We start from the raw sequence: 57,671 nt of genomic DNA, 5'->3' as shown, positions 1-57,671 counted from the left end.
TCAATGCCTCTCTTAAGGGTAAGTATCCTTTTGGTTCCTCATATCCCAACGCCTCTATATTTTGAGATACCTTGCCCATAATCTCTTTCATAGCAGACAAAGGAAAAATCTCATTTGAAAGTTCTCCTTTGCTGAGCTGTATAAGATCGGAATTTGATTCTGATTTATTGATTTCTTGAACAATTCTTCGGCTTGGCTGCTGGATTCCAGAAGTTACATATTTCTCCCAATTAGGTGCAGAATTCTTAGCTAACAGTGTCCAAGTATTGTTGATGACAACTGTCCCTTTACCCATTCTGCCTTCAATCAATCCATCTGCCATCAATTCCTCTAACGCTGTGATAACCGTGCTTCGATTTACATGAAAGTCTTTTGCAAGCATTCGCTGACTAGGAATCTTACTTCCAATCGGCCACTCTCCATTTCCTATTTTCTCTTTTATATAGTCAATGATTTGTAAGTACTTAGGAAGCTTTCTATTCGTTTTTTCTTCTGTAAAGCTCATCAAAAGCAGTCTCCTTCTACTAAGTGGTTGGGTCATAAATTGCGTAACTGGTTGAAGTCATTTTATCAAATCTCTATTAGTATATAACACACTAAATCACTGGTTGGTTTTTGTAGAGAAGGAGTGAAGATCTTGAAAAAGAAAACTGTTCAACTGATTATATCTTACAGTCTTATGATCGGTTTGTGGGCATCAGCTTTTCCTGGAATTCGTGTAGGTTTGGAATACTACACACCAGAACACCTTGCTTTATTTCGTTTGTTAATCGGATCTATGGCGTTGTTACTTTTTGCTGCGCTGACTAAAATGCGCTTACCTGACATGAAAGATGTCCCTGTCATCTTATTATTAGGGTTTTTAGGCTTTGCACTATATCACCTTTTGCTTAATATCGGTGAAAAAACAGTTAGTGCCGGGATTGCAAGCTTACTCGTAACCACAGCACCAATCTTTTCTGCGGTGTTATCTCGACTGTTTTTTGGTGAACATTTTGGTTTTTCTAAATGGATTGGCTCTATCATTAGTTTATTGGGTGTGTCATTTATTTCATTTGGGACAGGAGATCATACGCATTCTTTGAAAGGGATTTTGTTTATCCTGCTGGCAGCTTTTGCAGAGAGTATTTATTTCGTTTTTCAAGCCCGCTATATAAAAAAGTATGGATTTATTCCATTTGTAACGTTCACAATTTGGGGGGCAGTCATACCAATGCTTGTTTTTCTTCCAGGATTATGGGGAGAGTTTATACTCGCCTCAATGAACTCCACATTGTCTATCGTTTACTTAGGTTTATTCCCGACGGTTATCCCATACTTTGCGCTTGCATACGTAACTTCAATCGTCGGTCCTTCTGAAGCAACGATTTCACTCTATGTAACGCCTGCTTTGACACTGGTGATTTCCTGGGTGTGGATAGGCGAAATGCCTGCATTGATTTCACTGCTAGGCGGAATAGTTACTGTCTGCGGGGTGTGTTTCACCTACATAAAAGGAAGCAAAATGAAGGTGGTAAAGGAGATTAAATAGTTCTAATTTTCTTTTCTTTACCGCCTTGATGCAAGGTATCGGTACTCTGCTTCCTGTCATTGCAGGAATGACAAGTTCCATAAAAAAATGCATGAACAAAAAAACATACCAATATGATTTGGTATGTTTCTTTCTAAGATGAGCCTTTAACATTGATATCCATATCAATAGGTAGTTGATGATGAAAAACTTTAATTTACATTAGTCACTGCTTAATCAATACCGATAACTCACCTTCAAATACTTTCTCTTCTTTATGATTATAAGTAAATATCAATACAGTAAGTATACCCGTTCCACTTTTCTTTGGTTTCTTATCTACAACCTCAACAACTGAATGCAATTCATCGTCTGGATACACGGGTTTTATGAATTTAATATGATTCATCTCTGTTCCAGCGATAATATCGTCGCCATAGTAACCCTCTTCAATCCACAGCTTAAAAGAAATGGCTAACGTTTGTATTCCAGAAGCGATGATTCCATTAAATCTGCCTTGATTCGCTTTTTCCTCATCTACATGCATATATTGAGGGTCAAATTCTTCCGCAAACCTCATTACATTTTCTTTTGTTACCCTAAAAGACTTTGTATGAAATACTTGTCCAATCGCAAATTCATCAAACTTCATAAATACACCTCTTATCAAAATATTCCTTCAACAACTAACGCATTAAAAATACTTTATCATATTTCATGTAGATCATCCTTTCCATTCTTACCTATAAAACTTGTCAGATCAAATGTTGGGTTTCGGGAAAGACACATTTGAAATAGCCAACGTGACATACCCAAAGATGATTTTGCGCATGAAATAAAAAACCTGCGTTTATAATAGGATAGCTTGTTTTTTTACAAACAAATCAATCAGAAACACATTTCGTCTTCTCTTTTGCTCAAATAAGATTGAAGCGTGAAAAAAGATACCAGTGGTATCTTTTTATATTTAACTATTCATTTAGCTCAAAATGAGATCACTTCGGTTCGTTCTTTATATCAAAAATGAAACTCTTATAAAGTTTTATTTTACAGATGAGATACGATACACTCCGCATCCCCTGTGAGTTTGAATTCCCCAAACCCGTAAGGCAGCAACATATGATCTCCTTTTTTAAAGTCATATGTACGGTCGCCGGAGATTATCCTGCCTTCTCCTTCGATGACACTGACAAGATGGAATGATTTTTGCTGTTTTAAACTTGCTGATCCTGTTAAATCCCACTTTTCCACTGAAAAATAACGGCACTCAATCAATACGGCTCTGTGCAAATCATCTGTTTGTTCATATTGAACCGTTTGCTGATCCGGTGCAAATGGTACGTCTATCACATCTATGCTCTTTTCCAAATGAAGCTCGCGCAAATTGCCTTCTGCATCTTTTCGGCCATAATCATATAATCTGTAGGTAGTATCGGAATTCTGCTGCGTCTCTAAAATGAGAATGCCTTTCCCAATCGCATGAACGGTGCCGCTTGGCACATAGAAGAAATCACCAGGTTTTACCTTTACGCGGCGCAGGAGTTCGTCCCATTTTCCAACTTCTATCATCGAGATCAGTTCTTCCTTTGTTTTTGCGTTGTGGCCATAAACGATTTCTGCATCTTCTTGGCAGTCTATGATATACCAGCATTCCGTTTTTCCGAGCTCCCCTTTTTCACGCATTTTTGCATACTCATCTTTCGGATGCACCTGAACGGATAAGTCTTGATTGGCATCCAGTATTTTTGTGAGAAGAGGGAAACGGTCCCCCTTCAGATGTCCGAATAAATGCCGATGATGGTCCCATAATTCGCTGAGCGTAAGCCCCTTGTATATCCCGTTTTGAACAATGCTTTGTCCGTTTTGATGTGCTGCAAAAGCCCAGCATTCTGCCGTCCGTTCTGACGGAATGTCATAGCCGAAAGCTGTTAAAGCGGTGCCGCCCCAAATCTTTTCTTTGAAAACTGGCTTGAAAAATAGCGGTTCAGCCATCATGAAATCCTCCCCTTTATATGATTTCATCCAGGAGTTTGTATGCTTCTTCTTTTGTCTGCACAGAGAGCAGCCTTTCTCTATAGCTGTCATCCATCAGTTTTCGAGATAGCATTTGCAGCAGTTTCAGATGCTGGTTCCCTCCGCTATCTTTCGGTACAGCGATCATAAAGATTAACTTTGCTTCTGATCCATCAAGACTGTTCCAGTCAATGCCTGATTGTTTGATTCCGAATGCCACACTAGGCTTCTTGACCGCATCAGACTTCCCGTGCGGAATCGCGATATTCATGCCAATCGCCGTTGTCCCCTCTTGTTCGCGATTCATGATCGCTTGTTTGAAACCGCTCTCTGAATGCAGCATACCTGTTTGGGACAATTTTTGAATCATTTCATCAATAATGTCATCTCTGGTTTCGCCTGATAAAGTTGGTTCAATTAGATCTAAACTCATAATGTCTGTCAGCTTGTGAATATCCGTCTTCTCCATCTGTCTGCTTTCCGCTTCATTGTGCTGTTTCGGAACGTCATTCGCTGCTGCAGCTTCACTCAGCCCGGTGGGTGAAGAAACCGGAATATCTTTTTTTAGTACATTAACTAAAAGAGCGGTGGTAAGAGATCCGGCAATCACTGCAATAAAAAACATCCATACATGATCAACGGCGCCTAGTACTGCAACTATGGGCCCGCCGTGTGCTACTCTGTCTCCGACATTGCCGATCATAGCGATCACAGAACCAGTCATAGAACCTGCCATAATCCCCGGAATGACGCGAAGCGGATCCTGTGCCGCGAATGGAATGGCTCCTTCAGTGATGCCGAAAAGCCCCATGGTAAATGATGCTTTTCCCATTTCTCTTTCCGACTCCTGAAATTTTCTTTTTCCAAAAAACGTTGCAATTCCAAGGCCGATCGGCGGTATACAAATGGCGACGGCAATCGGTCCCATAATTTCATAGTTTCCTTCTCCGATCATGGCCGATCCAAACAGGAATGCCACTTTGTTTACGGGACCTCCCATATCAAATGAAATCATTGCGCCTAAAATCAATGCCAGCAGGATGGAGCTCGAACCTTTCATACCCGCCAGCCATACCGTTAAAGATTCGAAAATTTGGGCTACAGGTGCACCGATCAAAAACACAAACGCCAAACCTACAATTAGTGAAGCGAACACTGGAATAATAATAATCGGCATAATCGGCTGAATCGCCTTTGGAACCTTCAATTTTTTGATCCAAAGGGCAGCATATCCCGCCAAAAAACCGGCGATGATGCCGCCGAGGAAACCGGCGCCGCTTGCACTGCCGTAAAAGCTTCCCGTCGCTGCAATGTATCCGCCGATCATTCCTGGTACAAGCCCGGGCTTATCAGCGATGCTGTACGCGATATATCCGGCCAAAATCGGGATCATGAATGAGAATGAGGCACTTCCGATCTGTTCAATCGTTTTCCAAAAAGATTCATCCGGAATGACTAAGCCTTTCGGTGTTTTCTCACCTCCAAGCGTCAATGCAACCGCTATCAATAATCCTCCGACGACGATGAATGGAACCATAAAGGAAACACCGTTCATTAAATGACGGTAAATCGGATTTTGTTTTTTCTCCTGTTGATTGCCGGCTTCCGATTTTGAAGCTGAACGGTAGACCGGCACATCGCTGCTAAGTGCTTTTTGAATTAATTCTTCCGGTTTGCGGATACCATCCTGAACCCCGACAGACAACAGCTTTTTTCCTATAAACCGGTCTTTGTTTACCGAGCGGTCTGCAGCGATAATGATCGCGTCTGCTTCACGAATCTCCTCTCCGGTCAGCTCATTTTCCACCCCGATTCCGCCTTGGGTCTCGACTTTCATTTGGACGCCTAATCTGTCGGCAGCTTTTTGCAGATTTTCAGCCGCCATATATGTATGGGCAATTCCATTCGGACATGATGTAATCGCTAACAGTTTCATACGAGTCCTCCTTTAAAGTATGAATCATAAGGCCTGTAACAACTGTATATCAAAATCATGCTTGTAAAAGCGCTGTTTTTTACCGTTAATTCCGGAAAAACTGGCATTTTTCCATATACAAAAAAAGCAGGGCATCGAAGCCCGCTTTTAATAATCCAAATAAGATAAAAATCTCATAACATTTGTTTCCTTCGTCAGCTTATGAATGAATGCCGGCTGCTCACTCAGATATGACAGTTCATGGAACAATTGCTTTGTCATGTTTTGATCCTCGTGTTTGACAGCCAGCATAAAGACGAGTGACACTTTTTCGGCCCCCCAATCAAGCGGCTCTTTTAATGTGGCAATCGCAATCGCTGATTGTTTAATCAATTTAGAGTTTGCATGAGGAATTGCAATGCCAGCTCCAATGTTTGTCGCCGACATTTTTTCTCTCATCACAGCATGAATGGCATACTCCTTTTCCACATAGCCTTTCTCGTATAAAACCATTGCCATTTGTTCAATCAGCTTATAGCGATGAACTGACTCTTGCTGCAAAAAAACTAAGAAAGGAGTCGTATTGTTCAGCATCTTAAACGTTTTTTGTGTTTGGCGTTGCGATACGTCAACCTGATCCATAAATGCACTTAGTTTCTTCTCCTCAGAAGGCTCCAACAGCGGTGATACAACAATATGAGGAATCGGCACATGTTCTAACGCTATCGTGGAAATGACAAGATCTACGTCCCCATGCTTTGTTGTGTAATCTGCTAAATCAGCTTTTGCAATACAGGCTTTCACAGCAATTTGATGAAATTTCCGTTCAATTTTTGTTCGCAGCAATTGTGACATTCCAATGCCCATGTGGCAGACGATGATTGCCTTTTTACGCTTCTCGCTGCTGTGGCGCAAACGTTCGACCGCAGCTTGAAAATGCAATGTCAGATAAGCGGCCTCTTCCTCAGGAATAGAAAGAGCAAACGTTTGATTGATGTCTTCCAGAACGTCAATGATCATATGAAACAGATAAGGGTACATTTTTTTTATGTCATTTAGCATTGGATTTGATACAGAAAGATCGTAACTCAGCCGGTTTAGCACTGTATTGAGATGGATGTTCAATCCGTTGATCAAATCCTGATCACTATGAAAATCAAGCATTTTCAGCTCTGATACACGATCGATTAAATGCCGCACAACCATGGGAAGCAAGGGATTTTCCAGAACCTTTTTCTCTTCTCCCTGAGCTCGAAAACGAACTTTTCCGCCGAGTATATGCAGCGTTACATACACGGCTTCTTCTTTAGGAAAGCGGATGGCAAAAACCGCTTCCAGCCGTTTTAAACATGTCATTGCCCACTGATATTCTTCCTTCTTTTCTACTGCTGCCATTTCTGTTGGCGAAATCGAGATGGGCTGCTTCATTTTGATTCGGCGTATCATCAGCAATGTATGCAATAATAAATTCTCGAACGTTTCATCTGTGAAATAGATAGAATGGTGCTTTTGTAATGTTTTGAATTCATTCGCCACAAATTTCACTTCATGACTTAAGAACTTGCTTTTGATAAATTGACTTGTAAACTCTGGATTATCAATCAAATCAGAGATTCTGGCTAAGGCTTTTCTTTTATTTCTTTCATTTCCCTCAATCTTTAAACCGAGCCGCTGCTTTGACACCAATTTGAGATCAAATCGCTTCAGCCACTTTTCAATTTCATGTAAATCCCTTTTGATGGAAGACTTATTCAAAAAATGCTGAGCGGCAATTTCTTTTGCTGACACATGTTTTGGGTTCATTAATAATTGATAAGCGATTTGCAGAATTCTTTCTTCATCGGACTGGTGCTTTGAGCCAAAATGTTCAGTACCTAATTGTTGAGTTAACCGGGCCCTTTCATGTTCTTCTATATTTAAATAGACACCTAATCCTGGTTTGCGAATGAGCTGAGCAGGGGAATGTTCATGCAGATAACCTTCGATTGTTTTCAGATCATTCCTGATCGTTTTTTCAGAACACTTTACCCTGTCGGCGAAATCTTGCACGACTAAATAGTCATCAGGTTCAGATAACAACAGATACAAAATGTCTTTTTGTCTAGTATTCATGTATCTCATCTGTTTTTCTATCCTTCCTGTGTTTCACTCAAATGATGTACGATAGTATAAGTATACTATAGGAGAAACCGCTTACATTATAAAGTAAAATACACGCGCTAAAAGTTTCGTTTTTTACCGAAACTTCCGGAAAAATTGGATTTTTGCTCAGGAAATTCACCTGTTCATCAATAAAAAGAAGATGCTCACCATAAAGAATGTTAAGGTAAAACTAATTTATGAAAGAGCACCTAGTGTACTGCAAGACTCCCATACAGGTTTACAAAAAAGAGCAGCTCCTCAGCTGCCGCGACAAAACTATGAAAAGAAGTGATGTTAGATGAGCTATCAGTTAAGGTTATAAAAAGGATTTAATGAAGGTTTTGTTCAAAAGTAAAGTTGGGGGATTAACTACAGAACTCATTGTTTTTTATAAGACTACATGATGTGGATGAAAGCGTAATAATTGATCTGAAAAGCTTCTGTCCTTTTCAGATAAACAGATAAAAGGAGAATGACTATGAATATTGAGATAAAGGCGGTAACTGAAGAGAATCGTGAATCTATTCTGTCTCTTCATGTTCACAAGAGCCAAATATCATATATAGAATCAACGAAGCAATGTCTAGAGGAGGCAACAAAATGTCAGTATTATAAACCTGCTGGACTTTATTACGAAGGAGAGTTAGTCGGTTTTGCTATGTATGGATGGTTTCCTGAAATTGATGAAGAAAATAAAAACGGAAGAGTGTGGCTTGACCGATTTTTCATTGACGAGCGTTTTCAAGGTCAAGGATTAGGAAGCATGATGCTTGAAGCTCTTATTCATCACCTTGCTGAGCAATATACATGTAACAGAATTTATTTAAGCATTTTTGAGAACAACATTCATGCTTTGCGCCTGTATCAAAAATTCGGTTTTACATTTAATGGCGAGCTCGATTATAACGGCGAGAAGGTCATGGTAAAAGAACTATAAGCACTTAATTTTTTGAAAATCTACGTTGATGAAACCTCAGTTTCAGTAAATGTACCATTATTTCACGGAGATGAAAAAGCATACAATGTTCTAGGTATGCTTTTTAAATCATGCATTGTTGTTAGACTAAACCTCAATGTTTATTTCAGAAAGCGTAACTTTCCGATTTTATTACACTCTAATGCGAACCATACGCAGCCTTCTTTGTCACAGCCAATTCCGTGAGGTTCGCCATTAGGGGTTTGGATTGTATATTCTTCAAAGGTTCTCTCTTTCGTGAACCTTCCTATTTTATTTGCTCCCCATTCAGTGAACCATAAATCCGATTCGACTCCCGCAGCAATAGCATGAGGCCGGGCATTTGGTGTAGGAATATCATATTCCGTTATTTCGCCGGACATCGTGATCCTTCCTATTTTATTCCCCATTATTTCTGTAAAACAAAGGTCACCATCATTTCCGTTTGCAAGACCTACTGGTGCTGCTCCCGGTGTTGGGATTGGGTATTCCGTTATTTCTCCTGATCCGGTTATCTTGCCAATCGCATTGTTTTGATTTTCAGTGAACCAAAGCGAGTCATCGGGCCCCAACGTAATAAAAGAAGGATATGATTCTTTATTCGGCAGTTCATATTCATGAATCATACCTTCTGCTGTCAACCTCCCTATGCGATTTCCATTCATTTCAGTAAACCAAATATCACCGTGAAGACCTTCAGTAATTCCATAAGGCGTTGAATGTGCATGGGGTAATGGGTACTCTGTAAATACGCCCGTTGCTGAAAGCCTTCCAATTTTATCTTTCCCGTTTTCAGTAAACCAAATATCACCTATTGAAGATATGGTCAAACACAGCACTCGTGCATCAGGAGTTGGAACAATATATTCTTTGATTGTTCCATCTTGATGAAGACAACTGATTTTATTTGCTTTATGTTGAGTAAACCATACATTTCCTTCACGAGAGACCGCTATCCCATAAGGACCCGAATCCGCTTGTAACATATCTATTTCTTGCAGCTCAATATTCAAATAAATCCCCCCCCATTTAAGCATAACCTGATACAAAAAAGCCTCCTATTCTCATTATACGAGACAGGAGGCAATGTAGTTCCAGTACAGTTTTCTGAGCGAATGACAAAATCAATTTAATATAAAATTTCTGAGACTTACTTTAAAGCGGTATCTCGCTTTTGGGTTAGACGTTGTGTTTTTCTCTAATGACTCGTATGTCTTCTAAAATTACTGCCCTTCACTTCAGCTACGTCATATACGGTAACAAAGGCATTTTTATCAATTTCATTAATAATTTCCTTTAGTTTTGTTTCTTCCAGGCGGTTGATGACACATGTGATTTCTTTAAATTTCTCGTGGGAAAAACCGCCATAAGCTTCTTTATAGGTAGCACTTCGACCTAACTGATCACGTATTGTCTCTACCATTAATTCAGGCTGAGTTGAAATAATTTGAAAGGTTTTAGAACCACTTAAGCCTTCCTCAACAATATGTATGACTTTAGACGCAATGTAGTAAGCAATAACTGACAGTAATGCCCCTTGTAAGCCAAATACAATGGATACAAAAATAAACACAAAAAGGTTTAAGAATAAAATGAGATCGCTCGTTCCAAATGGCAATTTTCGAGATAGCAGCACAGCGAGCATATCAATTCCATCCAATGCGCCGCCATTACGTAAGGCCAACCCCATTCCCAATCCAAGGATAATCCCGCCAACAACGGTTATTAGCAAGGTATCCCCCTCTATGATAGCTGGAGTGTGGTGGAAAAACATTGTACCTGCGGCAAGTGATACGATTCCGATAATGGATAATAATGCAAAGTCTTTCCCGATTTGCTTATATCCTAACCAGACAAACGGGATATTTAAAGCTGCAATAAGGACTCCTAATGGCAAATCAAATAGCTGTGAACCAACGATACTAAGGCCTGTCACCCCTCCATCAGACACACTGTTTGGAATCAATACGGTTTCCAGTCCATATGCCGCTATAATTCCTCCAATAATAACCATTATGACTTGCAGTATCCTTTTTATTTTAATATGCTTTTGTTTTTTGTTCGTATTCATATCATTCCTCGTTTCGAATATTTAGTCTTATTTAAATATACCATAATAGAGTTATTTGTACTAAAGACCATATTCAGAAGGTATATGTATATTTCCCAATAGTAAACCAATAAATGAATTCCTCTGATAAGTTCCAGAACTTGCTTCTACATGTTCATAGCCCGGCCGACTTCTTCCCTTGGGGTGCAAAGTATAAGCCGAAAAGAAATTCTGAAAAACGGTAAACGATCAAAAAAGGGAGAAAATACCCTAATATTTCTGCGAATCGTTGTTTTATAGACTTCTTCATTGTTGTTCGCTTCATTTGCCTCAAGCCGAACCACCCCTAGGTGAAGCTGAGGATATAAAAATGATGAAAAAAAGAAAGGTGAAAAAGAGCAACAAGTGCTGCTCCTTTTTACTATGTTCAGCTAAGCGAGCTTAATGTTTATGTTTACCCACTCATCGGATTTGCCTAGCCGGCGGAAATTTTGACCTTCATCTAAATGAATAACACTTTCACTCAGGTGTTACACAACAAGAGGGAGAATCTTGTTTTTGGTCATCATTATTCGGCTTGGTATAGAAAAACTCCCATTCATTTCCGTCGGGATCTGTAACCCAGAACTTATCTTGGACTGCATAACAGCATGTTGTATTCATTTCCTTACGTGCAAAAAAGCCTTCTTTTTCAAGCCGCTCCTTATGTCTCAACACTTCATCTACACTATGGACTTGGAATCCAAAATGATTCACTTGGTTCCCTTGCACCTGATCACGAACATTCAACGTAAAATTCAATCCCGGTTTATCTAACAGAAACTTTGCATAGTCTGTTTTTACTTTTACAGGTTTCACTCCAAAAACTTTTTCATAGAATGTGATCGAATCCCCTAAATTGGTTACATTCACTCCTACATGAACATACATCATAATGATTCCCCCTTTATTGATATTCATCAAGAAATATTGATTTATTGGTTAAAATGTAACCGCGTCATCCCTCCCTGCTCTTTCTAAATACACAACAAACCTCGTCTGACAGTAATTGATTGAACTCAGGATTATTTACATCATAATAGCTCCATGTTCCCTTAACTTCTTTAGTAATTAAGTTCGCGTCCAGCAATATTTTAAGATGATAAGAAAGCTTTGATTGAGTCATATTAAAGATCTCAGTCAAATCACAAACACAGGTTTTTCCTCTTTGACAAAGTTCATACATGATCTCTAACCGTTTTTGATCTGCTAGAGCTTTAAATTTTTTCTCATAAATCTGAAGCAGTTCTAATTTGGTATCATTCATCATATCACCTCTTTAATCAATTTTTTTTGATATATTAATTATAATCATAAATTTTCATAAAATTCAATAAAATGAACCGATTTTTTTTGATTAAAGGCAAAATGCAAAAGCCGTTTTCGTATGATTTTTCCGCCAACATTGTTAATCTCCGTCACTCGCTCTTTTATTCAACCTGAAGGAATATCAAATGGCAAACCTGAAAGCTCCCTTATATCTCCCAAGCAGCTTTCAGCTTTTTTATGCCTTCTCGTATGTCAACTTCAGAAACCCCTGCAAATCCCAGTGAGACAGTTTTTGTAGGAGGATGTTTTTTATAAGAAAGAGAAACCGGATAAATTTTCACTCTATATTCCTTTGCCTTCTCAATTAACTCTTTTTCACTGAATGGCAAGAAAACGTCTAGTAAGATACGAAGTCCAGAATTTTCCCCGCGAATCCTGACGTGTTTTCCTAATTCTCTTTGCACAGTCTCTAATAAAATGGCCCTTTTCTTTCGGTATAGCTTTCTCATTCTGTTGATGTGTTTTTGCCACTCTCCATTTTTTATAAATTGAGCCAGCGTCAGCTGACTGTGGCAGGACACTGTTTGCTTATATAAAGAAGTGATGTCATGGCCTTTTTCCAAAAGAGGCGAAGGGAGAATCATATAGCTGATACGCAGCGAAGGAAGAAGGGATTTAGAAAAGGTGCCCATATAAATGACACGGTTATGCTGATCAAGCCCTTGCAAGGATGGGACCGGCTGTCCTGTGTATCTAAATTCTCCGTCATAATCGTCCTCTATGATGAATGATTGATTGTCTGCCGCCCATTTGAGCAGCTGCATTCTTCTGTTAATTGTCATGATTGTTCCCAGCGTAAATTGGTGAGAAGGCGTGACATAAACAAGGGTTGGCTGGTGTTCTTTGATCTTCTGTATACAAATTCCTTCATCGTCGACCGGTATAGGAACGATATTCATACGATTGGCTTCAAAAATCTTCCTAGCTCTTGGATAACCCGGATCCTCATATCCTATGAAAATATCCGGTTCAAAAACCTGGCACAAGATTTGCAGAAGAAAAGGGTTCCCGGCACCTATGATCACTTGTTCAGGGACACAATGAACTCCGCGTGATTGATACAGGTACTCTGCAATAAGTGTTCTCAGCTCAAGCTCCCCTAAAGCATTTCCCGGCCGATAAAGCTCTTGGCCATATTGGTCCAAACTATTGACCATACTTTTTCGCCAAGCGGAAAAAGGGAAGTGAGAAGAATCTACATTTCCGTAGTGAAAATCAATACATTGTTCATTTTTCTGCGCTTTTTGACTCGCTGGTGATGTGCTAAGCATTTTACTATGGACAAAATCAGAATCAGTATAATCAGCAAACCATCCGCTTCTTGGCTTGCTCACAATATAGCCTTCAGCAGCAAGCTGTTCATAGGCACGCTCAACAGTCGTTTGACTGATGGAAAGCTGACTCGCCAGAAGCCTCTTTGATGGCAGTTTCATTCCTTTTTGAATACGCCCCTGATGCATGTTTTCTTTGAAATACTGATAAAGCTGCTGATAAAGCGGAATATCCAGATTTCTATTTAAAAAAGGCGTGATATCCATTTGCTCGTTTCCCCTAACTGGTATGCATTTTTTTATGAAAACTGGCTGTTTTTAAAAGGTCAATTACAGTTTATAGTCATTGTAATCCTTAAATACAGGTTTTGACAGAGAAAAAATGATCTTGTGAGAAGAAACATATGATGGAGTGATTGTAAATGAACAAAGCAACAAATGGCTGGATGAATGGTTTTCTGGGGGTGCTCATTTTCAGCGGCTCGCTGCCTGCGACCCGCTTGGCTGTGGCGGACTTCGATCCGTTGTTCCTCACCGTATGCCGCGCTGCGATAGCTGGTGTACTGGCTGGAGCGCTCCTTTTCATCTTCCGGCAGCAGCGACCCGCCAAAGGTGACATAACTGCGCTATTGGTGGTAGCGTTCGGCGTGGTGGTCGGTTTCCCGTTGCTGACAGCCTTGGCGCTTCAGTATGTCACATCCGCCCATGCCATTGTTTTCATTGGACTACTTCCGCTCGCGACGGCGATCTTCGGCGTACTTCGCGGAGGGGAACGCCCCCGGCCAGCCTTCTGGATTTTCTCGGCTGCAGGCAGCTTACTAGTAGCAGGATTCGCCCTCATCCAAGGCGGAGTATCCTCCCCGATCGGCGACGCGTACATGCTGGCTTCTATCGTCGTATGCGGACTCGGTTATGCAGAAGGAGCACGGCTCTCACGGCGGCTGGGAAACTGGCAGGTGATCTCTTGGGCTCTCGTTCTGTCGCTTCCTCTTATGCTGCCATTATCATTCTATTTTACGCCGGACTCATGGTCGGGCGTCGGCGTTCCTGCGCTGCTCAGTCTTGCGTATGTATCTTTATTCAGTATGCTGATCGGCTTTGTGTTCTGGTATCGAGGTCTCGCCCAAGGCGGTATTGCGGCGGTTGGACAGCTGCAGCTCCTCCAGCCCTTCTTTGGACTGCTGCTTGCCTCAGTGATTCTGCACGAGAAAGTGGGCTGGGCACTCGTAGCCGTGAATATCGCCGTTATATTGTGCGTGGCAGCTGCTCGGCGATTCGCAAAGTAAGAAAGACTATGCAAAAACGGGGAAAACCTTTGTTTATCCCATTTCATTTTAACTGAATGTTGTAACGAGTGGAACAAAAAGGAAAAAACTGCAAAAGCTAAAGAGAACATTAAAAGATACCAGGGGTCTACAACCCTTGGTATCTTTGTTTCGGCCGAGGGACTTGAACCTTCATGGATTATTCACCTACTAGTCCCCTAAATTAAAGCTTATTTTCTTTACACTCCGTAGTAGTGGTGTTATGGGCATGTATGCCACATAACAATGGAGGTGGAGGAACCTAAATGTTTCAATCAGTTTCGGGTTAAGAGGCTTTTTATTACAATACATCAATTCTTAGTGTTATTAAAATAAGTTTATCATCGAAAAACTCAGTTGAATGATTTCGATCATCTCTCTATTGAATTCATTAATTGGTAGAAGTATTCAGGCTGATGAGTCTTATTGAGGTTATACCATGAATATAATGTATCTGGCGCAAATACATCTAATTTTTTCAGTACTTCCATCGCAAATTCCAGAGGAGCTACTCCTGATGCAGTAATCAAATTCTCATCAGATACTGCAGGCTCCCTCTCATAAAATGTTTCTCCTTTATAATGAGGGCAGACCATTTTAAGATACGCTACATCATTGCTTGTATGCTTTCTAGAATCTAGGTATCCCATATTCGCGAGGCCCTCCGTTGCACCGCAAATTGCAGCAACAATAGTGCCAAGTTCTAAAGCTTCGCCAACTTTTTTCAAGATAGGCTGATGAATATCTTCTCCCCAAGTATTCCCTCCAGGTAAAATGAAAAGATCTTTATTCTCAAGGGTACACTCATCAATAGAAATATCTGGTTTTATGCTCAGACCTCCCATCGTAGTAACCATTTCTTGATTAGCTCCTACTGTAACTACTTTTAAAGGTGCTGCATCTTTTTTGAAATATCTTCCTGAGTTTAGTTCAGCAATCAAATATCCATATTCCCAGTCTGACATTGTATTACATATATAAAGATAAACTTTTTTCGTTTGCATCCAATCACACTCCGATCCTATTGATATAGTCTATTATAGTATGATAAAAGTAAATAAGTTGTATTTTTTTACATCTGAAAAATCAATGCAGAAAAAGTACTCCGGAAAAGAGACCTTTAGCAGAACCGTTCTGCGACAAGGGTTCCTTTTTGTGTGGGGTGATTATTATCTAAAAGATGTTATTTTATGAGCCGTAATCAAATATGAAACATTCATATCTTTCAAGAAAAAATTTCATGTATAATCTAGTTATAACCATCTTTTCGTCATATCCAGTCTTTTAAAAATACGAATATAAATAGGGGGATTCGCATGTTACTATCAAATACAACTCTATACACTTGGAAGCCATTTCCAACTTCTCCGCCACCGCCGTTTACTCCAGCTGTTGAATCAGCAGTGAATAAGCTTATATATAAAACAGATTAAGAATCTGCGAAATATAAGCTGTTTCGCAGATTCGAAGGAGTAGACAATGAAATCTAAGATTCAGTTTATATTATCAATGTTCATTTTCGGCACAATGGGTTTAGTTGTAAGATACATTGATTTATCTTCGAGTGAAACAGCTTTACTAAGCAGTTCAATTGGATGTCTATTTTTAATAGTTGTGTTCATGATGATGAAGAAAACCATTCCATGAAAATTAGTCAAAGCGAATGCTTATACCTTATTTCTTTCTGGTATTGCATTAGGGGGAAATTGGATCTTTCTTTATCAATCGTACAATCATACAACACTTACTAATGCCACACTAGGGTATTACTTTGCACCTGTGTTTGTCATGATCCTCTCACCATTTGTCCTTAGGGAACAATTATCTGTCAAAAAAATGGTGTGTATTGGTGTAGCGATCATAGGCATGGTATTGATTGTTGGAAATGGCATAAGTGCTTCTGGAACAGATGATTTGCTTGGGATCTTTTTTGGATTAGTTGCGGCTGCATGTTACACTGCATTGATGTTACTAAATAAATTTATACACCGCATGGGCAGGTTGGAGATTACAATCATCCAACTTGGATTAACAGCATTGCTGCTCTTGCCATATGTGTTTTTTACAGAAGGATTCGGTATCTTTGGAGTATCTAGATCATCCGTTCCTTTTATCATCATTTTAGGGATTGTAAACACTGGGATTGGATTTTGGTTATTTTTCTCGGGTATGCAAAAATTAAAAGGACAGAGTATTGCTATGCTAAGCTATGTAGACCCATTTGTAGCTATATTAATTTCTGCAATGATCCTACGAGAACAAATGACCATTGTTCAAATGCTAGGTGGCGCACTCCTTTTAGTCTCAACATTTGTTAGCGAGAATAAATCAATCACATTTTCCAAAACAATTAAAGAAAATATCAGCTAAGTACCGTACAAAACAGTGGGAAGCATTTGTGACCCGCTGTTTTGTTCTTTTGTTTGGAACTTGTCCCAAACTACCCTGGCGATTACTGCCGTTACCCTATTGTTCCTTGATTTTTATATAGGGCGTATCCTGTCAGCATTTTATTAAGTCCTTCTGAGTAATACGGCATTCGTTCATTTGCCTGTTCAATGTCAACCCATTCAATTTGCAGTATCTCGTTTGGCTTTTTAATCGCTTCGGTTCCTCCAACAATTCGTGCTTCAAATGTAAAAAGGATGGCGTGATGATTCCTCTTTACATATTTCGCTTCGTTAACAGCAATTAAATTCCCTATTTCTACTTCAAAACCTGTTTCTTCATGCACTTCACGTATAGCAGCTTCTTTTAACGTTTCATCAGGTTCAACCCTTCCACCTGGAAGTGACCAATGTCCTTCATGATTATCTACCATTAATATCTGATTACATTTACTTTTAATCAAGGCATACACAACTTTTACTTCTTCCATGGGAATCTCCTTTATAGAACAAATTTCATCCTCGGTTGATTTGTCTTTTCTATATATTACCACAAAGATAACTGATTATTTTTGGTAAGAAGACTTCTCTCATAGACGTATTTTCTGCATAAAAAATAACACAAAGGTGGTTAACCCTTGGTATTATTGAGATGTAGCTGAGAGGACTTGAACCTTCATGGATTATTCGCCCATTAAGTTCTCAATAAAGAGAAACTATGAATTTTGTTGGAATACCCTTATATATCAACTTTTGTTTATTTTGATTATGAGCATCTACATTTGTTTCTCCTTATTTGAATCCAAGCTACTTTCATACTATAATTACCTTTCAAGATAAAATCAGTATATTTCTTGGAGGTTTTTCATGAAAAAAGAGTATAAAAGACCTGTTTTATTCACAGTTTCTGCTTTAACAATAGTTTTTCTAGTGTTTTTCTCTTTGAAAATTTTTAACTACTACAACCTTATATATCCTAACTGGAAAGGCAAAAGCAAAGACCACAACTGGGAAGTAGTCTTTAAAAAGAATGAAGATGCTCCAAAAGAGTTTAGTGGAGAGATTCTTTGGATTGGCGATAAAGATAAAACTAATAAAACTTATATAAAATCTATAACAATAATGAAAGATAATAAAACACTTCTTGATTCTTCAGATTTTAACAGCGATATCCCTATGAAAGATTATTCAGGTGGTAACTCAAGTGATGGATCAGCTAAAGAAAAATCATTTTCCTTTTTAGAACGCTTAGAAGAATCTGATCTAAAAGGGTCTAAGATAACTGTTCAAGTAAAATGGAAACAAGATAACCAAACATTCAGCACTGAAAAGTTTGTTCTCTCAAAGAAAACTTTATTTAATCATTAAGAGTATTTTTTGAACTTATAACTAATCAGTTCTTTTAATTAGAACTGGTCTCTTTTTATATTATTCTTCAGTTAATCAACACTCAATAATATAAAATTTGGCGGCAACAGAAAAAGCCCATAGCATCCGAATAATTATACACAATGAAAAAACATACCCTCATGTAGGTATGCTTCTCCAGAGTTACTCTTCACTGGCACTTTAAAAATTAATAGCTATGAGACCGATTGAATCTCAAAAACAACTTAGACTGCAGGAAGCCCGCCGTATTTTATTATCCGAGTCAACAGACGCTGCGGATGTTTCATTCAGGGTATGCCTATGATAGGGTTTTACGCACTCTTGTCTTTATTAGAGATTCAAACTCTCTGCTGTAAGGAAGACTTATATCTAATCTTTTAATCGCTTTTCCATCAGTTCTGCCATTTGTTTTGAGTTTGAATCTCCTTCCTTTCGTAATTGATCAATGATATTCATATAATCCTTTTCATTTCGGTTCTGACTTAATTTATAGGAAGCCTGAATTTCTCCCACCTTCATCTTAAATCCGACAATACCTTTCAGTTGGCTTTCTAAGAGCTGAGGAGAAAGCTTATCCCATAAAACTGGATTCTTACGGTGTTTTTCGTATTTTTGCAGCAACATTGTCAGGTCATGTTTTAACTCTTCTTCGTTCAAGATGCTGGCTGTACCGTATACATGTACGGCTTGATAGTTCCACGTTGGGACATTTTCCTTTTCATACCAAGAGGAAGAGATATAGGCGTGCGGTCCCTGAAACATAACAAGCACATCTTCACAGGCTTCAAATGTTCTCCATTGAGGATTCCCATAAGCAATATGCCCCGTGATATAGTAAGTATCTCCCTCTTTTATTAACTGCAATGGCAAATGGGTGGCAATTGGTTTCCCTTGTGCTGTTGTGACAATTGTGCCAAATGAGTTGTTTTGAACAAAGTCCCAAATGTCATCAACATTTGTCACCTTATAGTATTTTGGAATATACATATAAACCCGCCTTTCATAAAGAGTTATACGAGTGTTTTGATCATGATAAAGTCTATTTGTTCTTCATCACCCATATAAAAAGAGTGGACTCCAGTTTGAACAAACCCCATCTTTTCATAAAAAGCAATAGCATTTTCATTTTTTTCCCATACGCCTAGCCAGATTTTCTTTTTATTAGAATCCAGCGCAATTTCCACAGCTTTATTGAACAGATGTTTGCCAAGACCATGTTTTTGAAATTTGTTCTTGATATAAATCCTCTCGATTTCTAGTGATTCATCACCCATTTCTTCAGACTGAGCCTCATTGGTATTGATCTTTAAGTATCCAGCGACTTCATGATTCAAATAAACAAAAAAGAATTGTGAAGAGGTATTGGATAATTCCTTTTCCAACTGTTTAGAATGAAATGCACGTTCCAAATAAGCTTTCATATTTTCTGGCGAATTCTGATCCCTGAATGTATCATTGAATGTTTCAATACTTATTTCTTGGAGTATTTTTAAATCTTCATGGCTACACTTTTTTAGTTTTATACTCATGCTCTTATATGCTCCTTTTAAAATTAATAATCTCTCTTGTTCCCCTTTTTTACATATTCCCAATCAACTTCTACATTTTTTCTAATTCTTTGAAGAAGGTGAAAAATGGTTTCTGCTTCTTTTTCAGAAAATCCCGCTAATGCGACACTATTCGAATGATCATTTTCTCTTTTTATAACGGGAAACACTTCTTTCCCTTTTTCTGTTGGAAAGAGTTTTTTTATCTTTTTGTTATGATCATCATCCATCTTTTTAATAAAACCATTCATTTCAAGCTTTTTTATGGCACGAGCCGCTGTTGTTCGGTCTACTTTAATCATTTCAGCTAATTTTTCTTGAATGATTCCTGGGTTTTCACATATTCGGACAAGGTACAAATACTGCCCTTTTGTGAGGTTATATTCTTTAAATTCTATATTGCTTATCGAATCTAATGCCCTGGCAATCATTCCGATTTCGCGAAGAATTTCCTTCATCATGACCTCCTTAGTACATATCTTTGTTGCAAATACAACAAAGATGCCATATATTAAATATAAATTAACTTTATTGTATTTGCAATAAAATGAACAAAAAAGAGGTCGAGTACAGTGAAATATATTGTTTATGTATTAGGAATTTTCATTTTAACCCTTGGTATTTCTTTCACTATCCAATCAAACCTTGGAACTTCACCCTTTGATGCAGTTGTGGTAGGACTGTCCAAGAATGTGGGGCTTACAGTGGGAAGTTGGGAAATCATAATAGCGTTTATATTGATATGTTGTAATTCATTTTTGAAAAGACAAAGACCAGAAGTTTTGGGGATGTTAACAGCATTTATAACGGGAATTGGCATTGATATGTGGCTTTTTTTATTGCACAATTTGTTAACACCTGACCTATGGTACAGCAAAGTGATTTGTTTTGGAATCGGCTTAGTTGTTATAGGATTAGGAACTGCAACCTATTTGCACACAAATTTTGCACCGATTCCAGTTGACCGATTGACATTCATCATAAAAGAATTAACCAGAACAAATATCTTTTTTTCGAGAACATTCATTTACCTCTTATTCTTGATAGCTGCAATCATTTTAAATGGGCCAGTTGGCGTCGGGACTTTATTAACCGTTTGTTTAGGAGGTATAATCCTTAATTCCTTTATGCCATTTACAGAACAGATATTAGACCGCATATTCACACACTCTAGTACATCACCAAATGATGAAATAAATAAAAAGCATTCAATATAGTTGATAAAAGATAGGGAATTCCTCAATGAAATGCCACCCGTATATCGTGTGGTCATCATTTCAAAAAGCTGTCGAGATTTACACGATTGATCTAGCATTCGTTACCTCTCCTATAATTTTTTCGAACTTTCATTTCTATTCCATGGTAATATTAGGTATAACCAACTGAAAAATCAACTGAATAAACTAAGAAAAGCATGCAAGGCTGTTGATGAGGGAGAGGAATGAAATAATGAAGAAACTGAGAAATATTTTTTATTGTAATGCTGTCCTGATGCTGCTCGTCTTATTGCTCGTTGGATGTATGGGCGGTAAGGAAGAAAAATCAAATAATGATTCTTCATTACACTCTGAAGAAAATAATAATGAGACTGACGATAGCAACCAAATAAGCAAGGGTGAATCAGAGACAACAACAGGATCAGAAAAATCCGTAACAAATGAAAATGCTTCAAAAGAATCCTCAACAGATGAATCACAAGAAACCTCTTCAGAAGAAGTAAGAAATGAGGAGAAAAGCCAAAAAGACAATGAATTAACGGAATATCCCTCTGAGAAAATTGAATATGCCAGAGTTTGGTTGCAGCTTGGAGCAAATCAAGAGATAGATGAATTGAATGTTCGGCATATTTCGGCTGGCGAACCAATCAATCCAAATGATGACACCAGTGCTAGCTATCCGGAAGATGTTATCCAGTTAGCAGGCTCTCGATTAGTGGATGGATCAGTAACTTATAGCGGTAATGGCGATGGCACGATTAAAGTATACAATGTTCCTTTACGCTGGGATTCCTCTGATGATGTAAGTAATGGCGTAATGCGGGAAGTGACTGAGAATATAATAAAAAATACAAAAACCGTGTACGTTGATACAGGAGACAGTGAAAAAATCAAGCGCCTCATTGACATAATGGCTATTCATTAATCAGTTATCGGTTTATTTAAACGAAAATGCCAAACAAAATAAGGGGCAGTTCTTTCATACTTGGACCGCCCCTCTGTATTTTTTTGTGCCACAAGGAATACCAAGGAACTCAAAAATCTTGGTATTCCTTCATCCTTCAATGCTTCTTTCATGACAGATTCATAGAAATCTCACTTAGCAAAATGCCTTTCTGACGAATATACTAATCCTTTAATCCCTTCCCATCGAGAATTTTCTTCATATATTTTTCAATCCTTGACTCTCGAGTTTTGGGTTGTTTGGCTTGAGAAAAATAAAGAATGTATGCTCTTTGCCGTCCCGGGGTCAATGCTTCAAAAGCCGTTTTCAAAGCAGGAAATTCATCGAATTTATGTTGAAGTTCTTCTGGAATGATGTATTCCGTATTCTTTTTAACATTCACTTCCAAACCGGCTTTTTCAACTTCAATGGCTTCCTTAATATAAGCTTTCAAGATGGGTTCCATTTCAGCTATTTCCTGAACATTGGTGAACCGAATCTGGCGCGCCGCCTGTACATTCTCCGTTTGTTGGATGAGAATCCCGTGAGGATCCTGTAACAAGGCGCCTTTGTGGAACAGAAGCGCACAATATCCTTTAAATCCATGTATTAAAACGACGTTTTTCTTATTAAACGTATAGCAAGGATGCATCCACTTAAATTCTTCAGTCAGCTCACAGTCAAGAACGATATTTCTCAACCGCTCATATTCTTCCTTCCACTTTTCAGCTTTACTTAAAAATTCATCAACCTTAGGATTCGTTCTACGATTTGTCATCAGGACCTCCCTAGTTTGCTTTTTCACTACGTTAGCTTCACCGGTTTGATCGTACTTTCCCCTAACAATTTTTTATGCTCTTCACCCATTTAGATATCACGATCTTGATTTTTCTTTATCCCTTCCCCATAATTGGTATTTTTGACATCACAGTATATGTCTTATTCTCCTATCAGCAATAATATAGGTTCCGTCTTTATTATGTATTCATAGATTAAGCTTAAGACGAAGTTTATGCAACAATAAAAAAGACTCGGACAGCTATTATAACAACGACAATAGATGTTTATATTTCCCCTACAAACAAAGAGAAACCGCTGACCGTTTAAATGACTTACATTAGGCAAGTCCGAATGACTTACATTAGGCAAGTCCGGCAGTAGACAATTTCAAAACAAGCACAAAAAAATACCAAGGGGGTCATAACCCTTGGTATCATTGATGTTTACTTAGGAACAACCATTAGTTAAGGTGAAAATTAAGATTAAACACAAGAAAAAAGCAAACACTTTTACTTGATGTAATAATATTTTTCTATTCCTATGAGAGTATTTTAGCATTATCCTAAACTTAAAATTCTTTTTATTACATTAGGAATAACAAATGACCGTTTGACTTCTTTATTTACTTGAATAATGTCTTTTTGTGTTTTCCCATTCTCTTGCCAAGTAACTTCTACTGTATAATCATTATTCGTATTTGGTGGATCTCCCATTATCGCTACTGCTACTTCTTTAGCACTCTTAGGTTCATCTGTTGCGTCACCTGATGCCTCAACAACACCATTTTCTTTAAACGCAACCTCTTTTATTGAAAACTCAGAATCCCTTTTCCATGTAATATGAACCGCCCATAAGTCTTGCCTTGCAAGATCTATGTCTTTTTCAGGAGAATAGATAACACTCCATTTTCCATCTTTTGAATTCCCCTTCAATATAGGAGGTTGGTGGGTGCCAGTATAAATAAACCATGCTAAAAAAACAAGCAGTGCAACAGAAACAATACTTGCTAAAATAAGCTTACATTTTTTCACTTTTAACTCCAATCTTTATATAATAAATAGGATATAAACTTATTATATTCTAATATGAATAATAAGTAGTAACATTAGGATATAAACTCATAGAAAAGATAAGACAATGAAGGTATTTGAAACAGAATCTTTGCTATAAGAAAAGCATTTTTGCATGACAATAATTCCCAAAGAACAAAAACATTTTATCACGATCATGTTAGTGTCACTGATCATTGAAAGGCCTCTTTCCTCGATAAGAGCGATAAGCTTTTCAATATTAAGATTTAACTTCTTTATTCCTATCAATTAATAAGGTTACTACAACACTAATTATGCTGACTAAAGTTCCTAAAACAGAAACAAGAATTGTCAAAAAGCCATTGGGAATTAGAAATCCAATTGGAATCATCCCTAGAAAAGTGAAAACGATAAAACATTGGTATACTCCTGATATTATTCTTACAACCATGTTTCCAAAAAAGGACAAGGCTAATGGAGGGATGAATAAGAATACAACAATCCCAATGGATATCATTAAGATCATAGGCTCATCAAATGAAATGACATTATCTCCAGGGGAATCTTTAGCAGCCACTAGTATAACAACTATAGACATAATCAGTGTAAGTAAAACCAGAAGAAATCTTTTTAACATTGTTATGGCTCCTTTTTTTATACATGTACCTATAAACGGGCACTGCCTTTTTCCATTTTATATTCAGAGAAAGATTATGCAGCCAAATCACGGGCTATAAGTAATATTTATCACCCCTTACTATTAAGACATAAATTTACAGATTAGTAAATAACCCCATTGAATGCATAGAAATTGAGTTTCACCATCAGAAAAAAATACCCCCTCTAATATGTTGAATTTCGCTGAGTATTTTTATCATGCTTTTATCGGTAATTAAATCCCCTTCCCTAAAGTATTTCAAATCAACATAATTTTGTCATTTAGCTTCAACATAGGTTAAATTAAATAAAGTCTTTGTTAGGAAGCTTCGTTTTAATACGCTCTTAAGTTTCGAGTGCACGTTCCCTAATTCATGGAGGAATACGTTTGTTTCATGACACTCGGAACAGGACTTCTGACAAATGTCTGGGTTGTTTGCTTGCAGCCAGTACCATGCGTCATACATATCAAAGGAGGCAAAAACAGTATGAAAATCATTGTTACCAGTATATTCGTACAAGACCAAGACAAGGCACTGGAGTTTTATACAGAAAAACTGGGGTTTGTAAAAAAGGAGGACGTTCCCATGGGTGAATTCAGGTGGATAACGCTTGTTTCTCAAGAGGATCAGGACGGAACCGAGCTTTTACTCGAACCAAATGAACATCCTGCCGCTAAGGAGTATCAAAAGAAGATATTCGCCGAGGGCTTCCCAGCAACAATGTTTGGCGTTACAGATATTCAAAAAGAGTACAAACGATTAAAGGAAAAAGGCGTGAAGTTCACTATGGAGCCGACAAAAATGGGAGAAGTCACAATAGCTGTATTCGACGATACATGCGGCAACCTTATTCAAATCATACAGAAGTAGCTTCAGGACGAGGAGTAAACACATGGTCTACTCCTTGACTAAATTTGTGCCAATATAACCCAGCAAACATGTCATTGATGCCAAGTCTTGAATTCCTAAAGGAGATTTCATGAAAAACTGATCTAGAGGTTTCAGGATATACATGGACCAAATGACATTTCCTTTATTGGGGAATACGACACGTAGCCTATTGTTTTGATGTTGTTTTTGCTCGATTTAATTTTTAAAAAGTTATTGACAATAAAAATATTATCATGTTATCATTAAATATTTGATATTACACCTCCATATATGGTAAGCTTAAAAAGGTTACCATATATGGAGGTGGATGATATGTTTCAAATTGGCGATAACATTGTTTATCCAATGCACGGAGCAGGAATAATTGAAGCCATTGAAGAAAAAGAATTTTTAGAGGAAAAACAACAGTATTATGTCATAAAAATGTCAATCAGTAATATGACAGTTATGATTCCAACGCGTAAAATATTGAGCTCAAATATACGTCCAGTTACTGATATTCTTGCTTTAAAACGTATTATACACATTTTTCAGCATGGAGAATCAGATAGGTTACTGCCGTGGAAACAAAGGTATCAAGTAAACACGAACAAAATAAAAACGGGTGAAATACAAGAAGGTGCTGAAGTTGTACGTGATTTAATGCGTATGAAGAAAGAAAAAGCACTTAATTCAAGCGAAAAAAAAATGTTGGATAATGCATATGAATTTTTGATTAGTGAACTGGAAGTAATTAAAGGAATCACTGAAAATCAAATAAAAAGTTTCTGTTAAAGTTAATTATAGAAAATGTATGGCATTCCAATAAACATCCTAAATTTTTCAGAATGTTATGATTAAACGGAATCATTTCAGACGTTCTTCTTCTTCAACGTATTTTTAGAACATTAACCTCTTTTGTTATTCCTACAGCTAATTCATTTTTATTGTTTAAATTTCTTCTACAAACATTTGAAGTTTTATCAAAAAACTCGATAAAATAGTCACTTGATTTTTGTAATCCTGATTCACACTGGCACGGACAAGGAGCCGTAAGGATGGAAGAGAGGTAGGGCTTTCATTGTGTTAGGAATAGCTAAGTGATTATTTCTAGAAAAAAATCAATCAATCTCCCCTCTATCTTTAGGAATTTCCTATATCCACTGCGACAGAAAATTGTAATTGTTTATCTTCTTTTCATGAAATATGGTCAACGATAAAAATAAGACGGAGTCTTATGAAAAAATTGAAGTGGGTGGAAATCTTGCAGATGGATCACCTGTTATGTTCATTTCAAGAATACTTAAAAAAGGATGATTCTTTACAAAAGGGATGGTCCTTTTTGTTCACCGTTGGTAATAAGAGAATATACATAAAATTCATCTGAGGTGATGGATTAACAGGAAGGAGAGTGTCGGAATTATCATGGATGACTCCCGGTTAGCGTGGCAGTTGGTACACGACACATAGAGTTGGCTGTGATTTTTAAAATTTTTCGTAAACGTTTGCTTCCTGATAAGATGTAGGTGTGTTTGAAAAGAAATCAATAACTTATATACATTACCGCATATTGTCAATCCATTATGTTATACTTGTAAAGAAACCTTTGAAGTGTTACATCTTTTTTCTATTACCTTGTACCATCTCCCTACTCGAACGTTGAGTAGGGTTTTTTATTGAGTATTATACAGAGAACGCAAAAAAACAGACTCTTAATATAAGAGCCTGTTTCTATAAACGTTTTAAGATTAAGAAGCTTTTTGAACGTTAGCAGCTTGAGCTCCACGAGCACCTTGCTCAACGTCAAATGTTACTTTTTGACCTTCGTCTAACGATTTGAAACCGTCACCTTGGATTGCAGAGAAGTGTACGAATACGTCGTCTCCGTTTTCACGTTCGATAAATCCAAAACCTTTTTCTGCATTAAACCATTTAACTGTACCTTGTTCCATTTATATTGCCTCCTAGTGTGTTACCACACATTTAATTACTATCCCTGCCCAAAGTATCATCAAGACGAAAAGTCAATATTCATACTATCCTTTACACGAACAAAAATAATCTTTCTTTATCATAGCACGATTCGGAAATAATTGCAATTAAATATTATCATTTTAGTCATGGCATATTTGTTAAAGGTGTGGATACTGTGCATAAGCGGTAGGCTAAATAGAAAATGTCAATAAGCCCGCATCGAATGTATAACATGGTCTAAGAGGGCTTATTAATATCTACGGTTTGAAACCCCAAAATTTTTTTAAAAAGTTCAGCTGTTTCTGCAGATGTTTCCAAACTGTCACTCATTGTTTAGCCCTTTTTGCCAAGAATATTGGGCCACAAATTATCTTCCTTTTCTTCATTACCACTTTCCATAGCCTTTCCATAATTTTGACACTCAACATTCAATCCGTATTTACGATCTCAATCAATGTTCACGGTCTAAATCAACCGATCTCCACAGGTTAGTAAGAAAAGAAAGAATAGTATGTACTTGTATTCGAAAAGAAAAATAAATAATTTATATACATTCCGCATATTGTCAATCCAGTGTGTTATACTATAAACAAACCTTTGAAGCGTTAAATCTTTTGCTATTACCTTGTAACATCTCCCTACTCGCACGTTGAGTAGGGTTTTTTATTGAGTTTTAGTATTATAGAGAACGTAAAAAAACAGGCCCCTATATAAAGAGCCTGTTTCTATAAACGTTTTAAGATTAAGCAGCTTTTTGAACGTTAGCAGCTTGAGCTCCACGAGCACCTTGCTCAACGTCAAACGTTACTTTTTGACCTTCGTCTAAAGATTTGAATCCGTCACCTTGGATTGCAGAGAAGTGTACGAATACGTCGTCTCCATTTTCACGTTCGATAAATCCAAAACCTTTTTCTGCATTAAACCATTTAACTGTACCTTGTTCCATTTTTGTTGCCTCCTAGTGTGTTACCACACATTTAATTACTATCCCTGCCCAAAGTATCATCAAGACGAAAAGTCAATATTCATCCTTTACACGAACAAAAATAATTCTTCTTTAGAATAACACGAAACGGAAATAAATGCAAATTAATATTATTGTTTTATTCGTGGCATTATTTGTTAAACATGCAGAAAAAGAGGCCTTCAATAACTATGGTTTGAAAACACCGTGAAAATGAATCGCAAGTGTCTTCAACCCTTTTTCTTTGCTTAACCGTACTTCATTATTGATTGTTAAGGATTTCTTTACAAAGAGCTGATAGTGCTAAAACCAGGGCTGTTCACTGGTAAAGCTTTATTTCTGCAGATGTGCAAACGCCACCATGGTATATCCCCATTTTGCCAAGATCCTCATAAAAATTAAAACTTGATCTCAAATCATCTTCCTTTTCTTCATTACCATGTTTGTTTCTCAATCAAGGTTCACGGTCTAAATAAACCGATTCCCATAGGAGAGCAGGGAGAGAGTTTGGCTCGATAAAGAGATGGGTATAATCTTTATACAACTTTTGTTTCCAGGCTGTCCCTGCTAATAAAGATTTAATTAAGCTGGAAATCAGTTTCGTATTTCCGATTATTTTACAGACGGATTGAAAAATCGCTCCATTTGACAGCTTTTGAAAAGGATTCTTAGCTGGCTGGCAAGTTATAACAAAACCATGATACTTATCATATATGGAGTATGACAGCTGGGACTTCAAAGGGAATAAAACGTTTTCTATACTGAGATTAAGAACATTAGGGAAGGGGAAACTTTAATAAATGAGTAAAGAAAACCTAAGGACTTTGAGAAAACTGGTTACCCCTTACGAAAAGTCCGATTTACAAAAAAGTATTTATCAAATCATTAACACATTGGTACCATTTTTCCTGTTATGGTTTTTGGCATATAAGAGCTTGTCAATTTCTTATTTCCTTACACTAGCAATTTCTGTCGTTGCGGCCGGGTTTTTGGTAAGAACCTTCATCATTTTTCATGATTGCTGCCACTATTCCTTTTTTAAGAACAGAAGGGCGAATCGAATCCTTGGAACAATAACAGGAATTCTGACTCTGCATCCTTTTGATCATTGGGCACACGACCATTCTGTCCATCATGCGACAAGCAGCAACCTGGACAAACGCGGTACAGGCGATATTTGGGTACTGACCGTTGAGGAGTATAAGGAAGCCTCAACGAAGACAAAAATCATGTACCGTTTGTACAGAAATCCGTTTGTCATGTTTATTATTGGGCCGATTTACGTCTTCGGGATTACCAATCGTTTTAATCGTAAAGGGGCAAAACGCAAAGAACGGATGAATACGTATGTAACGAACCTGGGGATCGTCGCTTTGGCAGCACTTTTATGTTGGGCTATCGGCTGGCAAAACTTCCTGCTGGTTCAAGCGCCCATTTTTATGATATCGGGAACCCTCGGAATTTGGATGTTTTATATTCAGCATACGTTTGAGGATTCTTATTTTGAAGAAGATGAGCATTGGGAATATGTAAAAGCAGCAGTGGAAGGAAGCTCTTTTTATAAGCTTCCAAGAATCATGCAATGGCTAACAGGCAATATCGGTTTCCATCATGTCCATCATTTAAGCCCGAGAGTCCCAAACTATAAGCTCGAAGAAGTACATAACAACACTGAACCATTGCAAAACGTTCCGACCATTACACTGGCAACAAGCCTTAAGTCGTTAAAATTCCGACTATGGGATGAAGAAGGCAAAAAATTTGTTGGTTTTAGCCATTTAAAAAAAGCTCCTAAAAGCCAAGTATCAGTGCGGCTAAAAACGGATTAAATACACTCCCCTTAATCGAGATAAGGGACAGTGTATCTTGAAGAATAAAAGTGCAGACTCGCGCAACAAGTTTTGTGCAGGGGTCAGCACTTTTTTAATGCCACATACACTTGCAACAAACGAAAGAAAAAAATAGGGAATCAACTTATAGATCCTTCTTTACAATGAAGGATGTTTTTATTAATCAGTAAGCAATTACAACACTTTTGCGACTGACTGATACCAGCGTAGCAAATCCTTTTATAGACAGAAAGTACATTGTTTACTCCTCTAACTTTGTCCTTCACTTTCTACTTCTTCATCGTCTGGTGTTTTCTCGACAAGCCAAGACGATCATTTTCTTCATTTCCCGGCATACTGGTGATCTTTTTCGATAAATCTTGTACCTGTCTTGATAGTCAATTTGTTGTTAAAAACCAAAAATTCGATTTGATGAGTTAGTATCAATAAAACATTGCTTAAGCTACTAGAACATGAAGAGAAGCACAAGAAGAGTTGTTTTAATGAATTAGGTATTAGACATTCACATGTTGCACTATTAATACACCAAGGAGAAAATTACATAACAATTAAAGAGCATTTAAGCTTGGTTCTGTAAATATAACAATTGATGTTCATGGACACCTATATCCAAACAAACAAAAAGAAATGGCTGATAAATTAGATGGCTGCTTTAGGTCTGTGGCAGTTTATGGACCGTAGACAATTTAAAAACAAGCACAAAAAAATACCAAGGGCGTCAAAACCCTTGGTATCATTGTTTTTTCACCTATTTTGATTAAGGTTTTAATTTCTTCCTTGATATAAAAAGGCTGACGAAAATTATCGTCAGCCTAATCTCTGATATTCTAGATTTTTTCATACCCGCTTTCCATAAATGATATATCGCTTTGGAGCATTACCGATATATGAAAATGGATAACAAGTAGTAAGAATAAGCTCCTCTTTTTTATGCTGCAACGTAATAATGGAAGTGTCATTTTTATCGACAACTTTCATGTTCTCAATCTTATATTGAAAACTCCCATATGGCAGCATGATCTTTAATTGATCACCTTTTTTTAGTTCTCCTGTACGGCGAAAAACGGTATCCCGATGTCCCGATAACACAATTTGTCCATTTTCATTTGGATAATAACTTTCTTTGTAGTGACCGACGCCCTTTTCCAAATCATCTGCGTCGGTTCCCTCTACAATTGGAAGCTCTGCGTTTATTTTGGGGATTTCAAGAACACCGACAGCTTCCCCGACCTTAGGTTTAAAAGTTGCTTTTTCTGCTTCCTGCTCCTTGCTAGTTGCAGGATGTCCCGCTGCCAGCTTGGCTTCTTCTAAAGCTTCAGCTGTCTTTTGATTAGCGTCCACCACTTTCCAGACTCCATAGCCTATGAAAATGAGTCCGACAGCTATGATGAACATAGGAAACGCTTTTTTTATGATTTGCATTTAGGCATTTCTTTTCCTTCTAAAATACCAGAGGACTGATCCAACTAACAATAATCCAAAACCAACAAGGAGAATATTATAGTTATTTGTCGCAGTATCTGGAAGCTCATTTCCTCCATTCGGCTTTTCACCTGTTTTTTCTGGTGTTGATTTGCTTGGCTCATTTGAATGATCAGAAGTGCTTGGTTTAGCAGGATCACTTGGTTTTTCAGAGCCTTTTGATACGACATTCATCTCTGCCTCCGGTTTATCTGGATCATCAATATTGGTGCCATTAACAGCTGCCACATTTTTGATCTTGCCGGAGTAACCTGATTCTATCTTTGCCTGGAAGGTCACAGTTCTCCACTCTGTGTCAGTGACATCTCCAAAATCGGCGGATATCTTTCCGTCTTCAAATTTCCCATTGCCATCATGACTTACTTTCAAACTGCCTTCAATGTACTTCAGACCATCTGGAAGTTCGTCTGAGATGACGAGATCAGTTACTTTACTGTCCGCTACTGTATTTTTAGTTTTGATCGTGTAAACAACTGTATCTCCCGCTTCATATTTCCCTTTATCTGAATCGAGATTTTTTACTGACTTTTCCGACTTCAGAATCGGATCTTTCGGAGAAACCTTGACCTCTTGGCTTGGTGTATCCGGTTTGTCTGTATTGTCACCGCTAACGCTAGCCGTATTGACAATATTTTTACCTGCTTGACCAGCTTTTATTTTCGCTTCAAATGTAACAGTATGCCATTCTGTGTCAGACACATCACCAAACTGACCTGACACTTTGCCCTCTGTCACATCGCCTTTATCGTCATCTCGGGCATCACTGACTGCTTTATTATCTACTTTTAGTGTGCCAGAAACATATTCTAAGCCTGCCGGCAGTTTATCTGCGATGACGAGATCAGTTACTTTACTGTCCTTAACTGTATTTCTTGTTTTGATCGTGTAAACAACCGTATCTCCTGCTTCATACTTCTCTTTATCTGAATCCAAATTCTTAGCTGTCTTTTCTGACTCTAAGACTGGATTTCTTGGAGAAACTTTGACCTCATGGCTTGGTTTGTCTGGTTTATCAACATTGTCACCTGAGACGCTGGCAGTATTGACAATTTTCTCATCAGCTTGGCCAGCTTTTACTTTCGCCTCGAATGTAACAGTATGCCATTCAGTATCTGTAACATTACCAATTTGACCCGATACTTTGCCGTCTGTCATATCGCCTTTATCGTCATCTTGGGCGTCGCTGACGGCTTTATTGTCTACTTTTAGCGTTCCAGAAACATACTCGAGTCCTTCTGGAAGTTCATCTGAGATAACAAGATTTTTCACCAGACTATCTTCAACTGTGTTTCTCGTCTGGATTGTATAGAGAAGGGTATCTCCCACTTGCGTCTGGTTTTCGTCTTTATTGCCTTCTGCTTTCGCTTGAATACTTGCTGTTTTCTTTGACTCTAAGACAGGATTCCTAGGATAAACTTCAACTTCATTTTTCGGCGTATCCGGAGTGTCTAGGTTGCTGCCAGTAACGCTAGCCGTATTTTGAATCGTTTCGCCAGCTTGGCCGGCTTTCACTTTCGCTTCAAATGTAACAGTATGCCATTCCGTGTCAGTCACATCACCAATTTGACCTGACACTTTGCCGTCTGTCATATCGCCTTTATCATCATCTTTGGCGTCGCTGGCTTCTTTATTGTCTACTTTTAGTGAGCCCGAAACGTATTCTAAGCCGTCAGGAAGTTCATCTGAAATGACAAGATCTTTCAGAAGACTGTCTTCAATTGTGTTTCTCGTTTCGATTGTATAAAGAAGTGTATCTCCTACTTCTGGATGTTTCTCATCTTTATTGCCTTCTGCTTTTGCCTGAAGGCTTGCGGTTTTCTTCGATTCTACATCCGGCTTTCTTGGATAAATTTCGGTATCATTGCTCGGCTTATCCGGAGTATCGATGTTACTGCCAGAAACGGTAGCCGTATTCTTTATCGTTTCACCAGCTTGACCCGCTTTTACTTTCACTTCAAATGTAACGTTATGCCATTCCGTATCCTTCACATCACCAATTTGGCCTGACACTTTGCCATCTGTCATATCACCTTTATCGTCGTCTTGAGCATCGCTGACTGCTGTGCCGTCTACTTTCAGAGTGCCTGGAACATATTCAAGTCCATCTGGTATGGCATCTGAAATAGTAAGATTTTTCGCCTCACTGTCTTCTTCAGTATTTCGTGTTTGTATTGTGTAAAGAAGTGTGTCGCCTACTTCAGGGTGATCCGGATATTTGTTTCCTTCCACTTTTTCCTTAATTGTTGACGTTTTCTTTGACTCTAAGTCAGGATTCCTAGGATAGACTTTAACTTCATTATTCGGCGTATCCGGAGTGTCTATATTGTCTCCTGAAATGCTTGCCGTATTGATAATATCCTTTCCTGCTTGACCAGGCTTAACTTTTGCTTCGAAGGTAACGTTATGCCATTCAGAATCGGTCACATCACCAATCTGACCTGACACTTTCCCGTCGGTATATTGTCCTTTGTCATCATCTAGAGCATCACTAACTGATGCACCGTCAACTTGTAAAGTGCCCGGAACATATTCTAAGCCTTCTGGCACCACATCTGAAATGGCAAGCTTTTTCACCACACTGTCTTCAACAGTATTCCGTGTTTGTATTGTGTAAAGAAGTGTATCTCCTACTTCTGGGTGATCTGCATCTTGGTTTCCTTCCGCTTTTGACTTAATAGCAGACGTTTTCTTTGATTCAAGTACAGGATCTTTAAAAACAACCGGAGTTGTTACTTCGTTTGATTCGGTTTGTTTACTTGTATTCGTTAATAAACTGTCATAGTTTATTTGCGCTTTATTAGAAATTTCTTTACCGGCATAACCTGTCTTGGCTTTCACTTTAAACTGTACAGTCATTCCATTAGGCAAGTTGTTCGTATTAGGTAAATCTCCTAATGTAATATTTACTTTACTACCATCAAAATGGCCTGCATCACCATCGGATGCATCAGTGAGATTCTTTGTTGTCGAACCATTAATTAATTTTAGTGTTCCAGGAACATATTCCGTTCCCACTGGGATTGCATCCGTAAAACTTGCATCAGCGGCAACATCTCCGCCTTGGTTTTTGACTTGAACTGTATATGTTAATTCATCTCCGGGATGCACCTCACCCTGTGGAGAGACTGACTTATTTGCCGTGACACATGGTTCAGTTCCAAGGAAAATATCATCCAAAAAGTTGCCGGCACCGATACTTCCGCCAGCTGTGCTAACTGCCTCAAAACCGAAACGAGTTTTCGTCTGTCCTGCCGGAACAGTATAAGAACCTGTATGGGTTCCCCATGCTGTTCTCCCATCAGACAGTTGTTTTTGGACCTTCGTATCGTATGGGGTAGCAGTCACTGCACCGATGCGGACCTGCATGGTGTCAACACCATTCCGCCCCATATGGGATAAACGCCAATATATCGTTTGTCCTGGAGTTGTTTTCACATCTTGATACAACATGCCATTCTCAAAAGCGTTTAATTCCGCCCATCGATTCCCATTAGGGGGGGCTGGCCAATTTTTTGCAACGGCCGGTATATTTTCTTTATAATTCCATATTTCAATTGCTTTATCAGTAGTTTTCCAACCAGGAACCTCTGATTCAAGATAATAGAGACCCGAACCATCATGTGCAGATCCTCTTGCTGCACCTTGCTCAAAGCTACCATTAATCAATGCGACCGGAGCTGAACACGTAGTATCTGCTTTTTCAGTCACTTCTGTATTATCTTCAGCATGCATATGATTTGGCAATGCTGATAACAGATTACCAGTAACTAATAAAAAGACTGCAACCACTATTAAGATTTTCCTAATATGCAGCTTGTTAGTCTTAGATATAAAGGTTTTTCCCATAGATTACACACTCCATTATTCAGTTTTATCGAACTATAAACACAAGAAAACATAATATTATGAATTTTGTTCTTAATATGATCTCCTTTCTTTTTTTCTAAATATATAAAATAATTACATAATTTACAATGTGACAAAATATTCATATATTTGTCACAAAATAAGGTTTTATTACAAGAAACATCAAGTATTTGTCGTAATTTGGCATGGGTAACTGACCCTTTTTTGTGTGAATCTGTTTAAGCATTGATTCAACATCAGCAATATAAAAGACTACGACAAAGTAATTAAAGAGCGTTTAAAACATTGTTCTAATTGATGTTACGGACACCTATATCAAAACAAATAAAAAGAAATATATGATAAATAAGATGACTTACATAAGGTAACTGGGGTTTGTAGACAATAGACAATTGAAAAATAAGCACAAAAAATACCAAAGGTCTAAAACCCTTGGTATCATTTATGCGGCGAGAGGACTTGAACCTCCATGGGTTATTCACCCACTAGGCCCTCAACATAATAAATCCATATCACTGCTTATGAAAGCTTGTTTTCATTACACTTTCTAACCTCACTTTACAACATTTCTATAGGTTTGGTTAATAAGTGGTGAGCACAAACAATAAACGTCCATACTACCCTTTTATGACCGGCAGGAATTTTCTACTTGCCGTCGAAAGTAATTGTCCGAAAAGTAATCTAGGAGGATAGGGGGGGTTCTGAGGGGACTCAAATATTCTGATGATGGAAACAAATTTAATGGAGCAACTCCACATGTTAAAAAGATTACAAAAAAGTTTTTTCCTTTGTCGATTTCATTAAGTCGTATTTGTTGCATTCGTAGAAAGACAAATAAAAATGGAAAGGTTGTTGAAATCATGGGAGCACAATTAAACTCTTATCTAATGTCAGAGGAGGCAAGAAGCCAGGCGGATTTTTACTTAGAATCACTCGGTGGAGAAATTGTATCACTTAAAACATTCGGTGAGGTATCAGGAACTCCAGAAGATATGAAGGAGAAAGTTATGCATCTGTCTTTGATGATAGCTGGAAACAATATCTTAATGCTTTCTGATTCCTTTGAACAAGTGGTCGGTAATCGTAGCATCAGTCTTGCTTTAACCTATGATAATGAGAGCGAAGCAAGAGAGGCATTTACCAAGCTTGGTGAGGGTGGAGAAAACAAATATCCCTTTGCTTTGCAGCCATGGGGCGCACACTATGGAGAAGTGATAGATAAATTTGGTGTTACATGGATGATTACTAAACCGTAAACTATGCAAAATGAATCAGGATTTTATTGAAGCGTTAAAAGAACCATGGCAAAAAAACTCTCTACAAATTTATGTAAGACGTCCATAAGGATATAACGGATGACCATGAATGTATTCAGTATAAGAAGTCCCATTTTTCGAATAACAGAAAATATGCTGCTGTCATCACGACATCGACAAATGCTGTTCGCTTTACAGCTGGAACTCCCTGAAGACATATTCAATGGTCTATCGGAAAGAAAAACACTGAAGCTCCGTGAAGGGGATTCGTTTAATTCCGGGCAGCTAGTGTTATTGGTCAGCCATGCCTCAAAATTACTTTAAATGTAATTCATTGAGTTAGAAAGATAAGATATTCAACAATCGGACGTTATTCTTTTATAAGATGGCGTCTTTTTGCATGATTGGGATATCCGCATTTTTCCCCTACTACGATATATGTCCATTTCCTCTTTGCTTGTAAATTTTAATACCCATGAAAAACTGAGAAAAAGAAGAAAATAAGAGATATGTCTTCCTATTGTGGGAGTTTAGTAGAATTATGAATCAATAAAAGAGTGGGTTAACCAATGGAGGAGAACGTCTAAAATTAATAAAGTGGCCAATAAATCTGATAATAAGGAGTGTAGGAGGTATGTTTCATGCAAAAGATGTTTTGTCTGACCAGCTGTTAGCTAATGCAAATGAGCACAGTTGGTATGTAGGAATTCCAGAATAAGGTATTGATTTGATAGAAAAATATGTTTAATTTTGAAACTTGTTCTTGGATTTTCCGTATATCAATATAAAATGGTATCTAATGCAGGGAGGTATATTAGTTGGCTGAAAAGCAAAAAAGTGTTCCATTTTTGAAAAAATATTGGGTTTCTCAAATTGGTGTGTTTTTATTGTCACAGATCATTTTTATTACATTTGAAACAACAGGATGGTTACCTAATTATAGAGAGATTGATGGTACACTATTTGGGAGAATTACGGAATCGTCAATTTTTATAGAATGGTTTACTTTTTATGAAACACCACAATTAAATTTACTTACTGTCTTTTTTGGCGCCTTCTTTCTTGTGCCTGGAATAATAAGTGCATTAAAAAACGTATTTTCGCCTAGACACTATAGTAATAGCTCTAATAACCGTGATTAAAAATAAATATGGTTTATTAAAATGAATAAAGTTTGAGAAGAGTTTTACTTAGACTGTAAATCAACATCAAACTTTAACAGAACTTTTTAAAAAAGCTTAATCAAAAAGATTAAGCTTTTTTAAATTATTTAGTAACCTATGCCCCTTACCCTATCTGGCAGCCACTTTGATCTCAGTTTTATGTTCCTTTGCAAATAGGTTATTGAAAATACGCTACTTAAAATCTCTGCTGCTCAACTTGAGCATCGAAAATAAAAAGGTACTTCAAAATAAATATTACTTCCTTTTTTCAAAAAGCTTATGCTTTTTCCTGATTCCTTCTAAAATACCAAATAACTACAGGAACAAGTAACAATGACAAAACGGCTCCAGAAATTGATAGTATTGTATAACTAGAATGTGCAACAACCATTCCTGACAAGGCTCCACCTGCTGCTCCTGATAGTGCTACTAAAACATCGAATGTTCCTTGTGTTTTTGCTCGTAGAGATGGATGTGTTGAATCTATAATGAGGGCAGTTCCCGTTAGTAAACCAAAGTTCCAACCTACCCCTAGTAATACTAGTGCTAGGATTAGTAATGATAATGAGTCTGCCGGTGCAATAGCTGCCACCAATCCAGCGGCAAGAAGTGTAGCACCTGAAGCAATAGCCATAGTAGTGCGACCATACTTATCTACTAATAAACCAGTCAATGGTGAAGGAAGATACATCGCTGCAATATGGAGCCCTATCACTAAACCCACTTCGCTCAAACCATGACCGTGATGTCCCATGTGAACTGGTGTCATTGTCATAATCGCTGTCATGATCAGTTGAGCTAAAATCATAATTACAGCTCCTACCATTATTCCTTTTTTGTTTATGGCAGTATTTTTTAGACTTCCTCCTATTTGTACTTTATCGTCTTTTTTCTCAGCATTCGCAATAGCTGTAGATACAAACAGCGGATCTGGACGAAGAAAAATGAAGAGAATAAATCCAGCAATTATAAAAGCTGCTCCTGACATGATAAACGGACCAGCTAATTTGGGAACACCAATTGAATCTGCAAATTCTCCCATCGTATTAACTAAGTTAGGGCCCACTACAGCTCCTAAAGTAGTTGAAACCAAGGCCATACTTGCAGCAGTTGCCCGTTGTTTCTCATTTGCAAGGTCTGTCCCAGCATACCGAACTTGAAGATTAGAAGCCATACCTGCTCCATAAATAAGAAGGGAAACAAATAATAGGGCAACGCTGTTGATTAAAGCCGCAATTATAACACCTATAGCGCCTAATCCTCCTATAAGGAAACCACCTGCAAGTCCAGCTCTACGGCCAAAACGTTGTGAGGATGCTCCTATAAGTAGAGCAGCTACGGCAGATCCAAAAGTAAAGAGGGCAGTTGGAATTCCTGCTACATTTTCCGATCCCATCATATCTTGTGCAAGAAGCGCCCCAACTGTTATCCCAGCACCAAGTCCTGCTCCCCCAAATATTTGTGAAAAAATCAAGATTTTTAATGTTTTTTTATAAAGTTGGTTTTGTTTTTCTGGTGAATCAATATAACCTTGTAACCAAACAGGCTGCTGTGTTGATATATTTGTATCTTTTCTTGTCATTACCATGAATTCTACCTCCTAACGACAAATCTCTGGTGCTGTTTAAGTTTTTTTGTCATCATTGGAACATTCCATTTTTGTTATTCCGTTTTTTTGATTTTTGGTATATCTAAAATTTAATTATATTCATCTTTAGAAGAAGCTCATGATTATTTTTTATAATTATGAGCTTCTTCTATTTCTTATTTTTAAATATGAACAAGACAATATTATTTTTCGTTGTTTATATTAAAATGTGTAAGACTCTCCATCTTCTGGTACTAAAATATGTCTTGAGAATCCTTTTTCTTTGCTAAAGTTTCTTAATTCTTCTCTAGATAGTGTCCAATGGTTAACAGCTTCCATATGAACAGATATAATCTTAGCATGAGGAGCAGCCTTGTGAACTTCATAGATGTCTTCTTTTCCCATGATGAGTGAACCTAAATCTAATCTTTGATTGTCTCCCCCATTAACCACAATGATTTCTGGTTCATGTGTATGAATCTCGTCTTCGATAGCATCATACCAAACTGTATCCCCAGCTACATATAAAACTTTTTCACTTGGGTGCTTGAATACTAATCCACAAACTTCACCCATTAAGTTTAATAACTCTTCTCCTCTGCCATGTTCACCTTTTGTTTTTACTAATTGGATCCCTTCAAAAACAGTGTCTTGTTGCAGTACTTCTACATTTTTGAAACCACTTGCTTTTACTTCTTTTGCATCTGCTTCATTTTGAACAAACATTTTGATGTTTTTTGGCAATACGTTTTTTGCCACATCATCAAAGTGATCTAGGTGTAGATGAGTAACAATTACTGCATCTACGCCATCCAGAATGTTATCTATTGATGTTGGCAAACTCACCAAAGGATTAAATAGATCTTGTCTGATCGTTTCAGGGAAAGTAGCGTACGTACCTTTTTCTGCTAACATAGGATCTATTAAAAATTTTTTATTTGCGTAATTTACAACAATTGTTGCATTTCGAATTTGTGTAATATTCATATTTACAACTCACTTTCATTTTTATTTGTCTTACTTCGACAGAGTTAAGTGTATAATATCAGCAGTATTCAAATACATAGATAAAAAAAAGTGTTTTAACTCTTTGACTTTATTTTCGAAAGGTATTAACGTTCAACTAGATCAAACAGATAAAAAATTATAGTGAAAGTATGTCATAATAGCCAAATTACAATGAAGATCTGGGAGAGAGTACACTTAACATGGTCAACAGCTGCAGTTCGTATATGTATAAAAAAAGCCCTAGCTTGGTAAGTTTCATATCCAAACTAGGGCTTTTTTTAGAGCAGATATATATCATGTTATATGACCACACATCGCCGTTTTATAAAAGGTAACTATTTACCAATAACAATCGACACTTTATAGTTTGCATGTTTGTTTAAGTCATTTAAAAATTGATCTAATACCTCGTTTGAAGGAAATTTACATTCAAGCAAATAGCAACCGTCTCCACTAACTTTATAATTGTTTATTACATAGTTACCTTGTGTTTCTATAAAGGCTAAATAGGGTTGATGATGGATTTTTTCGATATAAATATTAAGAAAAGCATGTATAGAGAAGCCTAATTTCACTTGATTCACTTCAATACTGCATCCTCTTATTATGTCATTGTCTAATAACTTTACTACTCTTGCTGCGGCTGCTGGTGCAGTGAGATGTACTTTTTCCCCTAATTTTTTCATTGTAATGCGACTATTTTTAGACAGCTCATCAAGTATTTTTTTATCTATTTCATCAATCATTTTCTTGTATCCTTTCTGAAAAATAAGATGTATTTTACATAGTTTGTTCGCTGTACAATTTGTTTATGTTTGCTTAAAACTTTAAAAATAAAGTGATATGGTGAAATCACTTTATTTTCCCTATGTATTGATCGATTGAGAAAGTATATATTTATTTGCATACAAATCAAAAGAGGAATGTACACCAGCTAATATGAGACATTTATTTAAAATGGTTTTTCCATTGATGTTGTATATGTTTAGAGGTGAAATTATGAAGAAATTTGATATATCTGTTTTATCAGTTGCTCCATTAAGACAAGGAGAAACAATGAAACAAGGGATTGATTCTGCAGTGTCATTAGCTAAAGCTGTAGATCATATGGGCTATAAACGGATTTGGTTTGCAGAGCACCATAATCACGACGCTTATGCAAGTGCAGCAACCGTATCAATTGTACAACATATATTAGCAAATACAAAGGACATCCGCGTAGGTTCAGGAGGTATTATGTTGCCAAATCATTCCCCATTAGTTGTAGCGGAGCAATTTGGAACACTTGAAACATTATATCCAAATCGTGTAGATTTGGCATTAGGACGCGCACCGGGAACGGATCAAAAAACGGCTGACGTGATTCGCCGTTCCAACCATAATGGCGTGTTTTTCTTTGAAAGAGAAGTAAATGATATTTTGCGTTTTGTTGGGGATAAGAGTGTGCAGGGAGAGGTTCGCGCTTATCCGGGTATTGGAACGCATGTGCCTGTTTTTATATTAGGCTCCTCAACGGATTCAGCAGAAATTGCTGCAAAGCTTGGTTTACCCTATGCATTTGGCGCTCAATTTTCACCTCATGCGATGGAAGAAGCGCTCGCTATTTATCGAGAACATTTCCAACCGTCTTCTTATTTACAAGAGCCTTATGTGATCACTTGTATTAATGTGATTGCAGCAGAATCTATGGAAGAGGCATCTTTTATTTCTGCAAGTCATTTGCAGGTTTATATTGATATTTATACAAATAATTTAAGTAAGCTTATTCCACCCACTGAAAACTTCCTAGAATCGTTATCACAGTTTGAATTAGAAATTCTCCATCGTCGACTGGGGTATACAATCATGGGTGATCCAGAAACAATTCGTCGCGAACTAATTGATTTCCAACAGATGTATCAAGCAGATGAATTAATTGTGTTGTCTAATATTTACGAATTGAGCAAGGAAATTCAGTCTTACGAGATTTTAAAACATGTTGTGGATGAGTTGTTTCAATAAAGAATGGAGCAAACTTTAGAAGTCGAGTCAGTTGTATTAGCTTATGTTCTTCAACAATCGGGGCGCTGAAAAAGAAGGAAATGGTCAATGCATGTTAGTCATGTATAGTATGTACCACCCTTTATTTTTTTGAACGATTAGGACATAGTTCCGTTTCTTTTACAATGAATATTTACGGACATCTTTTTCCTAATAAATAGTAGGAAACTGCCACCGTTTGGATGTCTTACTCTTTAAGTACTGGTGAGTTGGTGAGTAAGTCTTCATCCATAGCCGTATTTTCCGCATAAAAAAATAATACCAAAGGTGGTTAAACCCTTGGTATTATTGGGATGCGGCCGAGAGGACTTGAATCTCCACGGGTTATTCACCCACTAGGCCCTCAACATAGTAAAAACATATCATGGGTTACAAAGGCTAATTCAAAGCATCCGTTTATTTTATTTATACTTATTTTCATCATTTTTCATGAATTCTGGACACAAATTGGGCACCTATTAGAGACAAGGAACTCTACATATCATCAAGAAATATGTACTCATTGCCCTGCTGTCATTAATTTTAAGCCCTCGCTCTATGCCCCCCTGCATTCAGTATTCGATGTAACTTTGAAATAAAGTTTGATTAAAATCTATCACAAACCCTTATTTTCACAACACTTCATTTGTTTCAGCTTCCCTCGCGAATACCGGATCAATGCTCAGCTTTAAGATAGTCAACCAATTTCTCCGCACTGTTCTTAACATCTTCTTTTGAAAGATGAAGTGTCCCATATTGTGTAAACGCAGGAAGAAAACGCATTCCTATATAGTTAGCAGTGACTTGAAACGGTCTGATAAGCTCGCTGATCGTGATATTATAGTCTCCGCCTGCTTGATAATCAGTTTCCTGTGCGCCTAGGGAGATAGCTAAAAGTAGTTCTTTTCCATGCAATTTCGTTCCTCCAGTTCCAAAAGCCCAGCCATGTGTTAACACATCATCTTCCCATTGTTTGAGTAACGCGGGACTGCTGTACCAATACATTGGGAACTGAAAAACGATACGCTCATGATCTAACAGGAGCTGCTGCTCTTTTTCTACATCAATGATAAAATTAGGGTATTCACCGTACAGGTCATGAACCGTAATGTCATTCTCTTGCTTTAAACGATTCATCCAGGTTTTGTTGACAACAGACGTTTCCAAATTAGGGTGTATAACGATAACTAATGTTTTCATTTGACTGATCATCCTTTCTTCGCCGATTAGTTATTATTGCTTTTACGATAATGAATTGATTCTAATTTTAAAATAGCCACTTTATTTACACTTATATTATCATTTTTCATGAATTCAGGGCACTAATTGGGCACCCAAATCAATGATAATTTAAGACATTGTTTTGTAAAAATCCGATATAACAAAATAATCTCGTCTTGCTTCAATACTCATACGATAATATTCATTAGAGAGCATTAAATTTCCTTGTTCATGAAGATAATCAGTGACTTCAATCGAGTATTCTAGGTCAGTTATGGAGTTAGGAGGTAAGCCAATACTTTCGGAACTTGCATAATATCTAAAGAAAACCCACCACTTTCCTGCATGGTGAGCGCCATAATAATATTCACTTGATCAAAAACACCTTCATGACGAGCATACTTTTCAAATACAGCCCTAAATTCTTTCCACTGCCCGATGCAATGCCAACCATTTCATATTCGCCATCTCCGCCGCCTCCTGCTTTAGTGAAATAGTTATAACCACTATTGCATGCGGTGAATAATAAATTATTTCAGTATAAACAAATAAACCATCATCATTGTAGAGACACCAGTAGATCATTTAAAAATAAACAAAAAAATACCAAAGGTCTAAAACCCTTGGTATTATTGAGATGCGGCCGAGAGGACTTGAACCTCCACGGGTTATTCACCCACTAGGCCCTCAACATAGTAAATCTACATCATTGGTTATGAAAGCTTGTTTTCATTACACTCTTTATATTCATTTGCCATCATTTCTATACGTTTACATCAATTATGGTTAAAAAATGGTGAGCCAAAACAATGAATAACCTTGCTTTTTTTCTCATCTATATTGATTAGAATTCTAATTTCTTCCTTATTAATAAAAGTTTCACCTTCTTCCTCGATTCTAATCAATTCAAACTCATTGAGGAGATACTTTATCACCAACTTTAAATAATAATGGAATAAGTGCTAATAAAATAATTCCTACAACCAACGTAGATATTATTAACTCCTTCCATACAATCAAATTCTTTAAAAACATTTGATAAATAACTAATGAGTTTACTGGAATGTTAAGCAATAAGCCCGTAAGAAGTCCAGGTGCATACTTTTTCATTAAAACAGTTGCGATAAGATGTGGAAAAATAGCGTTGATAACCATAGAACCTAGAAAGCCAATGAAAATCCATTTTGCAATATCTGATTCTGGCATATATAAAAAACCAAATGCAGATAAATAAGCCAACATAGTTATAACAATGACAGCAAAATGAAATTCATTTGAGGTTACTGGCTTTTGAAACTTTGAAGGTTGTTGTGACCACTCAGGTAACCAAATAGCTTCCTCAATATTATGCAGTGTAATAGCAAAACAAAAAAACACTACGAAATAAACCATCTATCATTTTCTCCTCGGTGCCAGTCTCTTACAGGAATCAACCAATATGGTTTGGTAACATTATAATACATATGAGATCTGATTGGTGTTAAAAGACAGAAGAAGCTGCCCAAGTAGTTGCTTCTTATTTATATGTGCAATAACGTGTTGTTGGTGGCAAGTCATGATTTCCTAAAGGAGATTTAATAAATCTAAAGCAAAAAAGATACCAATATGATTTGGTATATTCATCTAAATCGAGTCCCTCAACCTAGTAAAAACATATTATCAGTTACAAAAGCCTATTATTTCAAGTATTTGATGTCATTCATTACACTCATTTTCATCTTTTTTTTATTCATTTTGGGCACAAAATGGGCACTGTTTTCGAGACAGTAATCCACTGAATATTGTGTAGTTATACATATTTCACTCGTGTCTCTTCATGGATATTCCTAAAGGGGCTTAATACGTCTAAAAAAAAGAAAAACAAATGATATTCCCAACTATAAAGAAACCCGTTTAAACTCAAAAAGATATGTTTAAACGGGTTTATAGAGCTTACCACTGTTGAGCAGTAGGTGTAACAAATACATCATTTATCAATACATCAGAAGGCTGATCGACAACAAAAGCAATTGTCTTCGCGACATGGTCTACATCAATAGCTACTTCATCCAGGTTATTCAATACACCTTTCACGTCGCTGTCTGTGACAGTATCCTGCCAATTAGTAGCTATAACACCAGGGGAAACCATGGATGCCTGTATGTTATACTTAACAGATACCTCTTTGCGCAAGCTTTCAGTTATTGCCTTCACAGCAAACTTTGTTGCGCTATAGACACCATGCCCCTCCCCTACTGCATGTCCTGCAATAGATCCAACATTTATGATTTGTCCTTTTCCTTGCTGTTTCATATGCGGCAGTACTGCTGCGATACCGTACAGAGTACCTTTCAGGTTTAAGTCAATCATTTTTTCCCACTCATCTACATGCGCATTATCCCACATGGAAAACAACATGAGGCCAGCGCAGTTGATTAGCGTGTCAACTCTATCGAATTTTTCAATAGCATAGTCAATTAAGGCTTGGATGTCTTCTTTATTGGTAGCATCCGTTGCTTTATATACAGCAATCCCGTTCTTACTTGAAATACTATTTACAATCTGCTGAAGCTTATTTTCACTTCTTGCAGCCAATACAACCTTTGCACCTTTTTCAGCAAGATAACTTGCTGTGGCCTCACCTATTCCGCTTGATGCACCTGTGATGACAACTACTTTATTTTCAATATATGACATGGAAATAACACTCCTTTTTGTATCTTAATCCCATTATTTTCAAGAGCCCGTTTATACGTGTAAATGAAATACCTTACCAATCACTTTCCATTCTCCATCAACTTTAAGCAACTGGTGATAGTCTGTATAGGACTCTCCATAAGCATCGTTTTCTAGGCTAATACGAGCTGTGGCAATTGTGCCTTCTACGTCTAAAACGTCGATCCTTGCTTTGAGATCCGGCGCAGCACCGGCTTTATCAACAAAATCCCATAAATTCTGAATAGGGCCTCCGAGAAAACCATTAGAATTATATCCATACATTGTCGCATCTCCGTGGAAAGCTGGCTGCATAACTTCTTTCTTTCCAGTCACAAGCCCTTCTACATACTTGCCGATCACCTCAACTATTTGGTTATAATCCTTGATTGGTGTTTTACTCATTTTCTATTCCTCCTTATGTTATAGATTGGAATGAATTAAAAACGGAAACCATCAGTATACTGTTTTGGTACAGATGTCTCTTTTCTCAATTGCTTAGCAGCTTCAAGAGTCCAGTAAGGATTTCTTAGCATACCTCGGCCAACAGCGATTAGATCTGCTTCTTCATTACCGATGATCGCATTAGCTAATTTTGGATCATCGAGTCTTCCTACAGCGATTACTGGAACTTGTAACGCTTCTTTGATTCTTCTTGCAAGTGGAGCTTGGTAAGCTGCGTGTGTTCCTGGTCGTCCCCAAGCAGCAATCTGTCCTTCACCACCAGAAGAGATATCAAACATATCCACTCCTGCTTCTTGATAGGCTTTAGCGAATTCGATGCTTTCTTCTATGCCATATCCGCCCTCAACATATTCTTTTGCAGAGATACGCATTAGTAATGGCATTTCGGCAGGCATTTCTTCTTTAGCAGCCTGAATGATTTCTCGACCAAATTTAGTCAAGTCTTTACCATATTCATCATCTCTTTTGTTTGTAAGTGGAGAATGGAACTGATGAATCAAATAGCCATGCGCCCCATGGATTTCGATCGTATCAAAACCAGCTTTGACTGCACGTCTTACCGCTAAACGGAATTTTTCTACCATTCCTTTCACTTCTTCGGTTGAAAGCGCTCTTGGTGTTTTAGATTTCTCATCAAAAGGGATTGCGGAAGGTGCAACCGGTACATCTGCATCTTCAGCTTTACGACCAGCATGCGCAATCTGGATCCCCACTTTAGCTCCATGCTTATGAATAGCTTCGACAATTCTTGCAAGTGCCGGAATTTGTTCATCGGACCACAAACCTAAGTCATAGTCGGAAATTCTTCCATCAGGTTCCACATCGGTCATTTCAATCATGATAAACCCAGTTCCACCAATTGCACGGCTTACGTAGTGCAAATAATGCCAATCAGTTGCAACGCCGTCTTTCTTGTCGACAGAGTACATACACATCGGAGACATGACAACGCGGTTCTTCAGCTCCAAATTCTTAATTTTAAAAGTACTAAATAGATCTTGCATGTTTAAACATCCTTTCTTCCTAAAATAAATGTATGTGACATACATATACAATAACATATGCATGCATCATGCATACAATTTATCTCTAAATCGTTAAAAAGTCAAATCAAAGAGCTTTTAAAATTTCAAGCCCTTTGACAGATTAAGCTGTTTATAGTTCATTTATTAGCTCTTTCACTATTGTATCCAAGTTATGCGTTTTTAAATGCTTTTGTAAAATCTCATGGAAAACCTGAAGACTTTTCTGAAGTTTATTTTCCCCCAGTTCCGTCAATCTGGTATAGGTGCCCCTGCGATCATCTGAACAAATATGTTTCTCTAAGGCACCACAACTGTTGGCCTCCATGTTCCCCACCAGTCTGGAAAGAGCACTTTGGCTTAAACCTATCTTTTCCTGCAACTGTTGCAGCCTAAGGCTTTTGTCCGGTGACTTAGAAAGATAATAAAGAACATAGAACTCTTTAATCGAAAGGCTGAATTCAGCCTGTAATATACTTTCCAATTCCTTTTTTATTGTATTTTGTATAGTATCCAGCGATAACCACTGATCCATGAACTCATTTGTATTCATAACATAACTTCCCACCAGTCGCTCAAGTATATTCTTTTTTAAGTATATGACAAGCAGACTTTTTACTCAAATCATTAATTATATGTATGCAGCAAGCATATAATTTGATACATTTGTATTTACATGGGATATTGGAAACAAAAGAAGGAAAATCTAACTTTAAGTTCTCCTTGGAAAGTTATGCTAAATTTATTTGAAATGAGGGATTAATTTGAGCAAGGTATTCATTATTGGAGCGAACGGGAAAGTTGGTAAAAATCTAGTCAATATCTTGAACGAGAAAAAAGAACATGATGTAGCCGTCGGATTAAGGAAAGAAGAGCAATTTTCTTACTTTGAGGATAAAGGTGTTCAACCAATTCACCTAAATTTAGAAGACGATATAGAAACAATAACCGAAGCCATCAAAGGGTTTGATGTTGTTGTCTTCACAGCAGGATCTGGCGGACATACAGGTCCAGATAAAACACTTATGATCGATTTAGATGGAGCAGCAAAGGCTGTTGAGGCAGCTGAAAAAAATGCCGTAAAGCAATTCATTATTGTCAGCAGCATTGATTCAGACCGGCGGGATTATTGGAAACCAGAGAGTATGAAACCTTACTTTATTGCGAAACATTATGCTGATAGAATTCTTAAAGAAAGCAATCTGAACTACACTATCTTACGACCAGGTGTTCTTTCTGACGAAAGAGGAACTGGAAAGATAACCACTGACCCTGCTGGTTCAGAGACCTCTCGTATATCCCGAGAAGATGTGGCACGCGTTATAGAAGCATCAATTGGAAACGCGAGAGCATACAGAAAAATCGTAACGCTTTTAGAAGGAGACACACCCATAGAAACATTGTACAAATGATTTAAAATACTTGGGAAAAAGGGCCTTATGCTGGGCTCTCTTTTTCTGATGATATAAATAAATGATTATCTCAAATTTTTTTAATACTATACACTATTCCAATCTAGGTTGGCTTAATATAAACTTTCAAGGGGATTTTGTTATGAAAACTACCTGTTCTTTAGAAACGCTATATTCTCTTACAACTGAACAGAAATCACTTCTCTCAAGATGCTATCCATTGTGGGTGAATTGTCTAATAACAAGTAGGGATTTTGCTAACAAGCTAAAGGTAACAAAAGCTTGTTTTGAAGAAATCATCACGGTTTACGATTCTCTTGTATAGTTTACCAATTCTCATAATACGCAAGAAAGGCTAAATTCTGAAAGTCCGTGAGACAGAAAAAGCAGAAATAAGGATATGCTTAAAACCATTTCAAACTTTCTAAGGAGGAAAAGTTATGGAGGACATTAACATTTACACAGTGCTGCTTGTCATTTGTTTTGGTTTTTTAGCTGCTTTTATTGATTCTGTTGTAGGAGGAGGCGGATTAATCGCATTACCTACATTGTTATTCTTAGGATTGACCCCAGCTCAGGCTGTTGCTACAAACAAATTAGCTGGAACAATAGGATCATTAACAAGTACATTTATGTTTTACCGTTCTGGAAAGATTGACTTTAAATCTATTTCCAAGCTATTCCCACTCGTTTTCATCGGTTCTATGGCCGGGGCATGGACAGTCCATTTAATGGACCCCGAATTGCTTAAACCTTTAATGCTGGTTATGCTGGCAGCTGTCGCAGTTTATACCATCCTTAAAAAGGATTGGGGAAGTATCTCAACCTATAAAAAACTATCTGTCCGGCATTTTATTATTTTAATTCTTTTAATTTTTGCAATCGGTTTTTACGATGGATTTCTCGGACCAGGAACAGGTTCATTTTTAATGTTTGCTTTCTTAATGATCGGATTTGATTTTTTAAAAGCAGCAGGCAATGCAAAGTTTTTGAATTTCGGCAGTAATATTGCTGGCTTGCTGATGTTTATGTACCTAGGGCAAGTCAACTATACATATGGTTTGCTAATGGGACTTGCACAAATTGCTGGCGCAGTTTGTGGCTCAAAGTTTGCAATTAGAAGAGGTAGTAGTTATGTGCGTACTTTATTCATTGTGGTAACCTGCTTGCTGTTAGTTAAAAATGTGTATGATTATATTCATTAAAAGACTCTCGTTACTCAATAAAAGAGGCTTTCTCTTTCAAAAAGGCAACGCCCCCTTTTTTAATACAAGGTCTTCTAATTGCACTTATTTTGAAAAATACACCATAGACCTTTCATTTACCTACTGAATAATTTACGACAAAGCAACCTCTAAATCCTATCAGTATGGTGGAAATAATGGAAACTATTTCAGTATTTCGTTCAAATAAAAGAGGAAGGGTTCTAATCCCCCTACCTCTTTATGCACCAACTCGGTCTGCTGCAATATTGAAACCACCATTTGAAGCATTGTCTGTATCTGAAAAGTGAGTAAATGCTAAGACGCTACTTAACACCATTACTGTCAATAGAATTCGGCTGATCTTCATTTATAATCTCTCCTTTCTTTATTTTTCGTCTCGCCTCAATACTAATACGATAATACTCATTTGATAGCTCTAAATTTCCCCGATGATGAAAATAATCCCCAACTTCGGTAGCAAAATTTTCAACGTCAGCAAACATTTTTCTGTCTGCAAGATAAGAAAATGCTTCATTAATTAAATGATATTCACCATTCGAAAAATAAAGTCCTTCCAAAATTTTAAACTTTGCTGTGTATTCCTTATCCTTGTTCTTTTCAGCTACCTCTTTACCCTGCAAGTAATACTCCTGAGCAACATTAAAATTATTTCTTTTCGCCTCAACATGAGCCATAGCAAATAAAGCTTTCGTTAAAAAACTGTGTTCAGATTTTTCAAAAATTTTAATTGATAAATCCAGATGATTAGCAGCATTATCGTAATCCTTTAATTCCTCATAACAAATTCCAATATTCATGTGAGACATACCAATCAAATGATCAATCTTTATATCCTCTGCAATATCTAAAGCCTTTAAAAATTGCTGTAAAGCCATTTCAAACTCCAAAGAATCAATTAAATTACCTGCTACAATAAATTGACATCGTAATGTCTGGACAGCATATTCATCATAATTTTTAAATATCTTTAGCGCGCGATTAGCATAGTTCATTGAGAAATAAGTCTGTTTCATATAATAATAAACGTACGACACTTTGAAGAAGAATTCTGCCCTTTCTATCTCATCCTCAACCTGATATAACTTAGTTTCAACTATCCTATAAGCACTTATAGCACTTGTTAACTCTTTTCGTCTAAATTCGTACATACCCAAGAAAAAGAAATAATAATATTCAAGCATTCCTGTCAATTGCCCCTGCACTTTTATTTCCTTTATTGTTTCATAAGCACTATTTAGATCATCTATTTCTTTCGATTCCATATAAGATAACATTATCTCATGCCTGAATTCTAACAACTGATAATATAACAAAGCGTCTTGGTTCTCTTCCATACTTACTAATTCAGCTTCTACTTCTTTTTTTATTCTCTCAGCTTTTTCAACTTGATCATTCTTTATCGAAGTATACCAAGCATTTAATTTTTTCGTAACTTAGTTCCGTTTCTTTTACAATGAATACTTACGGACACCTTTTTCCTAATAAACAGAAGGAAACTGCCGACCGTTTGGACGACTTACTTTAAGTAACTGGTGAGTTTTGGTGAGCAAGACTTCTTCCATAGCCGTATTTTCCGCATAAAAAAATAATACCAAAGGTGATTAAACCCTTGGTATTATTGAGATGCGGCCGAGAGGACTTGAACCTCCACGGGTTATTCACCCACTAGGCCCTCAACCTAGCGCGTCTGCCATTCCGCCACGACCGCGTGACTATTATTATGTTGTGCTGGTTTTCAGGCTCTTAACCTAGTAAAACCAATTTGCGTGCACTTTGTAAATAAAGTGCGGGTGAAGGGACTCGAACCCCCACGTCGTAAGACACTAGATCCTAAGTCTAGCGCGTCTGCCAATTCCGCCACACCCGCAAAAAGACAAATGGTGAGCCATGAAGGACTCGAACCTTCGACCCTCTGATTAAAAGTCAGATGCTCTACCAACTGAGCTAATGGCTCTTACTATTTAATTTCAAAAAATAAAAATGGCTGGGCTAGCTGGATTCGAACCAACGCATGACGGAGTCAAAGTCCGTTGCCTTACCGCTTGGCTATAGCCCAACGAAAATGGAATGACCCGTACGGGATTCGAACCCGTGTTACCGCCGTGAAAGGGCGGTGTCTTAACCGCTTGACCAACGGGCCGATGGTTGAGAACTTATATCGCAATCTTATGGCGGAGAAGGAGGGATTTGAACCCTCGCGCCGCTTACGCGACCTACACCCTTAGCAGGGGCGCCTCTTCAGCCACTTGAGTACTTCTCCAAATATGGCTCCACAGGCAGGATTCGAACCTGCGACCGATCGGTTAACAGCCGATAGCTCTACCACTGAGCTACTGTGGAATAATGAGACAAGATTCATTATATCAGTCTTGTCATTCAGAGTCAAGAGGAAATGTTTTTTATTTATCTCTCCTGACGACTTTTATAATGTAACATAGGCTTGCCAGTTTCGTCAACCTTTTTTACGAAAAAATTCTTTTTATTTTCCCGCGGCATTTTCCGCATCTGTATCTGTCAGGATTCATGGCGCGTCTCTTTATATACTGTTGGCCGCAAGCCGTACATATATACCTATATGTTTTTTTGCTTTCTGTTTTTTTCTTTAGAGGCGTACAGAAGCGGGGCGCATTGACTTGCTGGAGAAGCGTTCTGAAATCTCTGTCCCTGTGCTTGTATCCTTTTCCTTCAAGGTGAAGGTGATAATGGCACAGCTCATGCTTGATAATGCCGATCAGTTCCTCTCTGCCGTGCTCAATCAAATATTTTCTGTTCAATTCGATGTTATGAGAGGTTAACAGGTATCTTCCGCCGGTCGTTTTAAGTTTGTCGTTGAAAACAGCCTGATGTCGAAACGGCTTTTTGAAAAATGTGTTGGAAATATCCTCTGTAAGCTTTTGCAGCTCTTTATTATCCATGGTGCACCTCACTAAAAAAACATTGAACGGGACAATTCACTGTTCGCATACAATAGGGTAATCACCGCCCCTCTTATATCAAAGCTGAGGAGGAATGAGCCTATGCCAAATTGGCTGAAAAAGCAGATGCAAAAAGCGTTCCTTGAAAAAGATAATTATCAAATTAAACTGCTGAATCAATGCTGGTATTTCTATAGGAAAAAACACTGCTCGTAAGCAGTGCTTTTATTTTACCATAGACAGTGATACTCTGCCTTTTTGCACATCGACACCGTCAACCCAAACCGTCACGATGTCACCGACGGATACAACATCAAGCGGATGCTTGACGAATTGATTGCTGAGTTTTGAAATGTGCACAAGCCCGTCCTGTTTGACTCCGATATCAACAAACGCTCCGAAGTCCACTACATTGCGCACGGTGCCCTGCAGCTCCATTCCTTCTTTCAGATCCTCCAGCTGAAGGACGTCTGTTTTCAGCAGAGGCTTAGGCACCTCATCACGCGGATCACGTTCAGGTCTTGTCAGCTGTTCACATATGTCCTTCAGCGTAATTTCACCGATTCCCAGTTCTTTTGCTGTTTCAGAAAGCTCCAGTTTGTTGATTTTGTCCTTCAATTCCGCCGTGCCGATTTGCTCTGTTGAAACACCGAGCTTTTTCAAAAGCGTTTTTGTTTCTTTATAGCTTTCCGGGTGGATTCCTGTTCTGTCCAAAGGCTCTGTCCCTTCCTGCACTCTTAAAAAGCCGATACATTGTTCATAGGTTTTCGCGCCGAGCCTTGGAATGTCTTTCAGTTCTTTTCGATTCGAAAATTTACCGAGCTCTTCCCGCTTTTTGACAATGTTGCCCGCTACGGACTTTGATAATCCCGCTACATACTGAAGCAGCGCCGCGGAAGCTGTGTTGACATTTACTCCTACCTGGTTTACGACTGTCTCAACGACAAAGCGCAGGGATTCATTTAAGCGTTTTTGGCTGACGTCATGCTGATACTGTCCGACACCTACAGATTTCGGATCAATTTTGACGAGTTCCGCAAGCGGGTCTTGAAGTCTCCGTGCGATGGATACTGCACTGCGTTCCTCGACCTGAAGCTCAGGGAATTCTTCTCTGGCAAGCTCAGAAGCCGAATATACGCTTGCCCCCGCTTCATTGACAATCACATAATAAATATCACGCGGCGTGTCCTTCAGCACATTCACAATGAATTGCTCTGTCTCCCTGGAGGCCGTGCCGTTTCCAATCGCCACCATTTCCACTTGATACTCTTCAAGAATCGCTTTCACTTTCTCATGAGCTTCCTTCGTTTTTTTGACAGGTGCATGCGGGTAAATCACATCAATTTTTAAGACTTTCCCGGTTTCATCTGACACTGCCAGCTTACAGCCTGTTCGAAAAGCCGGATCTACACCGAGAACCGTCTTGCCTTTCATCGGCGGCTGAAGGAGAAGCTTTCTGAGGTTCTCAGAAAAAATATGAATCGCCTGTTCATCTGCTTTTTCTGACAGCTCTTTTCTGATTTCACGTTCAATGGCCGGCTGAATCAGTCTTTTGTAGCTGTCTTCAATCGTTTCCTGCAAAATGTCTTTTACAGACGTTGAACGGTTTTTGATGATTTGTTTTTCTAAATAAGCCTTAATGTGATCTGCTGGCGGTTCGATAGACACCTTTAAAATGTCTTCTTTTTCGCCGCGATTCATGGCAAGCACTCTGTGCGGAACGACCTTTGCGATTGGTTCTTCATACTCGTAGTACATTTCGTACACGTTTTTTTCATCTGTGTCTGCTGATTTTCCGGCAGCTGACTTGATCGTTCCTTTTTTAAAGGTTTCCTGGCGAATCCATTTTCTGAAATTCGGTTCGTCCGAGATTTGTTCCGCAATAATATGCTTGGCGCCTTCAATGGCTTCTTCTCTGGTGAACACTTCTTTTTCTTCGCTGATATATTGGTCTGCTGTTTCTGCAAGGCGGTCATCTTGCGGAAGGGTCATGATATAGTCGGCAAGCGGCTCAAGACCTTTGCTTTTGGCGACTGTCGCTTTCGTTTTGCGCTTTTGTTTATACGGACGGTAGAGGTCTTCTACTTCCTGAAGTTTTACGGATTGGTCAATTTTGCGTTTTAATTCATCTGTTAGTTTATCCTGCTCAGCGATTAACCTGATCACTTCTTCTTTTCGCTGATTCAGGTTTTGTATGTATTGCCATCGTTCAGAAATGGTCTGAATCTGAACCTCGTCCATTGAACCCGTCTGCTCTTTTCGATATCTGGCGATGAACGGAACTGTGTTGCCGTCCTCAAGAAGGCGGATGACGCTTTCAACATGTTTTTGTGATAAACCTATTTCTTTCGCAATTTGCTGTTTCAAAAGGGCTGACGTTTCCATGTAACCATAGCCTCCAATTTTGTCGTTCTTTCTCTAGTGTATCAAAAACAGAAAAAAACACATAAAAAAAGACAGATGATGTATTCATTTCTAAAAGTTTCTGTAAACCGCCGCTCATAAAGTTCCGTAAGTCGCTTATTAATAGCCAACTACAAAAAAAGAAGCCGGCTTTCCCAGCTTCTTTTTTCTACATTCCTAGGACAGCAGTCCAAGAATATATGTCAGATCGTCTCTTCTAGATGTCGTATACATTTTCAGCGAATTTGATATTTCTTCTACCGATTGGCCTTTTTTTAAGTGGGAGCGGATATCGGGTACGTTGAGTCCATCTGTATGTATAATGAACTTAGAACCCTTTTCATAGGTAGCGGTGTGCGTTTTGTATTTTTGCGGCTTGCCTGATAAATAGCCTGAAATCGGGAGAGGATAAAAGCTTTCACCAGACGGGGAATGCAGAATAAACTGTACATTTCCGACGGAGCAGTACGTAAACTGCCTTTGTTCAAAGTTAATTTTCAAAACAGAAGCTGTAGCCCCTCTTTTGTTTTTCATCGCCTGATTACAGCGTTCGATGATGCTTTGTACGTCTTCGTTCGCATAGTTTTCCACTAAGTCTTTGATTGCTGAAGAAGATTCGTTGGCAAGCGATCCGCTTCCAAGTCCGTCAGCTACCGCACAAATTAATTCTTGATCATCAGCTTTCATAAAAAAACTGTCACCGCAAATCGATTTTCCTTCTTTATTCAGTTGGTATACAAGGGTTTGAATATGCTCGTTTTCTTCAACCTGGATCATTACATTAACTCCATGGAGGGATCTTCAATCAAGGCCTCTCTGAGCTTCTTCACAGCTTTGCGCTGCAGACGCGAGACGTGCATTTGAGATATACCGAGAATGTCCCCAGTTTCTTTTTGACTTTTGTTTTGAATGTACGTTAGGTCTATAATTTGCTTTTCACGGTCTGACAGGACATGAAGCACGCTCTGCAGCATCATTTTCTGGTTCACCCGCTCATATCCATCCTCCTGTGAACCGACGATATCGAGAATGGTAACTGTGCTTCCGTCCGCATCTGCTTCAATACTGTGATCAACAGATAAGGCTTGATAGCTTTTGCCCATCTCCATGGTTTCAAGAACCTCTTCCTCTGATACATCGAGGAATTCAGCAATCTCTTCCACTTTCGGCGACCTTTGTGTTTCTGTCGTCAGCTGATCGACCGCCATTTTGATTCTCGGCCCCAGTTCTTTGATTCGTCTCGGAACATGAACGCTCCACGTCTTATCTCTGAGGAAACGTTTAATCTCCCCGATTATGGTCGGGATCGCAAAAGCTTCAAACGATTTGCCCACCACGGGATCATAGCGCTTTATCGCGCCGAGAAGCCCGATCATGCCGACTTGGCGGAGATCTTCGTGGAAGCTTTTGCCCTTTGAGTATTTCTTCGCAAGCATATCAACCAGATTCGTATACACCCGCACAAGCGTTTCCTGCGCCTGTTCATCTTGTTTTGTTTGGTAATCGCTTATGAGCCGATCGACTTCATCTTTAGTTAGTTTCGTAGTTTTTGATGGTTGTGTCATGATCAACTCGCTCCCCATTTAAATACTTTGTCATCGCTACGGTGACGCCGGAGTTGTTTTGCACTCTGACTTCATCCATGAGCGTTTCCATTAAATATAGACCGAGCCCTCCTTCTGATAATTGATCGACTGTGTGTGAAGGTGTGTACGGCCCAAGATCCTGCTGCTTTTCATCAAAATCAAAGCTGTCTCCTTCATCTGCCACAATGACCTCTAAACGATCCTC

The 57,671-nt window shown here is 38.0% G+C and carries 51 protein-coding genes, 7 tRNA genes and 4 pseudogenes (2 of these 62 running past the window's edge); 17 read left to right on the top strand and 45 right to left on the bottom strand.

Annotated features, from left to right (window positions below):
- Positions 1-505, bottom strand: the 5' end (the start) of a protein-coding gene (locus NST56_RS02995) for a PLP-dependent aminotransferase family protein (RefSeq protein ID WP_339179858.1). The gene continues 944 nt to the left of window position 1, outside the view; only the first 505 of its 1,449 coding nucleotides appear in the window; the start codon lies at positions 503-505; its stop codon lies off the left edge, out of view.
- A gap of 132 nt (positions 506-637) precedes the next feature.
- Here NST56_RS02995 and NST56_RS02990 point away from each other — a divergent pair, with 132 nt between their 5' ends.
- Positions 638-1,531: an EamA family transporter gene (locus NST56_RS02990; protein ID WP_339179855.1), complete on the top strand. Its 894-nt coding sequence runs from the start codon at positions 638-640 to the stop codon at positions 1,529-1,531.
- Positions 1,532-1,736: 205 nt separating this feature from the next.
- Here NST56_RS02990 and NST56_RS02985 read toward each other — a convergent pair whose 3' ends face one another.
- From NST56_RS02985 to NST56_RS02970, 4 genes are all read right to left on the bottom strand, one after another.
- Positions 1,737-2,162: a MaoC family dehydratase gene (locus NST56_RS02985; protein WP_010333159.1), complete on the bottom strand. Its 426-nt coding sequence runs from the start codon at positions 2,160-2,162 to the stop codon at positions 1,737-1,739.
- 395 nt (positions 2,163-2,557) lie between these two features.
- Complete coding sequence (manA, locus tag NST56_RS02980) at positions 2,558-3,505, bottom strand: mannose-6-phosphate isomerase, class I (RefSeq protein WP_339179854.1); 948 nt, start codon at positions 3,503-3,505, stop codon at positions 2,558-2,560.
- Between the two features lie 13 nt (positions 3,506-3,518).
- On the bottom strand, positions 3,519-5,459 hold the full coding sequence (locus tag NST56_RS02975) for a PTS fructose transporter subunit IIABC (RefSeq protein ID WP_339179851.1): 1,941 nt from the start codon (positions 5,457-5,459) through the stop codon (positions 3,519-3,521).
- Between the two features lie 147 nt (positions 5,460-5,606).
- Entirely contained in the window at positions 5,607-7,559 is a 1,953-nt protein-coding gene (locus NST56_RS02970; RefSeq protein ID WP_326231889.1) for a BglG family transcription antiterminator, read from the bottom strand.
- Positions 7,560-8,058: 499 nt separating this feature from the next.
- Here NST56_RS02970 and NST56_RS02965 point away from each other — a divergent pair, with 499 nt between their 5' ends.
- Positions 8,059-8,517, top strand: coding sequence for a GNAT family N-acetyltransferase (locus NST56_RS02965; RefSeq protein ID WP_326217740.1), 459 nt, complete (start codon positions 8,059-8,061; stop codon positions 8,515-8,517).
- Positions 8,518-8,657: 140 nt separating this feature from the next.
- Here NST56_RS02965 and NST56_RS02960 read toward each other — a convergent pair whose 3' ends face one another.
- From NST56_RS02960 to NST56_RS02940, 5 genes are all read right to left on the bottom strand, one after another.
- Positions 8,658-9,548, bottom strand: a complete 891-nt coding sequence (locus NST56_RS02960) for a Virginiamycin B lyase (RefSeq protein ID WP_339179844.1) — start codon at positions 9,546-9,548, stop codon at positions 8,658-8,660.
- Positions 9,549-9,733: 185 nt separating this feature from the next.
- Positions 9,734-10,606: a YitT family protein gene (locus NST56_RS02955; protein WP_010333153.1), complete on the bottom strand. Its 873-nt coding sequence runs from the start codon at positions 10,604-10,606 to the stop codon at positions 9,734-9,736.
- A 498-nt stretch (positions 10,607-11,104) separates the two neighbouring features.
- Positions 11,105-11,518: an ArsI/CadI family heavy metal resistance metalloenzyme gene (locus NST56_RS02950; protein WP_339179841.1), complete on the bottom strand. Its 414-nt coding sequence runs from the start codon at positions 11,516-11,518 to the stop codon at positions 11,105-11,107.
- Between the two features lie 64 nt (positions 11,519-11,582).
- On the bottom strand, positions 11,583-11,891 hold the full coding sequence (locus tag NST56_RS02945) for a metalloregulator ArsR/SmtB family transcription factor (protein ID WP_339182054.1): 309 nt from the start codon (positions 11,889-11,891) through the stop codon (positions 11,583-11,585).
- Positions 11,892-12,099: 208 nt separating this feature from the next.
- The gene (locus tag NST56_RS02940; protein WP_339179839.1) at positions 12,100-13,491 is read right to left on the bottom strand and encodes a PLP-dependent aminotransferase family protein; all 1,392 of its coding nucleotides are present in this window, start codon (positions 13,489-13,491) and stop codon (positions 12,100-12,102) included.
- 155 nt (positions 13,492-13,646) lie between these two features.
- On the opposite strand from NST56_RS02940, the gene NST56_RS02935 reads away from it, so the two are divergent.
- Positions 13,647-14,510: a DMT family transporter gene (locus NST56_RS02935; RefSeq protein ID WP_010333149.1), complete on the top strand. Its 864-nt coding sequence runs from the start codon at positions 13,647-13,649 to the stop codon at positions 14,508-14,510.
- 389 nt (positions 14,511-14,899) lie between these two features.
- Here the strand turns inward: NST56_RS02935 and NST56_RS02930 are convergent, their stop codons facing one another.
- Positions 14,900-15,532 (bottom strand): type 1 glutamine amidotransferase family protein, encoded by a 633-nt coding sequence (locus NST56_RS02930; RefSeq protein WP_326333813.1) that lies wholly within the window; start codon positions 15,530-15,532, stop codon positions 14,900-14,902.
- A gap of 475 nt (positions 15,533-16,007) precedes the next feature.
- Between NST56_RS02930 and NST56_RS02925 the strand changes: the two are divergent.
- Positions 16,008-16,862, top strand: a pseudogene (locus NST56_RS02925) (DMT family transporter); the annotation flags it as partial.
- Positions 16,863-16,989: 127 nt separating this feature from the next.
- On the opposite strand, the gene NST56_RS02920 reads toward NST56_RS02925, so the two are convergent.
- Positions 16,990-17,406 (bottom strand): NUDIX hydrolase, encoded by a 417-nt coding sequence (locus tag NST56_RS02920; RefSeq protein WP_339179833.1) that lies wholly within the window; start codon positions 17,404-17,406, stop codon positions 16,990-16,992.
- Between the two features lie 376 nt (positions 17,407-17,782).
- Here NST56_RS02920 and NST56_RS02915 point away from each other — a divergent pair, with 376 nt between their 5' ends.
- Complete coding sequence (locus NST56_RS02915; RefSeq protein ID WP_339179830.1) at positions 17,783-18,283, top strand: DUF4944 domain-containing protein; 501 nt, start codon at positions 17,783-17,785, stop codon at positions 18,281-18,283.
- Between the two features lie 390 nt (positions 18,284-18,673).
- Here the strand turns inward: NST56_RS02915 and NST56_RS02910 are convergent, their stop codons facing one another.
- Genes NST56_RS02910 through NST56_RS02900 form a run of 3 tightly spaced genes read right to left on the bottom strand, consistent with a single transcriptional unit; the run spans position 18,674 to position 20,309 of the window.
- Positions 18,674-19,291 (bottom strand): FMN-binding negative transcriptional regulator, encoded by a 618-nt coding sequence (locus tag NST56_RS02910; RefSeq protein ID WP_339179827.1) that lies wholly within the window; start codon positions 19,289-19,291, stop codon positions 18,674-18,676.
- Between the two features lie 23 nt (positions 19,292-19,314).
- Positions 19,315-19,833, bottom strand: a complete 519-nt coding sequence (locus tag NST56_RS02905) for a GNAT family N-acetyltransferase (RefSeq protein ID WP_339179825.1) — start codon at positions 19,831-19,833, stop codon at positions 19,315-19,317.
- Positions 19,834-19,856: 23 nt separating this feature from the next.
- Positions 19,857-20,309: a MarR family transcriptional regulator gene (locus NST56_RS02900; protein WP_268444384.1), complete on the bottom strand. Its 453-nt coding sequence runs from the start codon at positions 20,307-20,309 to the stop codon at positions 19,857-19,859.
- A 114-nt stretch (positions 20,310-20,423) separates the two neighbouring features.
- On the opposite strand from NST56_RS02900, the gene NST56_RS02895 reads away from it, so the two are divergent.
- Together NST56_RS02895 and NST56_RS02890 are read left to right on the top strand one after the other, a co-directional pair.
- Positions 20,424-21,068: a YitT family protein gene (locus NST56_RS02895; RefSeq protein WP_268444381.1), complete on the top strand. Its 645-nt coding sequence runs from the start codon at positions 20,424-20,426 to the stop codon at positions 21,066-21,068.
- A gap of 232 nt (positions 21,069-21,300) precedes the next feature.
- Positions 21,301-21,993 (top strand): hypothetical protein, encoded by a 693-nt coding sequence (locus tag NST56_RS02890; RefSeq protein ID WP_339179820.1) that lies wholly within the window; start codon positions 21,301-21,303, stop codon positions 21,991-21,993.
- A 202-nt stretch (positions 21,994-22,195) separates the two neighbouring features.
- Here the strand turns inward: NST56_RS02890 and NST56_RS02885 are convergent, their stop codons facing one another.
- From NST56_RS02885 to NST56_RS02875, 3 genes are all read right to left on the bottom strand, one after another.
- A complete protein-coding gene (locus tag NST56_RS02885; protein WP_326197416.1) occupies positions 22,196-22,789 on the bottom strand; it encodes a YdeI family protein in 594 nt (197 codons plus the stop codon).
- A gap of 559 nt (positions 22,790-23,348) precedes the next feature.
- Positions 23,349-23,822: a hypothetical protein gene (locus NST56_RS02880; protein ID WP_339179817.1), complete on the bottom strand. Its 474-nt coding sequence runs from the start codon at positions 23,820-23,822 to the stop codon at positions 23,349-23,351.
- Positions 23,823-24,081: 259 nt separating this feature from the next.
- Complete coding sequence (locus NST56_RS02875) at positions 24,082-24,459, bottom strand: hypothetical protein (protein ID WP_010333140.1); 378 nt, start codon at positions 24,457-24,459, stop codon at positions 24,082-24,084.
- A gap of 508 nt (positions 24,460-24,967) precedes the next feature.
- On the opposite strand from NST56_RS02875, the gene NST56_RS02870 reads away from it, so the two are divergent.
- The gene (locus NST56_RS02870) at positions 24,968-25,351 is read left to right on the top strand and encodes a VOC family protein (RefSeq protein ID WP_339179814.1); all 384 of its coding nucleotides are present in this window, start codon (positions 24,968-24,970) and stop codon (positions 25,349-25,351) included.
- A 333-nt stretch (positions 25,352-25,684) separates the two neighbouring features.
- Complete coding sequence (locus tag NST56_RS02865) at positions 25,685-26,146, top strand: CarD family transcriptional regulator (protein ID WP_268444368.1); 462 nt, start codon at positions 25,685-25,687, stop codon at positions 26,144-26,146.
- Positions 26,147-27,099: 953 nt separating this feature from the next.
- Here NST56_RS02865 and cspC (NST56_RS02860) read toward each other — a convergent pair.
- Together cspC (NST56_RS02860) and cspC (NST56_RS02855) are read right to left on the bottom strand one after the other, a co-directional pair.
- Positions 27,100-27,303 (bottom strand): cold shock protein CspC, encoded by a 204-nt coding sequence (gene cspC, locus NST56_RS02860; protein ID WP_010333137.1) that lies wholly within the window; start codon positions 27,301-27,303, stop codon positions 27,100-27,102.
- 764 nt (positions 27,304-28,067) lie between these two features.
- Positions 28,068-28,271, bottom strand: a complete 204-nt coding sequence (cspC, locus tag NST56_RS02855; protein ID WP_010333136.1) for a cold shock protein CspC — start codon at positions 28,269-28,271, stop codon at positions 28,068-28,070.
- Between the two features lie 818 nt (positions 28,272-29,089).
- On the opposite strand from cspC (NST56_RS02855), the gene NST56_RS02850 reads away from it, so the two are divergent.
- Positions 29,090-30,118 (top strand): fatty acid desaturase, encoded by a 1,029-nt coding sequence (locus NST56_RS02850; protein ID WP_326197413.1) that lies wholly within the window; start codon positions 29,090-29,092, stop codon positions 30,116-30,118.
- A 375-nt stretch (positions 30,119-30,493) separates the two neighbouring features.
- A pseudogene (locus NST56_RS02845) lies at positions 30,494-30,820 on the top strand (site-specific integrase); the annotation flags it as partial.
- Between the two features lie 156 nt (positions 30,821-30,976).
- Here the strand turns inward: NST56_RS02845 and NST56_RS02840 are convergent.
- Positions 30,977-31,552, bottom strand: coding sequence for a class D sortase (locus tag NST56_RS02840; RefSeq protein ID WP_286059720.1), 576 nt, complete (start codon positions 31,550-31,552; stop codon positions 30,977-30,979).
- Between the two features lie 9 nt (positions 31,553-31,561).
- Positions 31,562-35,467 carry an isopeptide-forming domain-containing fimbrial protein gene (locus NST56_RS02835; RefSeq protein ID WP_339179808.1) on the bottom strand — a complete coding sequence of 1,302 codons (3,906 nt, stop codon included), beginning with the start codon at positions 35,465-35,467 and terminating at the stop codon, positions 31,562-31,564.
- An 881-nt stretch (positions 35,468-36,348) separates the two neighbouring features.
- On the opposite strand from NST56_RS02835, the gene NST56_RS02830 reads away from it, so the two are divergent.
- Complete coding sequence (locus NST56_RS02830) at positions 36,349-36,744, top strand: VOC family protein (RefSeq protein WP_339179806.1); 396 nt, start codon at positions 36,349-36,351, stop codon at positions 36,742-36,744.
- A gap of 818 nt (positions 36,745-37,562) precedes the next feature.
- A complete protein-coding gene (locus NST56_RS02825; protein WP_010333129.1) occupies positions 37,563-37,886 on the top strand; it encodes a YfzA family protein in 324 nt (107 codons plus the stop codon).
- A 298-nt stretch (positions 37,887-38,184) separates the two neighbouring features.
- On the opposite strand, the gene NST56_RS02820 is transcribed toward NST56_RS02825, so the two are convergent.
- From NST56_RS02820 to lrpA, 3 genes are all read right to left on the bottom strand, one after another.
- Complete coding sequence (locus tag NST56_RS02820; RefSeq protein WP_339179803.1) at positions 38,185-39,495, bottom strand: MFS transporter; 1,311 nt, start codon at positions 39,493-39,495, stop codon at positions 38,185-38,187.
- A gap of 222 nt (positions 39,496-39,717) precedes the next feature.
- Positions 39,718-40,482 carry an MBL fold metallo-hydrolase gene (locus NST56_RS02815; protein ID WP_339179800.1) on the bottom strand — a complete coding sequence of 255 codons (765 nt, stop codon included), beginning with the start codon at positions 40,480-40,482 and terminating at the stop codon, positions 39,718-39,720.
- 356 nt (positions 40,483-40,838) lie between these two features.
- Entirely contained in the window at positions 40,839-41,249 is a 411-nt protein-coding gene (gene lrpA, locus NST56_RS02810) for a transcriptional regulator LrpA (protein ID WP_010333126.1), read from the bottom strand.
- Positions 41,250-41,502: 253 nt separating this feature from the next.
- On the opposite strand from lrpA, the gene NST56_RS02805 reads away from it, so the two are divergent.
- A complete protein-coding gene (locus tag NST56_RS02805) occupies positions 41,503-42,504 on the top strand; it encodes an LLM class flavin-dependent oxidoreductase (protein ID WP_339179797.1) in 1,002 nt (333 codons plus the stop codon).
- A gap of 693 nt (positions 42,505-43,197) precedes the next feature.
- Here NST56_RS02805 and NST56_RS02800 read toward each other — a convergent pair.
- From NST56_RS02800 to NST56_RS02770, 7 genes and pseudogenes are all read right to left on the bottom strand, one after another.
- Entirely contained in the window at positions 43,198-43,722 is a 525-nt protein-coding gene (locus NST56_RS02800) for an NAD(P)H-dependent oxidoreductase (RefSeq protein ID WP_268444353.1), read from the bottom strand.
- Positions 43,723-43,989: 267 nt separating this feature from the next.
- A pseudogene (locus tag NST56_RS02795) lies at positions 43,990-44,221 on the bottom strand (lysozyme family protein); the annotation flags it as partial.
- 434 nt (positions 44,222-44,655) lie between these two features.
- Positions 44,656-45,135: an HXXEE domain-containing protein gene (locus NST56_RS02790; protein ID WP_339179792.1), complete on the bottom strand. Its 480-nt coding sequence runs from the start codon at positions 45,133-45,135 to the stop codon at positions 44,656-44,658.
- Between the two features lie 540 nt (positions 45,136-45,675).
- Positions 45,676-46,419, bottom strand: a complete 744-nt coding sequence (locus tag NST56_RS02785; protein ID WP_198097685.1) for an SDR family oxidoreductase — start codon at positions 46,417-46,419, stop codon at positions 45,676-45,678.
- A 51-nt stretch (positions 46,420-46,470) separates the two neighbouring features.
- Positions 46,471-46,842, bottom strand: coding sequence for a nuclear transport factor 2 family protein (locus NST56_RS02780; RefSeq protein ID WP_198097686.1), 372 nt, complete (start codon positions 46,840-46,842; stop codon positions 46,471-46,473).
- Between the two features lie 35 nt (positions 46,843-46,877).
- Positions 46,878-47,906, bottom strand: coding sequence for an NADH:flavin oxidoreductase/NADH oxidase (locus NST56_RS02775; RefSeq protein WP_198097687.1), 1,029 nt, complete (start codon positions 47,904-47,906; stop codon positions 46,878-46,880).
- Between the two features lie 151 nt (positions 47,907-48,057).
- Positions 48,058-48,477, bottom strand: coding sequence for a MarR family transcriptional regulator (locus NST56_RS02770; RefSeq protein WP_101670025.1), 420 nt, complete (start codon positions 48,475-48,477; stop codon positions 48,058-48,060).
- 211 nt (positions 48,478-48,688) lie between these two features.
- Here NST56_RS02770 and NST56_RS02765 point away from each other — a divergent pair, with 211 nt between their 5' ends.
- Together NST56_RS02765 and NST56_RS02760 are read left to right on the top strand one after the other, a co-directional pair.
- Positions 48,689-49,336, top strand: coding sequence for an SDR family oxidoreductase (locus tag NST56_RS02765; protein WP_339179781.1), 648 nt, complete (start codon positions 48,689-48,691; stop codon positions 49,334-49,336).
- 440 nt (positions 49,337-49,776) lie between these two features.
- Positions 49,777-50,541 carry a TSUP family transporter gene (locus tag NST56_RS02760; RefSeq protein ID WP_339179778.1) on the top strand — a complete coding sequence of 255 codons (765 nt, stop codon included), beginning with the start codon at positions 49,777-49,779 and terminating at the stop codon, positions 50,539-50,541.
- Between the two features lie 323 nt (positions 50,542-50,864).
- Here NST56_RS02760 and NST56_RS02755 read toward each other — a convergent pair.
- From NST56_RS02755 to NST56_RS02715, 9 genes and pseudogenes are all read right to left on the bottom strand, one after another.
- A pseudogene (locus tag NST56_RS02755) lies at positions 50,865-51,995 on the bottom strand (Rap family tetratricopeptide repeat protein); the annotation flags it as partial.
- Positions 51,996-52,186: 191 nt separating this feature from the next.
- A tRNA-Leu gene (locus NST56_RS02750) sits at positions 52,187-52,270 on the bottom strand.
- A gap of 77 nt (positions 52,271-52,347) precedes the next feature.
- Positions 52,348-52,429: transfer RNA gene (locus tag NST56_RS02745), tRNA-Leu, on the bottom strand.
- Positions 52,430-52,440: 11 nt separating this feature from the next.
- A tRNA-Lys gene (locus NST56_RS02740) sits at positions 52,441-52,516 on the bottom strand.
- A gap of 27 nt (positions 52,517-52,543) precedes the next feature.
- Positions 52,544-52,618 (bottom strand) — tRNA-Gln (locus tag NST56_RS02735).
- A gap of 12 nt (positions 52,619-52,630) precedes the next feature.
- A tRNA-Glu gene (locus NST56_RS02730) sits at positions 52,631-52,702 on the bottom strand.
- Between the two features lie 29 nt (positions 52,703-52,731).
- Positions 52,732-52,822, bottom strand: a tRNA-Ser gene (locus NST56_RS02725).
- Positions 52,823-52,827: 5 nt separating this feature from the next.
- Positions 52,828-52,902, bottom strand: a tRNA-Asn gene (locus NST56_RS02720).
- 122 nt (positions 52,903-53,024) lie between these two features.
- Complete coding sequence (locus NST56_RS02715; protein WP_339179775.1) at positions 53,025-53,477, bottom strand: SprT family protein; 453 nt, start codon at positions 53,475-53,477, stop codon at positions 53,025-53,027.
- A gap of 102 nt (positions 53,478-53,579) precedes the next feature.
- On the opposite strand from NST56_RS02715, the gene cmpA reads away from it, so the two are divergent.
- Complete coding sequence (gene cmpA, locus NST56_RS02710) at positions 53,580-53,693, top strand: cortex morphogenetic protein CmpA (RefSeq protein ID WP_003225207.1); 114 nt, start codon at positions 53,580-53,582, stop codon at positions 53,691-53,693.
- 9 nt (positions 53,694-53,702) lie between these two features.
- On the opposite strand, the gene NST56_RS02705 is transcribed toward cmpA, so the two are convergent.
- From NST56_RS02705 to rsbW, 4 genes are all read right to left on the bottom strand, one after another.
- Positions 53,703-55,862, bottom strand: a complete 2,160-nt coding sequence (locus NST56_RS02705; RefSeq protein WP_339179772.1) for a Tex family protein — start codon at positions 55,860-55,862, stop codon at positions 53,703-53,705.
- Positions 55,863-56,057: 195 nt separating this feature from the next.
- A complete protein-coding gene (gene rsbX / locus NST56_RS02700) occupies positions 56,058-56,657 on the bottom strand; it encodes a phosphoserine phosphatase RsbX (RefSeq protein WP_010333121.1) in 600 nt (199 codons plus the stop codon).
- The gene (sigB, locus tag NST56_RS02695; protein WP_010333120.1) at positions 56,657-57,445 is read right to left on the bottom strand and encodes an RNA polymerase sigma factor SigB; all 789 of its coding nucleotides are present in this window, start codon (positions 57,443-57,445) and stop codon (positions 56,657-56,659) included. The genes rsbX and sigB overlap by 1 nt, the downstream gene beginning before the upstream one ends.
- Positions 57,411-57,671 carry the 3' portion of an anti-sigma B factor RsbW gene (gene rsbW, locus NST56_RS02690; protein WP_010333119.1) on the bottom strand. Its footprint extends 222 nt past the window's final position, so the window shows 261 of its 483 coding nt (coding positions 223-483); the start codon falls outside the window, past its right edge; its stop codon occupies positions 57,411-57,413. Before rsbW ends, sigB begins: the two co-directional genes overlap by 35 nt.

The sequence above is a fragment of the Bacillus sp. FSL R5-0560 genome (assembly GCF_037966305.1).
Taxonomy (GTDB): Bacteria; Bacillota; Bacilli; order Bacillales; family Bacillaceae; genus Bacillus; species Bacillus mojavensis.
Note: the sequence above shows the minus strand (reverse complement) of the source record. Positions and strands in the feature narration are given on the sequence as shown.

Excerpts from the sequence above, each read along its gene's own strand:
- NST56_RS02985 (WP_010333159.1), bottom strand. The coding sequence starts at position 2,162 with ATGAAGTTTGATGAATTTGCGATTGGACAAGTATTTCATACAAAGTCT.
- manA (WP_339179854.1), bottom strand. The coding sequence starts at position 3,505 with ATGATGGCTGAACCGCTATTTTTCAAGCCAGTTTTCAAAGAAAAGATT.
- NST56_RS02975 (WP_339179851.1), bottom strand. The coding sequence starts at position 5,459 with ATGAAACTGTTAGCGATTACATCATGTCCGAATGGAATTGCCCATACA.
- NST56_RS02970 (WP_326231889.1), bottom strand. The coding sequence starts at position 7,559 with ATGAGATACATGAATACTAGACAAAAAGACATTTTGTATCTGTTGTTA.
- NST56_RS02965 (WP_326217740.1), top strand. The coding sequence starts at position 8,059 with ATGAATATTGAGATAAAGGCGGTAACTGAAGAGAATCGTGAATCTATT.
- NST56_RS02955 (WP_010333153.1), bottom strand. The coding sequence starts at position 10,606 with ATGAATACGAACAAAAAACAAAAGCATATTAAAATAAAAAGGATACTG.
- NST56_RS02950 (WP_339179841.1), bottom strand. The coding sequence starts at position 11,518 with ATGATGTATGTTCATGTAGGAGTGAATGTAACCAATTTAGGGGATTCG.
- NST56_RS02945 (WP_339182054.1), bottom strand. The coding sequence starts at position 11,891 with ATGAATGATACCAAATTAGAACTGCTTCAGATTTATGAGAAAAAATTT.
- NST56_RS02940 (WP_339179839.1), bottom strand. The coding sequence starts at position 13,491 with ATGGATATCACGCCTTTTTTAAATAGAAATCTGGATATTCCGCTTTAT.
- NST56_RS02935 (WP_010333149.1), top strand. The coding sequence starts at position 13,647 with ATGAACAAAGCAACAAATGGCTGGATGAATGGTTTTCTGGGGGTGCTC.
- NST56_RS02930 (WP_326333813.1), bottom strand. The coding sequence starts at position 15,532 with ATGCAAACGAAAAAAGTTTATCTTTATATATGTAATACAATGTCAGAC.
- NST56_RS02920 (WP_339179833.1), bottom strand. The coding sequence starts at position 17,406 with ATGGAAGAAGTAAAAGTTGTGTATGCCTTGATTAAAAGTAAATGTAAT.
- NST56_RS02915 (WP_339179830.1), top strand. The coding sequence starts at position 17,783 with ATGAAAAAAGAGTATAAAAGACCTGTTTTATTCACAGTTTCTGCTTTA.
- NST56_RS02910 (WP_339179827.1), bottom strand. The coding sequence starts at position 19,291 with ATGTATATTCCAAAATACTATAAGGTGACAAATGTTGATGACATTTGG.
- NST56_RS02905 (WP_339179825.1), bottom strand. The coding sequence starts at position 19,833 with ATGAGTATAAAACTAAAAAAGTGTAGCCATGAAGATTTAAAAATACTC.
- NST56_RS02900 (WP_268444384.1), bottom strand. The coding sequence starts at position 20,309 with ATGAAGGAAATTCTTCGCGAAATCGGAATGATTGCCAGGGCATTAGAT.
- NST56_RS02890 (WP_339179820.1), top strand. The coding sequence starts at position 21,301 with ATGAAGAAACTGAGAAATATTTTTTATTGTAATGCTGTCCTGATGCTG.
- NST56_RS02885 (WP_326197416.1), bottom strand. The coding sequence starts at position 22,789 with ATGACAAATCGTAGAACGAATCCTAAGGTTGATGAATTTTTAAGTAAA.
- NST56_RS02875 (WP_010333140.1), bottom strand. The coding sequence starts at position 24,459 with ATGTTAAAAAGATTTCTTCTGGTTTTACTTACACTGATTATGTCTATA.
- NST56_RS02870 (WP_339179814.1), top strand. The coding sequence starts at position 24,968 with ATGAAAATCATTGTTACCAGTATATTCGTACAAGACCAAGACAAGGCA.
- NST56_RS02865 (WP_268444368.1), top strand. The coding sequence starts at position 25,685 with ATGTTTCAAATTGGCGATAACATTGTTTATCCAATGCACGGAGCAGGA.
- cspC (WP_010333137.1), bottom strand. The coding sequence starts at position 27,303 with ATGGAACAAGGTACAGTTAAATGGTTTAATGCAGAAAAAGGTTTTGGA.
- cspC (WP_010333136.1), bottom strand. The coding sequence starts at position 28,271 with ATGGAACAAGGTACAGTTAAATGGTTTAATGCAGAAAAAGGTTTTGGA.
- NST56_RS02850 (WP_326197413.1), top strand. The coding sequence starts at position 29,090 with ATGAGTAAAGAAAACCTAAGGACTTTGAGAAAACTGGTTACCCCTTAC.
- NST56_RS02835 (WP_339179808.1), bottom strand. The coding sequence starts at position 35,467 with ATGGGAAAAACCTTTATATCTAAGACTAACAAGCTGCATATTAGGAAA.
- NST56_RS02830 (WP_339179806.1), top strand. The coding sequence starts at position 36,349 with ATGGGAGCACAATTAAACTCTTATCTAATGTCAGAGGAGGCAAGAAGC.
- NST56_RS02820 (WP_339179803.1), bottom strand. The coding sequence starts at position 39,495 with ATGGTAATGACAAGAAAAGATACAAATATATCAACACAGCAGCCTGTT.
- NST56_RS02815 (WP_339179800.1), bottom strand. The coding sequence starts at position 40,482 with ATGAATATTACACAAATTCGAAATGCAACAATTGTTGTAAATTACGCA.
- lrpA (WP_010333126.1), bottom strand. The coding sequence starts at position 41,249 with ATGATTGATGAAATAGATAAAAAAATACTTGATGAGCTGTCTAAAAAT.
- NST56_RS02805 (WP_339179797.1), top strand. The coding sequence starts at position 41,503 with ATGAAGAAATTTGATATATCTGTTTTATCAGTTGCTCCATTAAGACAA.
- NST56_RS02800 (WP_268444353.1), bottom strand. The coding sequence starts at position 43,722 with ATGAAAACATTAGTTATCGTTATACACCCTAATTTGGAAACGTCTGTT.
- NST56_RS02790 (WP_339179792.1), bottom strand. The coding sequence starts at position 45,135 with ATGGTTTATTTCGTAGTGTTTTTTTGTTTTGCTATTACACTGCATAAT.
- NST56_RS02785 (WP_198097685.1), bottom strand. The coding sequence starts at position 46,419 with ATGTCATATATTGAAAATAAAGTAGTTGTCATCACAGGTGCATCAAGC.
- NST56_RS02780 (WP_198097686.1), bottom strand. The coding sequence starts at position 46,842 with ATGAGTAAAACACCAATCAAGGATTATAACCAAATAGTTGAGGTGATC.
- NST56_RS02775 (WP_198097687.1), bottom strand. The coding sequence starts at position 47,906 with ATGCAAGATCTATTTAGTACTTTTAAAATTAAGAATTTGGAGCTGAAG.
- NST56_RS02770 (WP_101670025.1), bottom strand. The coding sequence starts at position 48,477 with ATGAATACAAATGAGTTCATGGATCAGTGGTTATCGCTGGATACTATA.
- NST56_RS02760 (WP_339179778.1), top strand. The coding sequence starts at position 49,777 with ATGGAGGACATTAACATTTACACAGTGCTGCTTGTCATTTGTTTTGGT.
- NST56_RS02715 (WP_339179775.1), bottom strand. The coding sequence starts at position 53,477 with ATGGATAATAAAGAGCTGCAAAAGCTTACAGAGGATATTTCCAACACA.
- cmpA (WP_003225207.1), top strand. The coding sequence starts at position 53,580 with ATGCCAAATTGGCTGAAAAAGCAGATGCAAAAAGCGTTCCTTGAAAAA.
- NST56_RS02705 (WP_339179772.1), bottom strand. The coding sequence starts at position 55,862 with ATGGAAACGTCAGCCCTTTTGAAACAGCAAATTGCGAAAGAAATAGGT.
- rsbX (WP_010333121.1), bottom strand. The coding sequence starts at position 56,657 with ATGATCCAGGTTGAAGAAAACGAGCATATTCAAACCCTTGTATACCAA.
- sigB (WP_010333120.1), bottom strand. The coding sequence starts at position 57,445 with ATGACACAACCATCAAAAACTACGAAACTAACTAAAGATGAAGTCGAT.